We start from the raw sequence: 40,400 nt of genomic DNA on the forward strand, positions 1-40,400 counted from the left end.
GCATGCGGACACACTTTTCTTTACTTAACCCTTTTCTGGCACTTATGCGCGCGGTATTGGCTCTGCCTGCGCTCATATCGATGAGCTATTCACTTGTGGCCAGGCTATAGCTCATCGATATGTGAATACCTCATCGACAAGTGAATACCGCCCACGAGCCACCCATGAGCCCGTCCACCCGCAAGCCGCCCACGATCCACCCACGAGCCACCCGCACCCGAATCCCCAAAACCCCAAACCCCAGCGCCTCAATATTCGAAGCATCTCAAACTCGCAATATCCGACTAACGGTCTAGACTGTGGAACCATGATTCGTACTGAGTCCATTCTTGACCTCGCTACCGTAGCCTCGGGGCAGTCCCACGCCGACGCCCTACAGGGCTCCATCGATTTGGCGCAGACAGCGGAAAAGGCTGGTTATCAGCGTATTTGGTACGCAGAGCACCACAATATGAACTCCATCGCGTCCTCGTCGCCGGCAGTTCTTATCGCAGCCGTGGCTGCAAAAACCGAGAGCATCACCCTCGGCTCCGGCGGCGTCATGCTGCCGAATCATGCACCGCTGACGGTCGCGGAACAGTTCGGCACGCTCGCGAATCTGTACCCGGATCGCATCGAGCTGGGGCTTGGTCGTGCGCCGGGCACGGACCAGGCCACTATGCGCGCCCTGCGGCGTGACCCGCGTTCGTCCGATTCCTTCCCGCAGGATGTGCAGGAGCTGCGCGGTTACCTCTCCGACGAGTCGCTGATCAAGGGCATCAACGCGATTCCAGGCCGCGGCACCCATGTGCCGCTGTACATCCTGGGCTCTTCGCTCTTTGGTGCCCAGCTCGCAGCGGCGCTCGGCTTGCCGTACGCATTTGCTTCGCACTTCGCTCCGGACGCGCTTCGCGATGCCATCGCGGTCTACCGCGAGCAGTTCCAGCCCTCTGAGCAGCTGGATAAGCCGTACGCTTTTGCGGCCATGAATGTGATTGCGTCGGAAAGCGAAGAAGACGCACAGCAGCAGTACTTCGCTACCCGCAGGAACATGGTCAGGCGGTTCCTGAGTCGCGGTGGGCATCACCTCACTGACGATGAGGCGGAGATTCTGATGGATACCCCGCAGGGGCGTCAGGTGCAAAATATGTTCCGTCACACGGCGGTCGGCACGGTGGCGCAGGTGCGTGAGCAGATTGCGCAGTTCGGTGAGTACTCGACGGCGGATGAGCTGATTGTGGCTCATCAATCGCTGAAGGTTCCTGACCGGCTGCGTTCGGTGGAGCTCACCGCAGAGGCCGCGGGGTTGACCGCGTAAGGCTCCAGGCCCCGACCCCAGAGGCGCGCGGCCTTAAGTCGCCCTCTTACTCCACCGCAGCCAGTGGCAGCGCCTTTTCGCTGGCAAGCTGCATGATTTCGGCGTTGGTGCGCTCGCGGAGGAAATCCGCAAGTTCCTCGCGGTTGCTCGCGCGTGTGGCCTCGGTCAGGGCGGCGGCAAAGTGCGGCTCCAGCGCTGCCACGGCCACGTAGCCGTCGGCGCTGGGGTAGAGGCCGTACGTCCACAGGCCGCCACCGAGTAGTCCGCCGGGCGCCGTCATGCCGTACTTCAGCGGCGTGGCACCGGCCTCACCCGCCTGCTTTAGGCCGATGCGGCAGTGCAGTCCAGGCTGCTTTACGACGTCTGCACCCGCACCCGCCCGCTTAATCAACCCGGCAAGGGCAGCGGTGACCGCAAAGTGTGCACCCAGGATGTCGCCCAACAGCACTGGCGGCATGGCCGGAGGTGTGAGGGTTCCGGCCTCCGCCTGATAGGTCAGGTCATGGCCAGGTGTTTCCGGAGCGTCGGTGTCACCGACAATGTCGATATGCACCGGCCCATTCGGGCGCTCATGGAGACCCGCCAGCCCCATGCGTTCCAGCGCGGAGGGGCGAACCGAGGTGATGACCACATCGGCCTCATCAATCAGCGAGCTCAGCTGTGCGCGGCCCTCATCGCTCTTCAGGTCTGCCTGGATAATCTCGTGACCTGCGGACATAGCTTCATACCAGGGGCGGCCGAAGGAACCGAGCGGGTCGCCTGTGGGTGGTTCGACCTTAATCACCCGGGCGCCTAGCTGGCCCAAATGCTGAGCGGCCAGTGGTCCCGGAACGTTAATGGCGAAGTTGACGACAGTGATGCCGGCGAGGCTGGTGTGCAGCTCGGGGGAAAACATAGTTCCACACTAGAACACATCTACCTGCCCGCCGACGCTTTCGGCCAACTTCAACTGGTTGATCCAGTCGCCCTCGCCGACGCGCAGTCGGAAAATCGGGCGGTGAGCGGGGCGGGCCTCGTAGCGGACACGGGCAATCTGACCGGTTTTGGCCAGGTCCATAGCGGTTCCCTCGGTGGCCAACTGGGTGCGCGCGGCGGTGAGGCGCTCGATGACGTCGTCAAGCGCGGCGAGTACGGGTTCGGTGTTGTTCTCGCACCAGGACATGACCATGTCGGGAGCAGCGGCGGCGACGCGGGTGCAGTCGCGGAAAGAGCCGGCCGCCAGCGAAATGGCCAGAGGGCCACCGGCTTCACCGGCGGCGGCAATTGCGTAGGCTGCCAGGTGTGGCATGTGGGAGATGCGGGCGACGCTGGCATCGTGGTGGTCGCTCAGCGCTGGAATGAGCTGACTGCCAAGAGCTGCTCCCAAGTTGGCGACCTGCGAAAAGACCTCAATCCAGCGCTCCGGGACGGGCTTGCCCGCAGCGTCGGCAGCAGCTGCTAGGTCGTAGGTGATGACCCAGGGGGCGCCGTCGAAAAGCCCTTCGAGCGTGGCGGACCAGCCCGCCTGCGCGGACCCCGCCATTGGGTGCGCGCCGACGAAGCGTTCCTCCATCCCGCGAGCGGAGACCTCGGCGGCGACGGCCGCCTTCACGGAGACCACATCCGTAATGCCACAGCTGGGGGCGTGCTCATTGATGGCGTCGAGCATCGTGCCGACGACTGTCATGGGGGTGCCGATCACGATGAGCGCGCGGCTGGCCTCAGCACGTTCGAGCGTGGCCTGAAGATCTGTACTGGCGTCGAATCCCTCCTTCGTGGCTTCCTCGACCGTTGCGGACGAGCGATTCCAACCGAAGCATTCGACATTATGAGCCCGCAGATCGCGCATCATGGAGCCACCGATGAGGCCCAAACCGAGGATGCATACCGCGGGTAGTTGTGCAGCTGACAGGGAGGACGAAGCAGGGGAGGGGGACTCGAAATTGCTCACCTGACAAGCATGACATACAGCGACTAGCGTTGTGGGTTATGAGCACGACCTTTTCCGGAGGGTACACCTCCGATGACGACCGCTCCTTCGCGGTTGCCGTAACTATGGGGGAGCGCGGTTGGCGCGTCGTCGACCTCGGGGACGACGCCACCGATTCGCTCGCTGACGCCGCACAGGCGCTGCGCAATCTGCGTTCGGAACGCGCTGCTGTCGGAATGCTCAATATCGACGACGACTACTTCATTCTCGTGCGCCAGGGAGTTGGGTCGCTGCGCGTAGTGCTTTCCGACGCTACCGCTGCCGTGACCGATGACATCGCGGCAGATGTGTTCGACGAGCTGGATCTGGATATCCCCGACCTCGACGAGGACGAGCTCGACGATGTCGATGCCTGGGCTGAGGGGGACATGGATATCCTCGCTGACCTGGGCTGTTCGGAGGAAGCCCTGGAGTCCATCTGTGACGATCAGTCGCTGTGGGCGTCCGAGCAGCTTCTGGCCATCGCCGAGGAGTTGGGGTGTGCCGAGGAACTAGCCGATGTCGCCGACCTGGATTACGACGGCGACGATGACGACTACGACCCCTATGACGACTAACTCTGAGAAAGGTCATTTGCACGAGAGGCCAAGCGCGCTACCCCGTCGAAAACAGGACATTCTCGACGAAGAGTGGATGCGCCTGGCTATTGCCGAAGCTGCTCACACGGCACCCGGGGATGTGCCGGTGGGAGCTGTGGTCGTGGATGCCGAGGGCAAGGTTGTGGGCCGGGGTTCGAACCGTCGGGAAGCTGATGGTGACCCGCTTGCCCACGCCGAAGTTATTGCGTTGCGCGAGGCCACCCGCGTCGTTGGTGACGGCTGGCGGCTGGAGCAGTGCACGTTGGTCGTGACGCTGGAGCCGTGCGTGATGTGCGCCGGCGCGTGCGTCATGGGGCGCGTGGGGCGCGTGGTCTTCGGCGCGTGGTCGCCCAAGACCGGCGCGTGCGGCTCTATCGCCGATGTCATCCGCGATCCCGCCCACGCGTTCACGCCGCAGGTGCGCGGAGGTGTGCTTGCCGACGAATGCTCCGTTTACCTGCGGGAATTCTTCGAACGGCAACGGCAGTTGGAAGCGTGAGCGGGGTCACAGTTAGGTCACAATTCCCGTCGTGGCCGTGACGAGCCTTCATTTTCACGTAACGTCGGAACTAGTGGAGCTGCTAGACGGTGGCTCTAGAGAATAGATAAGTCGTTTACATAGGAGGCTTACATAATGAGCGAGCTGCAGAACAAGGCCGACGAGTTGGGCGGCAAGGTTAAGGAAGCTGCCGGCGACGCCGTTGGCAACGAGGATCTGGCAAACCAGGGCAAGGGCGAGCAGGCTGCTTCGAAGGTCAAGCAGGGTGCTGAGGATCTGAAGGACAAGGCCACTGAGACCCTGGGCAAGCTGACTGACAAGTAAAGCGCTTAGTTCTCGGGTAGAGATAACCCCAACCGTTTCCGCTTCTGATATGCGGAGGTGGTTGGGGTTCTTTGTGTTTCGATGGCCGGCTGCCAGCGTTGGGGCTGGCTACAGCTTCTGGGCCACCAGGTCATCCAGTGGTTCGGCGGACAGTAGGTACGGGGCGATCTCGAAGACGGTACGGGCACCGGTCTCGCCGGCCTGCTTCAGGCGGTAGGCAGCGCGACCGTAGGCAACCTGGACAGCTGCGGTGAAGTCGGGGTTGCGATCCAGGTCGAGGCCGAACTCGATGACGTGACCGGACGTACCGGCCTGGCCGCGGGTAATGACCTGGCCACCGTGCGGCATGCCCTGGTGATCGCGGTCGAACTCCTCCTCGGAGATGAAGTCCACGATGGTCTCGTAAGGGGCAAAGTAATCCGGCATGGTCACGATGGTTTCGCGGATCTGCTCCTTGAGCTTGGCGTCCTCGTCGGCGTTGCCGGTCTCTTCGGCGACGACGAAGCAGTGGCGCAGGTGGCATTCGTTGCCCTTCAGGTCTGCGCCCTCGCCCTTCTTTACGGCCTCGATAGCTTCCGGGTTCGGCTTGGTGTACTGGACACCCTTCTTCACTCCCGGCACACGACGCACGGCATCGGAGTGGCCCTGCGACAGACCCGGTCCCCAGAAGGTCATCTGGTCTGCGCCCGGCAGGATAGCAGCGCCCAGGACGCGGTTCAGGGAGAACAGGCCCGGATCCCAGCCGGTCGAGATCATGGCGATGTTGTCACCTTCGCGGGCGGCGGCGTCCATGGCCGCGCGGTGCTTCGGAATCTCGTGGTGGTTGTCGTAGGTGTCGACCGTCGTAAAGTTCTTTGCCAGCTCAGGGGCCTGCTCCGGGACATCGGTGGCCGAGCCGAGGCACACGAACAGTACGTCTACCTCATCCTTGTACTTTGCGACATCCGCCGCCGGGAGTACGCGGGCCTCAGTGTCCAGCGAATCGCGACGGGAGAAAACGCCGACGAGTTCCATGTCCGGCTGGTCAGCGATGACCTTTTCGACGCTGCGGCCCAAGTTGCCGTAGCCGATGATGGCGGAACGAATCATGAGGGAGAACCCTTTCTGTGTGGCTGTACTTCTGTGTTTAAGTTTCTAGATTTCAAGCTACAGACTATTCCTTACATATCTCAGCGGGCGTTGGCCACCCCGAATAGCGCGGTGGAGGGTTGACGGGCTTGGGGTGGCGCAGGTTGTAGTGCGCCGAGAGCGGCTTAGCGAAGGCCTGGGCGCCCTGACCTGGGGATTTGGTAGATAAAGGGGCTACCTGTAACGTTTTCTAGCGGTGACGTGTCCGAGCGGCCGAAGGTGAAGCACTCGAAATGCTTTGTGCGGTAACCCCGTACCGAGGGTTCAAATCCCTCCGTCACCGCCAATAAAACCCCCGGTGGTTCCTTTAATTAGGAGCCCCGGGGGTTCTGCATTTAATCGGCCCTGATTGTCTGGGTGTGGTGGAGGTGTGGGAGGTGTCCGTCGTAAAGCGGCAAATGGTGAGGCGTCCGACCTGGAGCACCTAAATCACAAAATTAACATCAGTAGCACACACCCCATTGTTCACGTTTATCCGGGAAGTCCGCTACTCTTAGCAAAAGTATTTCCGGTTTTTATGTCGTGCCCGCCCCCAATGACCGTGTCAGCGCCAGAGTTGATGTTGGCCAATCCGGGGTGGTCGCTAGCATCGGAGTAGCGAAGAGGCTTCAAACTGCAGGTGAAGTCCGAGAGAGTGCTTTGTTAGCGCGAACTTGGGGAAGCTGCAGTTGGGGGCGGTCCAGGCGAATATTAGACGTAAGGGAAACTTGACATGGCAAAGGCCTTGTTCAAACTCGGCAGGTTCTCCTACCTGCATAAATGGACTGTGATCATCGCGTGGTTCCTGATTTTGGCGGGGCTGGGCGGTGCAGTTGCCGCATTCCAGAAGGGGTTCATCGACCAGTTCTCGATCCCCGGCATGCCGTCGGCAACGGCTTCGCACGTGATTGAGGAAAAGTTCCCCGATGTTCCGAACCCAATTCGAGAGCAGCGTATTTATGTCGCCTTCGAGGCTCCTGAGGGGCAGAGGCTCGATGACCCACAGAATAAAGAAGCTGTTGACCAGGTCATTAACGGCATCCGCGACAATGTCGGCCAAATCGCCGACGATTTGCAACTTCACAACCCGGTAGACCTCAATCCGAAGATGCAGGCGATGGTCAAGGAACAGGGCATGGCCGCCGGCCTGCCCAAGGATGTTGCCGAGGCCGATGCCAATGCCATGCGTACCGTGTCCGATGACGGTCGCTACGGTATTTCCACCTTCGTTTTCGATGCCAAGATGCCGCAGGACATCGAGCCGGAGAATATGCAGGCGCTTCTCGACGCGATGCAGGCCGGTCGTGACGCAGGTATCAAGGTCGAGGCCTCTGGCCCCGGCATGCAGCCCGCGATTGAGGTAGCTCCGACCTCGGAGATTATCGGTGTGACCGTGGCGTTTATCGTGCTGGTTGTCACCTTCGGCTCTCTGGTGGCTTCGTTCTTGCCTATTGTGACGGCGGTAGTGGGCATCATCATCGGTGTCTTTGGTGTGACATTGATGACCGCATTCACTGACGTCAACTCGATTACCCCGGTGCTTGCCGTCATGTTCGGCCTGGCTGTCGGTATTGACTACGCACTGTTCATCCTCTCTCGCTACAGGGCAGAAAGAGCCCGAGGGATGACCAACGAAGACGCCATCGGCATGGCTACCGGTACGGCGGGCTCCGCTGTGGTTTTCGCTGGCCTCACTGTGATCGTTGCGTTGGCAGCGCTGACGGTTGCCAAGGTGCCGTTCATGTCCCTGATGGGTATTTCGGCGGCAATCACGGTGGCCTTCACAGTGCTGGTCTCTCTGACCCTGCTGCCGGCAGTTATGTCTCTGCTGGGCGACAAGGTCTTCGCTGGTCGCGTGTCCGGTGTTGCCGGCAACCCCTCGCGTAATGCGCGCAAGGGACGCCGCTCTTCCTTCTTCGGCGAGATGACGATGGGGCGCCGTTGGGTCACCTTCGTGCACAAGGCCCCAGGGTTGTTCCTGGTCGGCTGTATCGTCTTGCTGTTGGCGTTGGCCTACCCGGCCATGCACTTGAAGCTGGCGCTGCCGTCGGACTCTACTGCGGCGAAGGACAGCACGAACCGCAAGGCCATCACCATGATTGAAGAGGGCTTCGGCGCGGGACGTAATTCACAGCTCATCATTATTGCCAAGTCGGATGATGTGAAGCCCGACGCACCGGTGCTCAAACCACTTATCGAGTCCCTGAAACAGACCAACCCGGAACTCTCTGACATCGAGGCCGCCCGTAAGGCTTCCTATAGCTACGCTGTCGACCAGTTCAAATCCAATGTCGGTGTCGAGCACATCCAGATGATTGGCATGAATCATGACGGCACTGCGGTCAAGATGATTATGACCCCGAAGTCGGGTCCGCTCGATCCTGCGACCAAGCAGCTGATGAACGCGGTGCGCGATCAGCAGAAGCAGATTGAGCAAACCACCGGCCTATTCACCGGTGTCACTGGCCTGGTTCCTATCGAAATTGACATCACCGACCGTCTCCAGGGCGCAATGCCGCTCTACTTGGGCGTTGTCGTGGGGCTGGCAGTGATTCTGCTACTGATGATTTTCCGCTCCCTGATGGTGCCGGTGACTGCCGGTGTGGGCTTCTTGCTCTCTGTCGCAGCCGCATTCGGTGTCACGGTGGCATTTTTCCAGGATGGCCTCTGGGGTGTGATTAGCACTCCGGGTCCGCTGGTCAGCTTTGTGCCAATCTTCCTCATTGGTGTGACGTTCGGTTTGGCCATGGACTATCAGGTCTTCCTGGTTTCCCGCATGCGCGAGCATTACACCCACAACAAGGGTGAATCCTCGCCAGAATCGAAGTACAACGCGGTCGAAGAATCGGTCGTTGAAGGCTTTACTCTTGGCGCTCGTGTGGTCACGGCCGCTGCGATTATTATGATCTCCGTCTTCGCGGCGTTCGCCGGGCAACCCCTGGCGATCATCAAGGTATTCGGTTTCGCGCTGGGTGCCGCAGTGCTTTTCGACGCCTTCGTTATCCGCATGACCTTCATCCCGGCAGCCATGTTCCTGCTTGGCCGCGCTACTTGGTACATGCCGAAGTGGCTGGACAAGGTGTTGCCTTCTGTGGATGTCGAAGGCTCTGCCCTGGAAGAGGTTTCCGAGGAACTGGTGGAGAAGGGCCGCCGCGAGCGTATGGCTCGCGGTGAGTCCCTGTTGCCCGAAAGCGAAGGCGCTGGGCGTGGCTTTGGCGGGGCTGACGCTGACGAGGACGAAGCAGACAGTGCCGATGGTGAAGTCGGTGCTGGTGCAGAGGGCGCGGCGGGCGCAGCTGGTGGTACTGCTGTGGCTGTCGCGACCAAGAAGCGTAACCGCTGGATTCCGAAGCGGAAGAAGGCAAAGCTGAAGGAGCTCGAACCCGCTGACCAGGCTGAGCAGGCCGAACGCTCTGAGCAGGCCGAACTGTCCGCTCCGACGGCGCCAGCTGAGCCAGAGCAGCCGGAGCAGCCGGAGCCGACCGAACAGCTCATGCAGCCCGCGCCAGCTGAACCAACCGACGCCCAGCCGAACCCGGAAAATACCAAGGACGTCGAGGTCCGCCCGTACTACAGCCCGGCTCGTAAGCGGAAGAAGATCACGGTTGCGGAACTGATGAAGCGCGAAGGACTCGAAGAGGAAGCGCCACGTCGTAGCCGCGCCGTGTGGGACCCGGAAAACGCTGCCCAGCCCGAGGAAAACGACAGCGCTGAGTAACGTGCGAATAGCACCCAGGTAACCTCAAGGCATTAGCACTGGACCACAACCAAGGAGCTTCATGTCGCAGTCGAGGACGACGGGCTTTGACGTCGTAAAGCAAATCGAAGGCGCGCGCGGACGTGCTGGCACCATCCACACCCCGCATGGCGATATTGCTACGCCGGCGTTCATTCCGGTCGGCACGAAGGCGACCGTGAAGACGCTCACGCCAGAGCAGGTGCGGTCCACGGGCGCGCAGGCGATGCTGTCGAACGCATACCACCTGTACCTGCAGCCCGGCGAGGAGATCGTCGACCAGGCCGGCGGGTTGGCAAAGTTCTCCAACTGGAACGGCCCGACATACACCGACTCCGGCGGATTCCAGGTGCTCAGCCTCGGCGCGGGCTTTAAAAAGACCCTCGCGATGGACGTCACCGGCATGCAGAAAGACGACATCGTCGCCGAGGGCAAAGAGCGCAACGCGTTCGTCGACGAGGACGGCGTGACTTTCCGCTCGCACATCGATGGCTCCGAGCACCGCTTCACGCCGGAGGTGTCCATGCGTATCCAGCACGCGCTGGGCGCCGACATCATGATGGCGTTCGACGAGCTCACCACGCTGATGAACACCCGCGGCTACCAGGAGGCATCCGTCGAGCGCACGCACCGCTGGGCGCGCCGTTGCCTGGAGGCTCACAACGAGCTGACGATTTCGCGCGGTCAGGTCGATGCGCATGTTCATTCGCTTGACGACGACCAGTTGCCCATCCAGCAGTTATTCGGTGTCGTGCAGGGTGCGCAGTACGAAGACCTGCGCCGCAAGGCCGCCCGCGGGCTGGTGGAGCTCTCCCGCGAGTTCGAGGATGCCGGCCAGCTCGGCTTCCACGGCTATGGCATTGGTGGGGCGATTGAGAAGCAGAACCTGGGCCTGATCTGCGGTTGGGTCAACGACGAGCTTCCCGACGACCGCGCCCGCCACCTGCTGGGGATTTCCGAGCCGGACGATATTTTCGCCGCTGTCGAGGCCGGTGCCGACACCTTTGACTGCGTGGCTCCGACCAGGCTTGCCCGCCGTGGTGGTGTGTACACGCTCGATGGCCGGATGACCTTGACGAATGCCCGCTTCAAGAACGACTTCCGCCCCGTGGATGCGGAGGTGCCCTCCTACACTTCGCTGAATTATTCCCGGGCCTACCTGCATCATCTGTTGAAGGCCAAGGAGTACCTGGCTGGCACGCTGTGCACGATTCACAACCTGTTTTTCATGGTGCAGCTGGTGGAGAACATTCGCGCTGCGATCCTGGAGGACCGGTTCTTCGAGTATCGCGATGAGTTTATGGGCCGCTACTACGCCAACGGTGGCCGTGCGGTGGGGAATTAGGGGCCGGCTGGGCTGGGGCTAGGCTTCTGCCTTTTCGCACTTCACGACAGCCATGTCACCTCGTGCCATCTGTGGAGGTGGCATGAGGTGACACCCGTGGCGTGAAGTGGCAGGGAACACCCGAATCAGTCCAGTGGCGTGAAGTGACGGCTGGGCGGGCCCGGGAGGAAGCTCAAAACTAGACCTAGCTCTACTGCGCGAAGCAGTCTCAACCGGCATCATGGAGGACATGATCACGGTTGAACGACTCAGCAAGAAGTACGGTTCGAAATTAGCCGTCGATGACCTGTCCTTCACCGTTCCCGACGGTGTAGTGACAGGTTTTCTCGGCCCAAATGGCTCCGGCAAGTCCACCACCATGCGCTGCATGCTGGGCCTCGATACCCCGACCACGGGCCAGGCCTTGTTCACCGGGACGGATTCCCAGGGCAACACCTACAGCAACCAGCCCTTTTCCACGCTGAAGAATAAGCCCAGCATCGCCGGCGCAATTCTGGATGCCGGTTGGCACAACAAAGCTCGTTCGGGCCGCTCTCATCTGCGGGCCCTCGCCCGCGGCGCTGGCATCCCCGACACCCGCGTGGAGGAGTGCCTCGAGCAGGTCGGCATGACTGAAGCCGCGAAGGACAAGGTCGGCGGCTATTCGCTGGGCATGAAGCAGCGTCTGGGAGTGGCGGCGGCTCTGCTCGGCAAGCCGCAGCATCTGATCTTGGATGAGCCGGTCAACGGCCTCGATCCCGAAGGCGTCTCGTGGATGCGCCACACCATCAAGGCGCTGGCCGCACAGGGCTGCGCAGTCCTCGTGTCGTCGCACCTCCTTTCCGAGATGCAGCTCACCGCCGACCGCATCGTCGTCATCGGCCGCGGCCGCATGATCGGCGAGTACAGCATGGACGAATTCCTCTCCGACGGCACGGTCATCGAAGTTGAGGTCGACGATCCGGCACGGCTGCTGCAGGCGTTGGGGCCGGTGGCGCGTGGGGTTGACGTCGATAAGCAATTGCGCATTCCGCTTTACGACGGCATCAGCGAGCAGCAACTCCGCCGCGACATTGCGGCTGCTGCCTTGCGTGAGGGGCTATTGGTGACGCGGTTGCACACGAAGCGCGACAACCTGGAGGAAAAGTTCCTGGCTGCGACCCAGGAATCGCAGGAATACCGCGCGCAGGCGATTGGGCAGTAGGGGAGTGACTGAGATGAGTTTTGGAAACGCTTTGCGGTCGGAGTGGACGAAGCTAGCCAGCCTGCGTGGCACGTGGGTGTATGTGGTGTTGTTGGTGGGCTCGATAGCTGGGCCGATGGCGGCTTTCAGCATGGCGGCGGACGCTGGTGCAACCGCTGATTGGGAATTGCTGCTGTTGGGGACCGTGATCTTCAACATGATCGTGATTGCCTTTGGTGGCTCCACCCTGGCGGGTGAGTACAACGATCAGATGAATGCGCATGCGTTCTTGACGCAGGACCGAAGGAGCCTGTGGCTTTCGGCACGGATGACGCTGACCCTTGTGCTGATTGCTGTCTGTTGGGTCATTGGTGTGGCGCTTGCTTGGCTATCGGTGACGGTTTCCCCGCGCGTGGAGTTCAAGGGCGGCGACGCTGCCACGGACATGCTCGCCGGAGTGCTTGGCTTTGTAGTGTTTGGACTAATCGCGATGTCGCTGGGAGTGCTGACGCGCTCGCGCGTGGCCGCTGTCGCTATTCCGCTGGTGTGGATTCTGGTGGTGGAAAGCATGCTGGAGTTCGCGGCGCTGGCGTATGCGATTTTCCGGCCACTGTGGCTGGTCACGCCGGGTGCACGCATTCAGCAGTTGTCGACGCAATTGGGCGGTCTGATGGCAAATCCGGAGAATCCACGCATCGGGTTTGAGGCCGGCATGACGCAGCCGATGTGGTTCAACATCGTGGTGCTGGTGGCCTGGATTGTTGTGGCTGTTGGCGTTGCTCATTGGGTCAATGCCAAACGGGATGTGAAGTAAAAGCAAAAAGTGCCGCGACTACTCGCTTCTCAGGCGAGGTCGCGGCACTTTTTTCGTCGTTAAGCGGGAACGCGCGTGTCGTAGTAGCCTTCGCGGCGCTTGACCCACGCGATGACGGCGTAGGTGACTGGCATGACTACAATCTCGACGGCGGTCTTCCAGATGAAGCCGACGATGACGTAGTTGACGAAGGTACCCCAGGTATCGATGCCGATAGCGGTGGCGGCGATGGAGCAGAAGATGAGCGTATCGACGAACTCGCCAACCACAGTCGAGCCCATCAGTCGCGCCCAGAGAGCCTTTTCACCAGTGCGCTTCTTAATGGCGTTGAGCGACCAGGCGTTGAGCAGCTGACCGACGACATAACCGGCCAGACCTGCGAGAACAAGCTGCGGGACGGTGCCCAGCACAGTGGCGAAGGCTTCCTGATTCTCGTACCACGGTGCCGCCGGGAGCTTGATGGCGGCAAAGAAGCAGAGCATTGCGCCGGCGAGGATGGCGAAACCGGTCCACACGGTGCGGCGGGTGGCTTTGTAGCCATAGCACTCGGAAAGCACGTCGCCGATGACGTAGCTCAAGGGGAAGAGGAAGAAGGCACCGTCGGTGGCCAGGCCGAAGATTTCCACGCCCTTGGTGGCGGTGATGTTGGAGACAATCAGCACGCCAATGAAAATGGCCGTGAACATCGGGTACAGCGATTTCGGTACCGGGATGTGGCGTGGCGTGGTTGCTGTGGATTCGGACTTAGTTGCGTTCTCGGGCGCGTGCGAGGTGCTCACAGCGGCAGTCTCGGCGTTGCCCGGCCCAGACTTGGGCAGGTTTTCGTTATTTGTCACGGGAGGGAATGTTACCTGCCGCTCAGGGCTCCAAGCGAGTGCCGATGAAGTCTTCGAGGCCGACTCTGCCTCTCATCCTCTAACTCCTGTGGGTTTGAGTCCGCAGGAGTTAGAGGATGAGCGGGTTTAATTATTTGTTTTCTTAGCTCCACGCTTACTGCGCATTCCGTTAACAATAAATGTAAAACAGCTTACAATCAGGCTGGCAAGAGCGATTAAGCAGTAGAGCAGCGCGCGATCTGTCTTTGCCGTAATAGCTGCTGTACTCATAACGGCAGTCTGGTTAGCTAGTTTGCTCAATGTGTACATCCCATTTGCGATGCCCAGGAGACAGAGGAGGCTCACGACTAGTCCGATAATGGAAATCGATGCTAGCCAATTTACGCGCAAACGTGATGACATTGTTCTCCTCTAAAAGATCCGCTTACAAAAAGTCACGCATACATTAACCCTTGATTTTATTGAGAGGTCATGAATGCCTTTCGAGTAATAGATGAATTTCCTCCAAGATGATTTGAATTATTCAACCGGAGATCTTTCCCCAAGATTTCAACTATCATCTTGGGGTCTCGCTAACATATTCCTGTGACCAGTTCCCAACGGTTGACTAATTCCACTTTACCCACCGGCCGCTACGCCCCTTCGCCGACCGGTCGGCTGCACCTGGGAAACCTGCGCACCGCGGTTCTCGCCTGGGCGCACGCCCGCGCGCAGGGCGGTCGCTTCATCGTGCGTATCGAAGATATCGACCGCCAGCGCTCCCGCCCCGAGTATGAGGCGCAGCAGCTCGCCGATCTCGAGGCCATCGGCATAGACTGGGATGGCGCCCCGGTCCGCCAGTCAGAACGCTCTGACCTGTATGAATCCGCGCTCGCCGACCTCACGCAACGCGGCCTGACTTATCCCTGCTTCTGCACGCGCCGTGAAATCCTCGCCGCCTCCTCCGCGCCGCATGGCGTGCCAGGGCAGTATCCCGGCACGTGCCGTTCGCTTGACGACGAGCACCTCTCCGCGAAAAAGGCCGAATTTGCGGCGGCGGGGAGAAGGCCGTCGATACGCCTGAAATCGCAGGTGAGTGAGGGGGCCGCGACCGATGAGCTGTATGGCGAGATGGCCGCTCCGATCGATGACTTTGTCCTCCAGCGTGCCGATGGCATGTGGGCCTACAACCTGGCGGTCGTCGTCGATGATGCCGAGCAGGGTGTCACCGAGGTTGTGCGTGGCGATGACCTGATGTCCTCGGCCCCGCGGCAGGCGTACTTAGCCGGATTGCTCGGTCACACCGCACCTTCGTTCGTGCACGTTCCGCTGGTGGTGAACTCTGAAGGGCGGCGACTGTCCAAGCGCGATGGCGACGTGACTCTCGGCGAGGTGTCGGTGGATGCAGCGCAGCGGTGGATTCTGGATTCGCTGAGCGGTGGCGGTGATGCTAGCGATGGCGGCGGGAGCGTAGAGCTCGACTCCATCGCTGACCTCCCGGAAGCCCTGCGTGCGGGTCTGGAAATTCCTCGCGAACAGGTGATTTTCTAGGGGCTGCCGAGAACTACGGCTAGTACATACGTTAGGGGCAAGAGTGCGAATGCAACTAGTGCCGCCACGATTGTCAAACCGTTTGACCGGGCTTTCAGCGCTGTTAGGAAGCTGATTAGGCCGAATCCGAAGACTCCGACGGCGAGGGGGATTGTCCAGGCATCGGAGAGCGCAGTGCTGACGAAAAACAGTCCAATGTAGCAGGTCAAGGCTAAGAGAAGTGCAGCAACTGCAAAATTGCGGGAGCGGTTCATGATATGGGTCTTAGGATTCCGCTAGAGGATCTTTGCCACCTAATTTCATTTCGAAGCGTTTGTAATCCTCGAGGGATGCGAAGTGGCGAGAATAGATGTCGATGTCTGTATCGACGCGACCGTAAAGAGCGGGGGCGACATCGACGATGTGGCGCAACGTGACAGATCCTCCCGAGTGGGAAGGATCTTCTGGGGCTAATTCATTTTCGTGGGCTAATGCTTCGACCTGCGCGTATGCGGCGCTATCAGAATCGGCAAAGACAATGTATAAGTCCTCACGGAAGAAGCTCTCATTCGCCGAGGTTGAATCTCTTTGCTTTGTTAACTCAAAAACTGCAATTCCGATGTATGGTTCCATCTATTTTTCCGTTCTTCGATTGCCGCCTAGTTCAGTACGAATTTGAGGCTTTCTTACTGGACGCCACGTTTACTCGAATTGATAAACATTGGATTGTTGCTGAAACCTGCGCTTACCCTATCACTGCCGATACCCTCGGGACATGCCTACTCTTCTAGTCGTCCACCATTCCCCGACCCCGCTCCTGCAGGAGGTCTTAAGTCACGCGCTCGAGGGCGCCAACGATCCCGCGCTAGAGGGCGTGGATGTCAAGGTTGTCGAGGCTCTCGACGCCACCATCGATGACCTGACCAGCGCCGACGCTATCCTGCTCGGCACCTCCGCCAACTTTGGATACATCTCCGGCGCGCTCAAGCACTTCTTCGACACCACCTTCCGGGAGGCGCAGGAAGTTACCAAGGGGCTGCCATTTTCCTACTGGATCCGCGGCGGCTTCGACACCACCGGGGCGGAAAACGCCATGAAAACCATCACGACCGGCTACAAGTGGGAGCTTGCGGCCGAGCCCGTCGTGTTTGTCGGTTCGCTTGACGACGACATCTCCGACCGCCTGGTAAATCTCGGTGGCACCATGGCTGCCCAAATTTTGGGCTGATTGAAGATTTAGTGTCGAGGCCGTGAAATAATGGCCGGGTGAATGATTCAGGGGCACAAGGGTCGCAAGTGACGTCGTCAAGCGAGAAAAACCGCAAGCCCATGATGAGTCTGCTGGGGCCTGCTTTTGTGGCGGCGATTGCCTACGTGGACCCCGGAAATGTGGCTGCGAACCTGTCCGCGGGCGCGAGCTATGGGTATCTGCTGCTGTGGGTGTTGGTGGTGTCCAACCTCATGGCGATGGTTGTGCAGTACCTGTCGGCGAAGTACGGCCTGGTGACGGGGCGGTCGCTGACCGAAGGTGTCGCCGACCGCTTCGGTTCGAACCGGCCGGGGCGGCTGGCGTACTGGGTGCAGGCCGAGATTGTGGCGGCAGCGACGGATGTGGCGGAAATTATTGGTGGCGCCACGGCGCTGTACCTGCTCTTTGGGACGCCGATGCTGCTTGGCGGTGTCATTGTTGGCGTGGTCTCGCTGGGGCTGTTGTTGCTTCAGGGTGGGCGTTCGCAACGCACTTTTGAGGGCGTGATTGTGACGTTCCTGCTGGTCATTACGGTGGGGTTCCTGGCCGGGCTGTTTGTCACGGGCCTGAGTCTCGGGGAGATGGCCAGCGGAATTCTGCCACGCTTCCAAGGCGCGCACACCGTGGTGCTGGCGGCATCCATGCTGGGTGCGACCGTGATGCCGCATGCGGTCTACCTGCACTCCGGGCTGGTGCGCGACCGCGAGTACAAGGTGGAAGATGACTCCTCGCTGCGCCAGCACCTACGGGCCACGCGTATCGATGTCTTCGGTGCCCTCGTGCTGGCTGGGTCGGTGAATATCGGCATGCTGTGTCTCGCGGCCGAAGCACTTCCGGGAGTGGAGGGGACTGACTCCATCGAAGGCGCTCACGCTGCCGTGACCAGCGTGCTTGGCCCCGTGGTGGGCGTGCTCTTCGGCGTTGGGTTGTTGGCCTCCGGGCTGGCGTCGTCCTCTGTCGGTTGCTACGCCGGTGACCTGATTATGCGCGACCTGCTGAAGGTGCACGTGCCGTTGCTGGTGCGCCGAATAGTCACCATCATTCCGGCGCTGCTCATTATCGCCAGCGGCGTGGAGCCGACGTGGGCGCTGGTGCTCAGTCAGGTGGTGCTGTCGATTGGCATCCCGTTTGCGCTGGTCCCGCTGGTGCGCATGACCTCCTCGCGTGCCGAGATGGGCATCTGGGCCAACACCCCACTACTGCGCCGGGTCGCGTGGGTTATCTGCGGGCTCATCATCGCGCTCAACGTGGCGCTGGTGGTCCTGGTGCTGACGGGGAAGGGGTAGCTTCCGGGAGGGGGAGGTGGGGGCCTCGTCGTAAAGCGTGCGGGAGATGGTAGACAAAGCTGTCTAGTTGGTGTTAGGGTGGGCGACACGATCACAAGATATCGACGAGAAATGGCCTTTGACAGCGTCGATAGGCAACCGCCCGATTCGCGGACCCGGTGCCCCAAAGGAAGATCAGCCCCACAGACCTCCTGCGGGGAAGAGCGAATAGGAGCGCCAAATGCACACCACAATAAGCGACGTCCACATCATCCACCTGAGCCGTCACACTGCTGACCTCCTCGTCGACGGCCGACCCGTCGCCATTCGGCTGCAAGAAGCCGACATCGACCCCCACTCCCGGAATCTCGTCCAACTACCCGTCGACCCCGCCTTCTACGCCACCCTCCGCGGCCAACAACGCGCCGACTACCTCAGCGCCCACGTCCGCGACGGCGTACGCTACGGCCGCATCCTCTGGCACGAGCTTGACGACGGTCGCCACTTCCTCACCATCCCCACCATCGGCGGCTACCACGTGCACCAGGTCTTTGAGGTCCGCCGCAGCCGCGAAGGAGTGTGGAGCCGGCACTGAGCTGCTGGTTTCGTGCGCGTGCCTGGCGTGATGAGCGCGGCGCGGATGCGCGCGGGAACCTCTCCGCCTAGCCTTGGGCTATGCAGGTACGAGACTCCGCAACACCCCCGTTCTGGCCCACCGAAGGCGAAGGCGACTTCTACACCGACGCCGCCGCAGCCGTCGACCGGCTCACCGAAATCCACCGGGCAGGGATGGCCTACCTAGTCGAGCAGTACACCGCCGCCACCGAAGGAAATTCCGGGAGTGGGCCGGTGCGCGCCTACTACCCCGAACTACGCTTCACCGTCCCGGCCGGCAGCGCCGTCGAGGATGTCGACCCCTCCCTGTCACACGGCTTCGTCGACCGTCCGGGAGTGTATGCCACCACCATCACCCGCCCGGTGATGTTCCGCACCTACCTCATCGAGCAAATTACCGACCTGCTCGCCAACCACGGCGGCGAAGTCGAGGTGCGCGTCTCCGACCAGCCCATCCCACTCCGGATGTGCCGCGGATTCGACGCGGCCGCCGAGGAAGCGGCGGGGAGGGAAGGGGCGTCGGCAAGCATGCTGGCGGCAGTGGAGAAGACGTTTACCCCCATCGACTCCGCCAGCATCGACGACACCATCGCCGACGGCGAAGCCGACTACCTGGGCCTGCTCATCAAGCCTTTGAGCCTCTTTACCGCCCAGCGCATCGACCTCGCCCTCCAGCGCCTCGAGCACTACACCGGGTCGCACGCCGCAAACATCCAGCGCTTCGTGCTATTTACCAACTACCAGCTGCACACCGACGTGTTCCTCGAATACGCCGCCACCCTCACTCCCGGAAATCCGCACGGGTACACGGCGCTGGCGTGCCCGGGTGGGCAGCGCTACGACATCGGCGCCATCCCCACTCCCGGAATTTGCCGTCAGCACGCGCACGCCTCGCAGATGCCGGCGTACCACCTGCTTCGCGACGACAAATGCGGCATCACCATCATCGACATCGGCGTCGGCCCCTCCAACGCCAAGACCATCACCGACTGTCTCGCCGTCACGCGTCCGCACTGCTGGATGATGGTCGGACACTGCGCCGGCCTCGACGGCCGCATGCGCATCGGCGACATGATTCTCGCCAACGGCTACGACCGCGCCGACGGAGTCCTCGACAACTACGTGCCCCTGGAAAAGCCCATCCCGCCGATTGCGGAAATTCAGCTCGCCGTCACCAATGCACTCGCCCGCGTCTCCGGACTCACCGGCGATGAGCTGAAAAAGCGCCTGCGCACCGGCACCGTACTGTCGACCTCCGACCGCAACTGGGAGTGGCGCTCCCAGGCCGACCTCTACCGGGAGCTGCAGAAATCCACCGCCATCGGCGTCGAAATGGAATCCGCCACCATCGCCGCCAACGGCTACCGCTTCCGCGTGCCCTACGGCGCGCTGCTCAGCGTCTCCGACATGCCGCTGCACGACAAACCCAAACTCCCGAAATCTGCCCGCGAGTTCTACCAATCCTCCAAGGAAGAGCACCTCATGGCCGCCGTGCGCGCGTGCGAGGACATGGCCGCGGCTCCCGACACCCTCCACTCCCGGAAGTTACGTCGGCCGGTGGGAGAGGTCGCGTTCCGGTAGGGCACTTTCGGGAGTGCGTCGTCAAGCCCGTTTGTGCAGATTGTGCATGCTTTACGATGGCTGTGGACAACGCCAAAAAGCGATTGAAGCCGCCCACTCCCGGAAACTAGCCTTAGCCCCATGACGACATTGGGACTGCTCAGCGCGCTGGCGACACGGGGTATTGACGTGCTCGCCGACCTGCGCGCCGCACTCCCGGAAAAATCCACCGGGCACCGGGAGTTGGCAGCCAGCATCGGCTTCGACCCCTTCCGCCTCAAGCGCCTGCTGCGCTGTGCCGAGCGGCTGTTCGGCACGGTCGAGGGCGATATGGATGTCGAATCCCGCGACAAAGCCGTCGCGATCGCCCGGGAGCTGAAGCTGTCGCTGGACACGGTCATGCAGATCGACAAGCGCTCCGGGCAACTCAACAACGTCGAAATCCGGGAGTACTACCGCCTGGACTTCACCCGCGCCGCCGCAGCATACGACTTCGAGGGCCTCGACACCTACATGCGCACCAAGGTCAAGGAGCTCAACCGCACCGACGAGCCGCCGCAGCACCTGCGCGCCCACGTCTCCCGGAATCCGGACATCCGCGGGATGAAGCATCTGCAGGTCACCGGTCCGGCGAACATGATTGACGACCTGGTCGCGCCGCTGACCGTGCGCGCAGCTGAAATCGCCAAAGCGCACGAGGATTACACCCGGGATCGGTGTGTCGGTCAGGCGCTGGCAGAACGCTTGGCACACGGGGCGGAGGGGCCGCTTGACGACGTCGACAAGCTCCGTTACCAGCCCGCGCTCATCGTAACCGCGCAAGACATCGTGGAGTACAGCCCGCGGTTTGCGGCGACCTCCAACGGCTCCGTCCTCACTCCCGGACAATTCGTCGAGGCATTGCTCGCGGACACCGGCTGGGTGCTGGTCTACGACGAGCACAACACGCCGACCGACCTACTCCCGATACACAACCCGCGCCTGGCGACGGAGGAACAGCGCATCGCGATGATCCTCGACAACCCCATCTGCGCGTGGCCCGGGTGCCCGCGCCCCGCCCACGCTGGGCAGGCCCATCACCTGGTCGCCAGGAAAAACGGCGGCGCCACGACTATGGAAAACATGGTCATGACCTGCAAAGAACACAACGCCGCCAACGATGACGACAGGCAAGGCCTCAACGGGCACCTCGAGCGTGACGACGGCTCCGGCGCGGTCTACCGCCACCCGCCGTCTCTGCACGCGCCGCCCGAATTCAACCTTGCCTTCCCGACAGCTCTCGCGGGGCGGGCCTACTCGGGCTACCGTCAGCGCGAATAGCTTTACAGATATACCCATAGGGGGTATATATTGGGGTATGGCTAATCAAACTTTTACTGTTACTGGCATGACATGCGGACACTGCGAGGCATCGGTGCGGGAGGAAGTCTCTGAACTCCCGGGAATCACTGATGTCCAGGTTGACCGCTCCCGGAATTTCCTTTCCGTGACCTCGGATGCAGACATTGACACCGCTGCCGTAATCGCAGCAGTGGATGAAGCTGGCTACAAGGCGGTCGCAAACTAAACCCCCAAGGAGGAAAGCGGATGTCTGAGCAGCAACTTCTCACCCTTGATATCCCCGTCGGCGGGATGACGTGTGCGTCGTGCGCAAACCGTATCCAACGCAAGCTGAACAAACTTGATGGCGTTAACGCGAGCGTGAACTATGCGACCGAGAAGGCGCATGTGGAGGCGCCGGCGGACATCAACCCGCAGCAACTGATCGACACAATCGTGGCAGCGGGGTACACCGCTGAGCTTCCGCAGGAGGAGCCCGAACAGGAACCGGGTGCTGCTCCCGAAGGGAAAGACCGGGAGCTGGAAGACCTGCGCAACCGAGTCATCGGCGCTGTCATCCTCACTGCTCCCGTCATCGCAATGTCGATGATTCCTGCCCTCCAGTTCACTAATTGGCAGTGGCTGTGTCTCACGCTCTCGGCGCCGGTCTTTGTGTGGGCCGGCTGGCCGTTCCACCGCGCGACACTGAAGAATCTGCGTCATGGCGAGGTCACCATGGACACGCTAATCACTATGGGGACGACCGCTTCGTTCCTCTGGAGTGTGTGGGCGTTGTTCTTCGGGCGTGCCGGGCTGCCGGGGCTCAAGCACGAGTTCCACTTCACGGTCACTCCTGGTGATGCCGATATGAACATCTACCTCGAGGCGATGGCCGGCATCATCATGTTTGTGCTGATTGGTCGTTACTTCGAGAAGCGCTCCAAGCGCAACGCCGGTCAGGCACTCCGGGAGTTGATGAAGCTTGGCGCCAAGGATGTCTCCGTTCTCGAAAGTTCGGGAGTGGAGAAGCGGCTGCCCGTGGAACAGCTCCGTCCGGGAGTGGTGTTCGTCGTTAGGCCTGGTGAGAAGATCGCGACGGACGGCGTTGTCGTGGAGGGCGCGTCGGCGGTGGATGCGTCGATGCTGACCGGCGAACCGATGCCTGTCGAGGTCGGCCCTGGCGATGAGGTGACGGGAGCGACAATCAATACGTCAGGGCGGCTGCTCGTGCGGGCGACGCGCGTGGGCTCGGAGACGCAGTTGGCGCAGATGGCGGCGATGGTCGAGGCGGCGCAGACGGGTAAGGCGCCGGTGCAGCGGCTGGCGGATCGGGTTTCGGGAGTGTTCGTGCCCGCCGTCATCGCGATCGCCGCGGTCACGCTGGGCGCGTGGTTGTTTACGGGGCACGGCGCGAGTGAGGCGGTCACGGCTGCGGTCGCCGTGCTCATCATCGCGTGCCCGTGTGCGCTTGGCTTAGCGACGCCCACAGCGCTCCTGGTCGGCACGAGTGAAGGCGCCAAGGCTGGTGTGCTGCTGCGTGGCCCGGAGGTGCTGGAGTCGGCGCGGAAGGTCGCCACGGTTGTGCTGGATAAGACCGGCACGGTGACTACGGGTGTGATGGAGTTGACGGAGGTCCCTCCCACTCCCGAAAATCTGCTGCCGCTTGCCGCTTCGGTGGAGGCGGCGTCGCACCACCCGATTGCGCAGGCTATTGTGCGTGCGGCGGATCCGGATTCTCTACTCCCGGTTTCGGATTTCCGGGATATTCCGGGAGTGGGGGTTGAAGGCACCGTGGATGGCCACCGCATCGAGGTCGGCCGCTCCGGGGAAAATTCCGGGAGTGGGGGGACGGTGGTTGCGGTGCGCCGCGACGGCGAGCTCCTGGGCACGTTGGAGGTGTCGGATTCGGTGAAGCCGACGTCGGCGGCTGCGGTCGCGAAATTCCGGGAGTGGGGGGTGCGGCCGATTCTGCTGACCGGCGACGCCGCCGGCCCGGCGTTTCGGGTCGCAGATGAGGTCGGTATTGCTCGCGAGGATGTGATTTCGGGAGTGATGCCGGAGGATAAGGTCGCGACGATTGAGAAGTTGCAGGCTGGCGGCGCGTGTGTGGCGATGGTCGGCGATGGCATCAATGATGCTGCGGCTCTTGCGCAGGCGGATTTGGGCATGGCGATGGGCACGGGCACCGATGTGGCGATGGAGGCTGCGGATATCACGCTGGTGCGTGGTGATCTGTTGGCGGCTGCGGATGCGCTGCGGTTGTCACGCCGGACGCTCCGCACGATTCGTTCGAATCTTTTTTGGGCGTTTTTCTACAACGTTTTGGCAATTCCTGTCGCCGCGCTGGGGTTGTTGAATCCGATGTTGGCTGGCGCTGCGATGGCGTTTTCGTCGGTTTTTGTGGTCGGCAACAGTCTGCGTCTGCGCGGTTTTTCTCCGAGTCAACCAGCTATTCAAAAAGGAGTAACTCATGAGTGAGTCTTGTTGTTCGTCGCAATCGCATTCGCTTGACGACGATTCTTGCTGCCATGACACCACTGATCCCGGTTATCTCGTGGAGAAGCGGCGTTATGAATCCCGTATCCGTCGCATTGAGGGGCAGGTTCGTGGCATTGGTCGGATGATTGAGAACGAAGAGTACTGTATCGATGTTTTGACCCAGATTTCGGCGGTGAATTCGGCGTTGAAGTCGTTGGCGTTAACTCTTCTGGATGCTCACCTCCATCACTGTGTGGTGCATGCGGCTGAGGGCGGCCCGGAGGAGTTGGACGCCAAGCTGGAGGAGGCCTCGGCGGCGATTGCTCGGCTGGCTAAGTAACTCCCGGAAAAATTCCGGGAGTGGGGGCGAAACAGCAGTCGGCAGCCGGCAGCCGGCAACCGGCAACCGGAGTTGGTTGCTGTTGGTGGCACCGGTTGCGCGGAAGTGTCGCTTAAATGCCTCGTTTTCCCAGGTAGGGGGCGCGTTTTGGGAAAATGAGGTTTGTTGGGTAGTCTTTAACGACGTTGGAGGATTCGACTAGCGGCCTATGTCACACGCCTGGAACGCGTGCGGGAGTCACATCCCTCGTGGGTTCAAATCCCACATCCTCCGCAGAGTGAAAACCCCCGGTTTACGCCGGGGGTTTTCTTGTATTTATGCAGGTGAGTGGATTTGCAGTATATGCCGGGGGCTGCGGGGAGGCGGGGAACTGTCATGAATGCTGTCATGAATGCTGTCACGAAACTGGTGACGAATCCGTGGTGGCAGCGCGCTGATTAGTGTGGCAGTTCTTCGCTGAACGGTGCGGCGAGCACTAGCAGTGTGACTTTTTGCGTGGGCCTGTAGTAGGCTGTCTTCACGGATCCCATGTGGCGTCCATCTCGTGAACTCCCCCAGGGCAGGAATGCAGCAAGGGTCAGCGAGCTCTGACGGGTGCGTGGGGTCCCCTTTTTTTATCCCCGGCGTTCTTCTGGCACTTATGGCTAGGTTTCGGGCACTTGTCGGCGGTTTCCTGTGACCTATCGATGTTTTTTCGGCACTTATCCCCGCGATATTGGCCAGGCCATTTCACCTATCGATGAGCTATTCACTTATGGCCACGCTGCAGCGCATCGATAGGTGAATACCTTGGCCACAAGTGGTCGCGTTCGCTGGTCTGGAAGAATACTGTGCATGAGCGATGCAGACGACACGCGAGTGCCACCACAGACAACACGAGAACCGCTAGAAACTCCAGGACCACCAGAAACCCGAGAAACCCCAGCGCCAATGGGCGTGTGGGACTCCTTCCGGTTCGCAGTTTCTTCACCGAAGCGCCTGCGCACCGAGCTGCTGGCCGGTGCTGCGGTGTCGTTCGCGCTAATCCCCGAGGTCATCTCGTTTTCCATCCTGGCGGGCGTGGACCCGGCGGTGGGGCTGTTTAGCTCGGTGATTATGGCCATTGTGATTGCCTTTACGGGTGGCCGCCCGGCCATGATTACTGCTGCCGCTGGTTCGGTTGCGCTCGTCGTCGCGCCGTTGTCGCGGACGTACGGGATGGATTACCTCATTCCAACGGTGCTGCTCGCGGGTGTGTTGCAGATTGCTTTTGCGGCGCTGGGTATCGCTAAGCTGCAGCGTTTCATTCCGCGCGCGGTCATGATTGGCTTTGTTAACGCGCTGGGTATCCTCATTTTCACTGCGCAGCTCGAGCATCTCATCGATGTGCCCTGGTTGGTGTATCCGCTGGTCGCTCTGGGTATTGCGATTATGGTGTTCCTGCCCCGCGTGTTCACCGCGATTCCGGCTCCGCTGGTAACGGTGATCGTCGTCACGCTTGTTGCGGTGTTGGCGAATTGGCGCGTGCCGAACGTGAGCGATATGGGCGAGCTTCCGGAATCCCTCCCGCAGCTGCTGATCCCGAATGTGCCCCTGACCTGGGAGACTCTGCAGCTGATTGCGCCGTATTCGGTGGGCGTGGCGATTGTCGGCATCATGGAATCGCTGATGACGGCGAAGCTCGTGGACGACATCACGGATACGCATTCGGACAAGACCCGCGAGACGTGGGGGCTGGGTGTGGCGAACATCGCGGGCGGTTTCTTCGGCGGTATCGCTGGCTGCGCGATGATTGGTCAGACGATGGTGGGTGTGAAGGAATCGTCGGGACGCACTCGCTTGACGACGCTCTTTTCCGGTGTCTTCCTGCTCATTCTGGTCCTTCTGCTCAGTTCTGCAGTTGGAGTGATTCCGATGGCGGCGCTGGTTGCGGTGATGGTCGTGGTGTCGGTGGACACGGTCGATTGGCGCTCGATTTCCCCGCGGACGTTGCGCCTGATGCCGCGTTCGGAGACGGCGGTGATGCTGGTGACGGTCATCGCCACGCTGGCGACGGATAACCTCGCCATCGGGGTGATTTTGGGTGTGGTCGTGGCGTCGCTGATGTTCGCGCGCCGTGTCGCTCACCTGGTCAGGATTGAAGTGCTTGACGACGACCCCAGCGCCCACTCCCGGACGTACAAGGTGCGGGGTCAGTTGTTCTTCGCCTCCAGTAACGACCTGGTGTACCAATTCGACTACACCGATCCTGCGCAGCGGATTGTCATCGATATGTCTGAGGCTGAGATTTGGGATGCTTCCACGGTGGCGGCGTTAGATTCCGTGCGGGTCAAGTTTGCTGACCGGGGCAAAGAGGTAGAAATTATCGGCTTGGAGGGGCCGAGTAAGCAGCGTCTGGATGCGCTGTCGGGGAAGTTGTAGAAATCCCAATCCGGGGTATGCCTTACACTTGGTTGCAAAGCCGGATGCGGCGCGGGGAAAAAGCTTTCCGTGCCAGTTTTGTCAGGTTTTAACTTATGTCCGATACCTGGGAGGGTGCGTACACCATGGCCGTGGATTCCTTCGATGTTCAGCAGTTGGCGGCACACAAGGATGAGTTTGCGAAGGCATATGAGGAACTGAAGTCCCGCAACCTCGCACTGAATTTGACTCGTGGTAAGCCGTCGTCGGAACAGCTTGATTTCGCAAACGCCCTGCTGGGTCTCCCGGCGCCGGATTACATTTCGGCTTCTGGGGAGGATGTCCGCAATTACGGCAACGCCAAGGGCATTACTGATATCCGCGCTATCTGGGCGGAACTGATGGATCTGCCGGTGGAAAACGTCCTGGCGCAGGATGCTTCCAGCCTGAACATCCAGTTTGACCTGATTTCGTGGGCCATGCAGTTCGGCAACGTGGACTCGGAGCGCCCGTGGAACGAGGAGCCGGTGCTGAAGTGGCTGTGCCCGGTTCCGGGGTATGACCGGCACTTTGCTATCACGCAGCACTTCGGCATTGAAATGATTCAGGTGCCGTTGAACGAAGACGGTCCGGATATGGATGTCGTGGAGAAGCTGGTTGCCTCCGACCCGCAGATTAAGGGCATGTGGAATGTCCCGATGTTCTCGAATCCGACGGGTGTGACCTACAGCGCTGAGGTCTGCCGCCGTCTGGTTGAAATGGAGACCGCCGCTCCGGATTTCCGTCTGATGTGGGATAACGCCTACATGGTTCACACGCTGACGGATGAGTTCCCGGAGATTCACAACGTCATTAAGTGGGCGGAAGAGGCCGGTAACCCGAACCGCGTGTGGGCATTCGGCTCGACCTCGAAGATTACCTTCGCAGGCGCTGGTATTGCTTTCTACGCTTCCTCGGACGCCAACTTGGAGGATTACCTCAAGCACGCTGGTATCCGCGGCATTGGCCCGAACAAGGTCAACCAGTTGGCTCACGCCAAGTTCTTCGGTGACGCGGAGGGCGTGCGTGAGCAGATGCGTCGTCATGCAGGTTCGCTGGCTCCGAAGTTTGAGAAGGTTCTGCAGATTCTGGATGAGCGCCTGTCGGAGTACGGCGTGGCAGAGTGGTCGAAGCCGACCGGCGGTTACTTCATCAACCTCGACGTGGTCGATGGCACTGCTCGTCGCGTGGTGGAGCTGGCCAAGGAGGCCGGCATTGCGCTGACCGGTTCTGGTTCTTCCTTCCCGCTGAAGCAGGATCCGAATAATCGCAATATCCGCCTGGCACCGTCGCTGCCTCCGATGGAGGAGCTCGAGGTTGCTATGGATGGCGTCGCTACCTGTGTGCTGCTCGCCGCCGCTGAGAAGGCGACTGCGTAGGTTAAGCAGGCCAGGTAGGTCGGGATAGGACTATATGAACTTCGAAGAGACGAAGTTTTGGATCTCCGGGCTTTTCCCCGGAGAACCCCAGGTCAGCGAGTATGTGACGGAGCTGCCGGGCAGTGGTCGGCACGGGCAGGAACACGATTCGGCTCCGCTTCGGGTCGCTGAGTTCTCACTTTACGACGGGCCGGACGGCCAAGCGAACGAGCGTCGTCCGGAAACGGCAGCCGCCACCGTGGAGTTGGGCCGCAACTACTGTGGCCTGACCGGCGCAGCAAAGACGGATATCCGCGTGGAGCTCTTCTCCGTCGCATACGCTGATTTTCCCGTGGCCACCATGGTCGCGGCCGCGGGAGCGCTGGTGGAGGAAGAACCGGAGTTCCTGTCGCCAATTCCGGGCCGTGTCATCCCGAATGCGGTGCGGCTGGCGGCCGATCAGGTGGCCGAGGTAGGGGAGTCGTCGTCAAGCGCGGCCTTTACCGTGGCGCACGTGCTGTGCACGGTGCCGTATGTGTGGAGCGACGGGGTGCCGAATGTGTCCGAGATGCCGGGCAAGATCAGCCTGCATGAGGGCGATGTGGAGTCGCCGCAGGGGCGCATGACCACGATGACGCAGCTGGTGCCAATTACGGATGCGGAGCTGGTGTTTTATGAGCAGCAGGGTCCGCAGGCGTTGATGCAGAAGTTGGCCGAAGTGGACGCTGACCTGCGGGATTGGTGCCGCGAGTCGGTTGTTTCCCAGGAGGGTTCGAACTAGCCGGTCCGGGGTGGAAGGTAGGCTGAGCACGTGGCTCTGTATAGGAAGTATCGTCCGGCATCGTTCGCCGAAGTGGTGGGGCAGCGGCACGTAACTGACCCGCTGTCGGCGGCGTTGGAATCTCGTGATGCGCAGGGGCGTCCCAACCGCATTAACCATGCGTATTTGTTCTCCGGGCCGCGTGGCTGTGGCAAGACTTCGTCGGCGCGCATTATGGCGCGCAGTTTGAACTGTGCGGAGGGGCCGACGGCGACACCGTGTGGCCAGTGTGCGTCGTGTCGTGCGTTGGCGCCGGGTGGTCCGGGCAATTTGGACGTTATTGAGCTGGACGCGGCTTCCCACAACGGTGTGGAAGATATGCGTGAGCTGCGGGAAAAGGCTATCTTCCAGCCGGCGGAGTCGCGCTACCGCATCTTCATTATTGACGAGGCGCATATGATTACCGCCTCGGGTTTCAATGCGCTGTTGAAGATTGTGGAGGAGCCGCCGGAGCATCTCATCTTCATTTTTGCGACCACGGAGCCGGAGCGTGTGCTGCCGACGATTCGCTCGCGTACACACCACTATCCGTTCCGGTTGTTGACTCCGCCGGATATGCGCGGGCTGCTTGAGCGTGTGGTCACGGCCGAGGGTGTGCGGGTAGAGCCGGACGTGTATCCGCTGGTCATCCAGGCCGGTGGCGGTTCGCCGCGTGACTCGCTGTCGGTTATGGATCAGCTCATTGCTGGTTCCGGCACCGATGGTGTGGATTATGAGACTTCTGCGGCCATTCTCGGTGTCACTGACAGCGTAATCATCACGGATGCGATTGAGGCGCTGGCGGCAGGCGATCGCGCGGCCATGTTTAGCGTGGTCGGGCGTGTGATTATGTCGGGCCAGGATCCGGCTCGGTTTGCCTCGGATCTGCTTGGCCGAGTGCGTGATTTGCTGGTGCTGTCCGCAGTGCCGAACGCGCTGGAGCAGGGGCTTGTAGAGATTCCGGAGAGCCAAATCGACGGCGTCCTGGAGCAGGCCGGGACAATTCCCCCGGCTACCCTGACGCGCTTCACGCAGGTGCTCTCTGACGGCCTGCGTCACTTCCGCGGCGTGACTTCGCCGCGCCTGCTTCTCGAGGTCCTGTGCGCGCGCATGCTCCTGCCCGCCACCGAAGACTCCGTGGAGTCGCTGCTGCAACGCGTAGAGGCGTTGGAGCACGGCAGGCCCGCGCTTGCCGACGGCTCGGGGGCCGCAACCCCCGCAGCGGCACCGGCGTCTTCCGCCGCGGGGTCGGGGTCGGGTGCGGCTGAGGCCGATGCTTCGCCGATGCAGTCTGGCCAGTCGGCTCGTGAGGCGTGGCGCCAGCGGAATGCCCAGCGTAAGAAGGGGGCGCAGGCCCAGGGCAGTCGTGCTGGGCAGGCGGCGCCCGCGCAGGCATCGTCGCAGCCTCAGTCCCAGCCGGAACCTGTTCAGCAGCAGTCTGCACCAGCGGCACCGGTGTCGCAGGAGTCGGTAACTGAGCCGCAGCCTGCACCAGAAACACCTACTGCGCCCGCTGAACAGCCTACGCAGGCTACGCCGGCCGAATCAGTTGAACAGTCTCAGCAGGCCGAACAACCGCAGCAGCCTGAACCGGCTGAGCAGCCGATGTCCGAGGAAGAAGCACAGGCGGAGAAGATTCGTGAGTTCCGTCGGAAGATGGCGGAGCATGCCCGCATCAGCGAGCAGCAGACTCGGGCGCAGCTTGCGCAGGAGCGTGAGCAGCAAACCCGCGAGCGTGAGGGGGAAGGCGGCTCGATGTCGATTGTCGAGGAAGAGCCAGTTGTCTCTGCCTCGACAGCTCACTCTGAACAGCCAACTCAGGCCCCACAGCCGGAGCAACCAGCACAGCCGGAGCCCGAACCTGCACCCGCCGGTATCGAGCAAATCCGCGAGCACTGGCAGGACATCCTTGCGGCTGTCGACGGACAGCATGCGTTCCCCATTCGCGTGCTGGCCGAGCAGGCGGTACCGCTCGATGTCGAAAACGACACGCTCGTCATTGGACACAGCACAGGAGCGCTCGCTACCAGGCTCAATACGCCTGATTACGCTCAGGCACTGTCCGCTGCAGTGAAGCAGGTGACGGGCTTCAACGGCCAGGTGCACTGTGTCGTCGGTACGCGCCCGCGCGCACCGCGTTCAACAGCTACTAATGGTGGTTCCGGGGAGGATGATTCGTCGTCAAGAGGTTCGTCCTCGCCGAACGACACCGCCCCTGCACCGACACCCGCAGCACCAGCGCAACCAGAGACATCTGAGCAGCAGGTACAGCAGGAACAGCAGACTCAGTCAGAGCCAGCACCGCGCCCGCAGCGGTCATCGACATACGCATCCGTTGTTGAGCGCCGTGCCAAAATCGAAGCCGCCAAGCGTGCTGCGATGGGACAGCAGGCAGGCCACGACCAGCCAGCGCAGCCACATCAGCAAAGCCAGCCAAGCCAACCGACTCAGCCGAACCCGAACCCGGTCCATCAACAGCCGCAACAGCAGCCAAACCAGCCGCAGCCGCAGTCGTTCCTGCGCGCGGCGCAAGTCAATGCCCAGGCAAATGCCCAAGCTCAGGCCAATCAGGATTCGGGCTTCGGCGGCGTCCCGCTGCCACCAGAGCCCATGGAGGAGTTCGCTCCGCCAGAGGGCGCAGAGGGCGCAGGGGGCTACGGTTCGCGCACCCCGTCCAACGCCAACACCACCTACAACCCGGTTTCCCAAAACCTGCAGGACAACAACTACGAAGAGGACACCTCCGAGTATTTCGAGGCCGCGAACGAGGTCGGGTCGCTCGATCACCGTTCGCTAAAGGACGTGGTCATGGAGATGCTGGAAAAGGAGCTGGGAGCCAAACCGCTAGAAGACCGCTAGAGCCGTTAGAATGGGGCGGCGATGCGCGTCGTAAAGCAAGGGCGATGAGCCTTTAAGCGTGCGCGTAACTATAAATCAGCACGTAAAAAGCACAATAGTTAGGAAAGTTAGTTATGACTCAGCCAGATATGAACGCAATTCTGCAGCAGGCACAGCAGATGCAGGCGCAGCTGCAGGCAGCACAGCAGGAGATCGTCGCCTCCACCATCGTCGGTGAGGCCGGTGGCGGTCTGGTCAAGGTGACTATGCAGGGCTCGGGCGAGGTCACGGACATCGCCATTGATCCGAAGGTCGTAGACCCGGAGGATGTCGACGGGCTGCAGGACCTGGTCCTCGCAGCTTTCCAGGACGCTACCGCTAAGGTGCAGTCGCTGGCAGAGCAGAAGATGGGCCCGCTGTCCCAGGGCTTCGACGGTCTCGGTGGCCTCGGTTTCTAAATTAGCTTTTCAGACCAGTAATTGTAGGTAATTATCATTGTTCGAGGGACCACTCCAAGATCTCATTGATGAGTTCTCGCGCCTGCCGGGCATCGGCCCGAAGTCAGCTCAGCGTATCGCTTTCTACTTGATGAAGGCGGAGCCGGAGGACATCGGGCGACTCCAATCCGCGCTGGGGCGGGTGCGCGAGGGTGTGCAATTCTGCCGGGTCTGCGGCAACATCTCGGAAAGCGACGTGTGCCAGTACTGCTCGGACACACGCCGCGACCGTGGTCTGGTGTGCGTCGTTGAAGAGGCGCGCGATATCCAGGCCATCGAGCGCACGGGGGAGTACAACGGTCGCTACCACGTGCTCGGCGGGGCGCTCGATCCGCTCGGCGGCATCGGTCCGAACGAGCTCAATATCCGCACGCTGCTGCAACGTATCGCCGGCGTGCTTGACGACGTCGACGAGACCGAGCCCCCCGAAATCCACGAGGTCATCATCGCGACTGACCCCAACACCGAGGGCGAAGCAACCGCGACCTATTTGGCCCGGCTGCTCCGGGACTTCCCGGATCTCGAGGTCACTCGGTTGGCCTCCGGCATGCCGCTCGGCGGTGACTTGGAGTTCGTCGATGAACTCACCTTGTCCCGCGCGCTGACGGGCCGGCTGAAGGTCTAGGCCCGCCAACCGGCCGCTGACCAGTCAGCTCGGCCGGTCGCGCGAAACCACAAAAACTAGCGCTCGCTCTTCGGACGCGGCTTGGACAGGATGCGTTCTTCGCGCAGCTTATCCACTACCTCGAGGTCTAGCGGAGCCAGGCTCGACAGGTCCTGGTTGGTCGCGCGGGCCAGCAGCAGATCAGCCAGCTGCGGATTGCGAGCCAACACAGGTCCGTGCAGGTAGGTACAGATAATCGAGCCCTGCACCGCGCCTTCGACGCCACCGGTCGGTGTGAGTGCAGAAACATCCACTCCCGGAGCAATCCCGGAGTCCGCCTGCTCCACTTCCGGGCCGGTATTGCCCACGCCACGGACAACCCGACCAAGCGGCTTCGCATCGGCACCCAGGGTCGTGCGACCCATGTGGTTTTCGAAGCCAGTCAGTGGGCTGGCGTCGACGTCGTCAAGCAAACCGTTCGTGGGATCGACGAGCGTGCAGATTTCGCCGATCGCGCGCGACTCGAGTGAATCAGTGGTGCAGTCGACAAGGCCGAGACCTGCGACGTCGCGTCCGCCCGCGCGGAAGGAATTGCCGAAGATCTGGAAGCCCGCGCAAATCGCGAGGATCTGCTTCCCGGCCTCGGCTGCCTTTTTGATGCCGCCGTCATTGATCAGATGCTCCACCGCGATGGTTTGTGCGACGTCCTCGCCGCCGCCGACGGTGTAGATATCCAGGTCGGTGGGGACGGCATCGCCCAGCTTGATCGGGACAATCTCGGCGTCAATCCCACGCATCCGCGCGCGTTGCCGCAGCACCAGCGCATTTCCGTCATCGCCGTAGGTGCCCAGCACGTCCGGGAGGATCAGGCCGATAGACAGCTCGCTCATTTACTTTTCCTCCTGTGCTCGTTCGATGTCGCGCTTCAAATCGCGGAAGGCGGTGTAGTTCGCCAGCACCTCAACTCGGGTGACGCTTGACGACGACCCCCGCGCCTCACACGACCGGATCGCCTGCAGCGGATTTGCGACCAACCTCGCATCGATGCCCGCATACAGCAACCGCACCGCGAGGTCAGTTCCGCGTTCGCCCGCGGACAGCACATCCATGCCGTCGAAGTCCTCGAAGCGGACATCCCACAGCCAGGACAGATCCTCGCCGTCAGCGACGTGACCGTTGACTGCGATGACCACTGCATCTGCGGTGCGGTCGACCATGGACAGCGCCTCCTGCCAGCCGGCCGGGTTCTTGGCCAACAGCATGCGCACGTGCTTCTCGGCGCCTTTGTCATCTCTCACAACCATGGTGGAGTAGCGGCCCGCAACGTTGTCGACGGTCTCGGTGGCCCGGAGGGACTTCTCCAGGTCCGCGCCCATATCGACAGCGCCCGCGATTGCCAAGGTGGCGTTGCCGCGGTTGGCGTTGCCCGGCAGCGTGAGGTTCATCGGCAGGGTGTCGCCAGCAGGCGTGATGACTCCCTCCGCAGTGATGCGGTAGTCCGGCTCAGGGCGCTTAAACTCCGAGCCGTCCGGGAGTGGCTTCACGGCATACCAGTCGTGGCCGTCCTGGATGATAGGGCCGCCGGTGCGCGGGGAGGAGGTGGCATCGTTGGTCCAGCCGCCGCCCGCGGAGACCCAAATAACCTTCTTGGCATCCCACGCAGCCGATGCGATGAGTGGGTCGTCGCAGTTGGCGATGACCGTCGCCTGCGGGTTAGCGTCCACCGCAGCGCGGAGTGTGGCCTCAATCTTGTTGATCTCGCCGACGCGGTCGAGCTGGTCGCGGGAAAGGTTCAGCAGCACCAGGACCTGCGGTTTCAGATCCTCTGCGATGTGCGGGACGTGCAGCTCATCGACTTCCAGGACCAGGCTGTCCGCATCGGGAGTAGCGAGCAGCGCGGAGATGATGCCCGCGTCCATGTTGTCGCCGCCTTCGTTGGTGGCCACGTTGTGGCCAGCGGCGCGCATGGCGGCCGCGAACATACGGGTGGTGGTGGACTTGCCGTTGGTGCCAGTGATGATCGCGGCCGGGCGTCCCTTGCCGAGGGAAGCCAGAATGCGCGGGTCAATCTTCTGCGCAATCAGGCCACCAATCATGCCACCCGCGCCGCGACCGGACTTCCGGGAGGCCCAGGTGGCGGCGTGAGCGGCGGATGTGGCGAGGCCGGCGCGCAGGCGGGCGCCGGTGCCGCGCAGGCCACGAGAACTATTCGAGTCGCGGGAGCCACTCGAAGCAGTACCGTGCGGGCTGGCATCCGCGCTATCAGCGGAATGCGATTGCGGAGAGGTGCCATTTGTCATGTGTGTAAATATTACGCGCACGAAAGGGCTAGGCCTAAGAAGCAGGCCTGTGAGGCCTGATGGGATTTGTGGGAGGTCTCCCTGCGGAGCCTTGAAATCTGAACTTTGAGGTGATTGCGATCATGTTGATCTTCGGGGATTAGGCGGTCATGCGGCGGAAGAGAGGAAGGAGATTACCGAGGTGAGAAAGCGTATTTGAGGAATCGAATTCAAGCACTGAATCAAAGAATTATTGTTTTGATTCATGTGTTGCCCTATACTGTCCACTAGCAGATAAGGGGGAAGAGGTATGGCTAATACAGAAAGCAACTTCTTCGGCGCGCGCTTGCATCAGTTGCGCACAAATCGTGGCATGACCACACGTGATTTGGCTGACGCCACCGATGGTGTGGTGTCGCAATCTGCAGTCAGTCGCCTGGAAAATGGCAAGGCGACTTACTCACTTGAGCAGGTTATGGCGCTTGCGTGGGCTCTTGGCGTGCCGTTGGATGAACTTGTGGAGGAAAACCCGGTCAGCCAGCGTGTGCAGGCCGTGGCCCGCACTTCACAGGATGGCGCGAGTGTTAAGGGAGCGCGGGAGATGCTTTTGCCTTACCTGCAGCTTCGAGTGCTGCTAACTCAAAATTAAGGAGGGTTCCCCATGTGCAGTGCGAGCAAGGAGGGGCTCGACCTTGCTATAGAGTTCCGCAAGAAGCACACCCTAGGAAATGATCCAATCGCCGACATCGCTGGCTTTATGCAGTTGGTTAATGCAGATTTTATGATTCTGGATTTACCAGCCAATGTTGATGCACTTGCTTTGCGTGACCCCGTGACGGGAGCGACAGTCATTGGAATTGCGAAGTCATCCGTTCCTTACCGTCAGCGGTTTACCGTTGCGCATGAAATTGGGCATTTTGTTTCCAATGATTTCGAGTCCTCGAAAATCGTTGCAGATGATGAGCACTCTGAGCCTGGAATATACGCCTGTGGCAAGCGTGATTATCAGGAAGTTCGTGCTGATGCCTTCGCTCGTAATGTGCTCTGCCCAACTGATGGGTTGAAAACAGACCAGAACCTCGGCGAGCTTATCGGTGGAGGTGACGTCCTTGCTGCGTTGTCCCATGTCGTTCGCAAGTATCAAATTTCGCCGCGAGTCGCACTTATTCAGATGAGGCGCGCAGACCTCATTAGCGAAGGGCAATCGGAAGAACTGAAAGGTGTATCAGCTCCCACGCTGGCTGCCCGGTATGGCTGGAAAGCTGACTATGACCGCGCGGTAAAGGTCTCCGAACTAGTGCAACCATCAGCGCGGTTGGTGAAAGACGTATATCGCGCTTACGAACAGGGGATAGTCGACCTTCCCAGCATTGCTTTTGCTGAAATGAGCAGTGTCGATGAGGTGAAGGAGCTGATAAGTGCATCGCAGTCACAGTTACCGCCATTGAGGCATGATGCGAATGTGCAGAATCAGGATGCGGCTGACACGGAAGCAGATCCCTTCGCGGAACTAGACGCTTTCTTCGGCGATGGTCCCGATAGTTTAGAAAGCGCCCAATAAACGATGGCTGGTTACCTCCTAATAGCTGATACAAGCGTACTTCTTAATTTCGTATGTTCGAAGAATCACCAGTATTTGCTCGACTTCGCAGGCAAGATGACCATCAGCATTCCAGGAGCAGTCAAAAATGAAGTCGAACGCAAATTGGATAAACGGCGCTTCAACTGCGGAAAGAGACACTGGGATTGGTTTCTGGGGCACCCGAATGTCGAAGTTCTCGACGATGACCACAAAAAACTTTATCCCTATGTTCGCCTCTATTCTGGTCCTGGCTATACCTTTCAAGGGGGCAAAGCTAAACGCCTGGGAGAGTACATCGCTATCGCCCATTGTCTTTATGCGAAAGATCAGGGTAAGGGCGTAGCCACTGCGCTCATCATGGATGATGGTGATGCCTGTGAGCTAGCGCGGAAGCAAGAAGCTGGATACATTTTCAATACCGAGCACGTGCTACTGCAATGCGTGAAGTCGGGCTCTATTGGGTCGCGCGGGCAAGCCAAGGAAATTTGGGAAGACCTCCAGAAATTTGATGTCCTAGTCAATTTTGAGCACACCAAACTTAATGGCAAGAGTCTGTATAAAAAGGCCGCCGAAAAATGATGAACCCTGACATCACTTTCTACTACGACCGCGATTGTGGGTTCTGCGAGGCAAGCGTGACCCTTCTGGCCAAACTCAGTGGTGTCCGCATGATTGGTGCTAGTCCCGAAGACCAGTCCTTGCCAGAGGAAGTTCGTCAACACATCTCAGCTGAGGCGGTCGCCATGCTTCCAACCCCGGCGGTCGCCACAATCCCAGCCGAAGCAGCAGTCGGTGAACCTGGTGCTAAGAGCGGCCGAGAATTTCGGTACGGCCACGAGGCGATAGGTATCGCCTTGCGTGAGGGCGGCACCAAGGCACTATTCCGATGTGCGGGCACATTCCTGCTCTTCCCGCCACTGACAAAACTGTGGAGCTTTATCTATAAGGTTGTCGCTTCCAACCGTCACAGAATCAGCGCGGTCCTGGGGCTTAACGCCTGCAAACTAGACTCCACAAGATGACTATCCGGCAGGCCCGTTGCCCCAGTGCCACTGCAATTACCCAATGAGCAGCCACCGAGTCAGCCGTTAGCCTCGTCCTTCACAGCGGCCGGCGACATCTCTCCGACCAGTCGCAAGAATGCCTCATCGGAAACGATCGGAATGTCCTTCCGGTGGGCATGCATGGCCTTGCCCGTCAGTTGATCCGGTGTCACATCCGCAGGTCGGTTACACACCAGCACCGATGACTCTCGCGTGACCTTCTCCGAGTACGCCAGCCCAGCCCGCACGCCCGCCGCAATCAGCTCATCCGGGTCCAGCGACACCTCTGGCGCCACGACGAACTCCATGCCCGTCGCGAGCTTCCGCCCCGGCGTATAACGGCCGGGGTTCTCCACGGGGCGCGGCGCTTCCATCGCGTCGACACGCACTACCGAGCGCTGCAGGCCCACAATGTCCTCGCGCAGCTGGTCGGGCGTGTACATGTTCAGGGTTGTACCCTCGTCGAGCCCGCCCTGTGCGCGGAAGAGCGCAAGCGTGGTGGTGACGTCATCCAACGTCCGCACTCGCTCCGGCACCGAGATGCCAGCAATCGATGCCTCGGGCGAAGGCACATCGAGGCCATAGGCGCGCGCGACGGCGCGCAGGCGTGCGTCGTCAAGCCGTTTGCCCTGGCGGCGCGCCGTTTCCAACGTATCGGCAATCCGTGCGGGCGCCGGAATTCTCGCGACGCGAGTGCGCGTACGACGACGCCCCCGCTTATTCCGCGCGGATCGCTCACGATTCGCTTGACGACGGGCCCTCTTGGCCTCGGCAACTATAAAACCCCAGACCAGCGGCGCATTATGAGCAACCAACGTGCGCCCATCGAGCGCGTGCGCGAGCTTGGCCTGGATCACCCCGAATTTCGGTGCCCCCTCGAAGTCCGCGGGCTCGAGGCCGTGGAGGTGTGTCGGGCCGGGATCTTCGGTGGGATTGATGACGACATGCCAGGTGTCCACGATGTTGCCGCTGCTGTCGGCGGTGGATACTCCCAGACTGACCAGCCGAGACGTCTTGGGGTGGATGCCCGTGGCCTGGATGGACACGATTGCGTAAGGAGCTTCCTCCGCCGACGAGAACTGCTTGTGCTCGTCAGCGGCCTTTGTTGCGGCGGTCTCGGCTGTGGCCGGTGTGGGTGTGGCTGTGGCCGGTGTGCCAGCGGTACTCGCGCCGGTTGCGATTGCGCCGGTAATAGCCGCGCTGGTCGTGGCCGCGTCGGTGGTGGTTGAGGCCGGCGTAGCTGCGTTGGTCGTGGCTGCGTCCGTTGTGGTGGAAGCCGGTGCTGTTGGTGGTGTTTTCGCGCCCGCTGCCGACGCGCGTTGAGAACGGCGACGATTCCGCCGCCGCCTCTTCGTCTGAGAAGAGGTCCCAGTCGCTTTGCGCTCCTCGCGCGCCGATTCAGTCATGCCTCAAGACTAGCGGGTGCGCTCACCCGCGGAGAAAGTGACTAGGTTTATGACACTTTGAGCACAAAATTTGCCACGAAAGTGTCATAAACCTAGTCAGTAACTTGGGCACTAGCTCGGCCTCAAGCTCAGAAGGACCGTGGGGCACGGTCACACGGGTCCCGTAAACCACGCAAACTACAAAAACCACGCAAGGCCCAAAAGTTTTCCCCCGACTGGGTGCTCAGCCGAAAAGGAATGGAACCGCGAGGGCAATTTCCGCGCCTTATTAAATAGGGGCCACAAAACAGTGCCACAAGCCAAGGCCACAAATAGCGCCACAAATAGAGCCACAAAACAGCGCCACAAAAATAGGGACGAAATAACTACCACGGGGCAACAGCCACAGGACAACAACCACGGGGCGGGGGAGAAATGGTCAACAAGAAACGCAAGCAACTGGTGGCGGACCAGTTTGGAATCATTAGGCCGGATGACCAGCCGGGGAATGGATACCGCGAGGTCGCAAGGCAAGCGCGGGCCGGTTATCTGGAGCGGCTTTGCCGAGGTCACTATGTAGTCGCGCACGCCTGGGAGGGGCTCCACCGCGAGAAACGCCTGGCTATTACTGCTTTGGCGGTGGTCTCCGAGACGTCGTCAGGCGTCATTTCGGGAGCTGCAGCGCTGGCCTTGCACGGTTCGTGGGTGCTGGTGCGCGATGCGAAGATTGTGGTCGTGGGCGGGAGTCAGGAGTTCCACGGCATCGACTATTGCATGCGCTTGCGCTCGGAGATCCATCTGGATCACACGCAGGGGCTCGCGGACCGGCGGGTCGCGGTGCTCGCGCGTGCGGCCTTCGATGAGTGTCGCGTCCGGTTCAGGCAGAAGGGGCCGGAGTCCGTGTCGTGGCGGGCGGCGGTGTTGGCTGTCGAAGGTGCGCTGCGGCATGGCGCCACGCGCGATCAGCTTGAGGAGCTCCCGGTGCATTATCCCAGCGTGCGGGGTCAAGAGCTGTTTCACCGTGCGCTCGCGGTCTGTCATGGTCGCTGCGAAACGGCCGGTGAGGCGCTGACTAAAGCCGCTCTTCTCGAGCTCGGACTGAAGTTCCACGAGCAAGCCGAAATCTGGACTCGCGGCACCAGCCACGATCCGCCGCACTTTCTCGCCCGCGTGGATTTTTATATCCCTGACCTGCTGCTTGTCGTGGAGTTCGACGGCCACATCAAGTATTCGGCGAGCGAGGTCGCGCCGACGCCCGAGGCTCAGTCCGAGCTGCTCACGCGGGAGACCTACCGCGAGCGATCGCTGCGCGCAACGGGGCTGGATGTCGCGAGGGTGGTGTGGAAAGAGGTGGAATTGCACGCAGTTCGCTTATCGACGCTCCGTTCAATCCTCATCGAGCGCGAACGCGTGGTAGCCGCAGGTGGGGTGACTTTCCGTGCGGATGTGCGCAATGCCGGCCCGTTGATTGGGTAGTTGGGTAATTGGGTAGCGGGGCCGAGGGACCGCTGGATAGTTTGCCCCAAAAAGAAACTGACTAGGTTTATGACACTTTGAGCAGGTAGGTTCAGGCGGTGAATGCATCACCACTTTC

Annotated in this window: 37 protein-coding genes, 2 tRNA genes, 1 other RNA gene and 1 riboswitch; of the genes, 31 read left to right on the forward strand and 9 right to left on the reverse strand. The window is 61.1% G+C overall.

The window, feature by feature from the left end:
• Positions 1 to 307 precede the first annotated feature (307 nt).
• Positions 308 to 1,297 carry an LLM class flavin-dependent oxidoreductase gene (locus HMPREF2920_RS00915; protein ID WP_070601690.1) on the forward strand — a complete coding sequence of 330 codons (990 nt, stop codon included), beginning with the start codon at positions 308 to 310 and terminating at the stop codon, positions 1,295 to 1,297.
• A 46-nt stretch (positions 1,298 to 1,343) separates the two neighbouring features.
• Here the strand turns inward: HMPREF2920_RS00915 and HMPREF2920_RS00920 are convergent, their stop codons facing one another.
• Both HMPREF2920_RS00920 and HMPREF2920_RS00925 read right to left on the reverse strand, forming a co-directional pair.
• On the reverse strand, positions 1,344 to 2,192 hold the full coding sequence (locus HMPREF2920_RS00920) for a CoA transferase (protein ID WP_070853974.1): 849 nt from the start codon (positions 2,190 to 2,192) through the stop codon (positions 1,344 to 1,346).
• Between the two features lie 9 nt (positions 2,193 to 2,201).
• Positions 2,202 to 3,227: a prephenate dehydrogenase gene (locus HMPREF2920_RS00925; RefSeq protein WP_048732157.1), complete on the reverse strand. Its 1,026-nt coding sequence runs from the start codon at positions 3,225 to 3,227 to the stop codon at positions 2,202 to 2,204.
• Positions 3,228 to 3,265: 38 nt separating this feature from the next.
• Here HMPREF2920_RS00925 and HMPREF2920_RS00930 point away from each other — a divergent pair, with 38 nt between their 5' ends.
• The 3 genes from HMPREF2920_RS00930 (at position 3,266) to HMPREF2920_RS00940 (ending at position 4,667) form a co-directional block, all read left to right on the forward strand.
• The gene (locus HMPREF2920_RS00930) at positions 3,266 to 3,823 is read left to right on the forward strand and encodes a tRNA adenosine deaminase-associated protein (protein ID WP_005510946.1); all 558 of its coding nucleotides are present in this window, start codon (positions 3,266 to 3,268) and stop codon (positions 3,821 to 3,823) included.
• On the forward strand, positions 3,765 to 4,343 hold the full coding sequence (tadA, locus tag HMPREF2920_RS00935; protein ID WP_016421845.1) for a tRNA adenosine(34) deaminase TadA: 579 nt from the start codon (positions 3,765 to 3,767) through the stop codon (positions 4,341 to 4,343). The genes HMPREF2920_RS00930 and tadA overlap by 59 nt, the downstream gene beginning before the upstream one ends.
• Positions 4,344 to 4,478: 135 nt before the next feature.
• A complete protein-coding gene (locus tag HMPREF2920_RS00940; RefSeq protein WP_016421846.1) occupies positions 4,479 to 4,667 on the forward strand; it encodes a CsbD family protein in 189 nt (62 codons plus the stop codon).
• A gap of 108 nt (positions 4,668 to 4,775) precedes the next feature.
• Here HMPREF2920_RS00940 and HMPREF2920_RS00945 read toward each other — a convergent pair whose 3' ends face one another.
• Positions 4,776 to 5,756: a diaminopimelate dehydrogenase gene (locus HMPREF2920_RS00945; RefSeq protein WP_016421847.1), complete on the reverse strand. Its 981-nt coding sequence runs from the start codon at positions 5,754 to 5,756 to the stop codon at positions 4,776 to 4,778.
• 234 nt (positions 5,757 to 5,990) lie between these two features.
• On the opposite strand from HMPREF2920_RS00945, the gene HMPREF2920_RS00950 reads away from it, so the two are divergent.
• From HMPREF2920_RS00950 to HMPREF2920_RS00970, 5 genes are all read left to right on the forward strand, one after another.
• Positions 5,991 to 6,081 (forward strand) — tRNA-Ser (locus HMPREF2920_RS00950).
• 426 nt (positions 6,082 to 6,507) lie between these two features.
• Positions 6,508 to 9,492, forward strand: coding sequence for an MMPL family transporter (locus tag HMPREF2920_RS00955; RefSeq protein WP_070853975.1), 2,985 nt, complete (start codon positions 6,508 to 6,510; stop codon positions 9,490 to 9,492).
• A gap of 61 nt (positions 9,493 to 9,553) precedes the next feature.
• Positions 9,554 to 10,855, forward strand: coding sequence for a tRNA guanosine(34) transglycosylase Tgt (tgt, locus tag HMPREF2920_RS00960; RefSeq protein WP_049190192.1), 1,302 nt, complete (start codon positions 9,554 to 9,556; stop codon positions 10,853 to 10,855).
• A 229-nt stretch (positions 10,856 to 11,084) separates the two neighbouring features.
• Positions 11,085 to 12,038: an ABC transporter ATP-binding protein gene (locus HMPREF2920_RS00965; protein ID WP_070853978.1), complete on the forward strand. Its 954-nt coding sequence runs from the start codon at positions 11,085 to 11,087 to the stop codon at positions 12,036 to 12,038.
• A gap of 13 nt (positions 12,039 to 12,051) precedes the next feature.
• Positions 12,052 to 12,831 (forward strand): ABc transport system integral membrane protein, encoded by a 780-nt coding sequence (locus tag HMPREF2920_RS00970; protein ID WP_049190211.1) that lies wholly within the window; start codon positions 12,052 to 12,054, stop codon positions 12,829 to 12,831.
• A 59-nt stretch (positions 12,832 to 12,890) separates the two neighbouring features.
• Here HMPREF2920_RS00970 and HMPREF2920_RS00975 read toward each other — a convergent pair whose 3' ends face one another.
• Positions 12,891 to 13,667, reverse strand: coding sequence for a queuosine precursor transporter (locus HMPREF2920_RS00975; protein WP_049190189.1), 777 nt, complete (start codon positions 13,665 to 13,667; stop codon positions 12,891 to 12,893).
• A 126-nt stretch (positions 13,668 to 13,793) separates the two neighbouring features.
• Positions 13,794 to 13,937, reverse strand: coding sequence for a hypothetical protein (locus HMPREF2920_RS10550; RefSeq protein WP_224783815.1), 144 nt, complete (start codon positions 13,935 to 13,937; stop codon positions 13,794 to 13,796).
• A 315-nt stretch (positions 13,938 to 14,252) separates the two neighbouring features.
• Here HMPREF2920_RS10550 and gluQRS point away from each other — a divergent pair, with 315 nt between their 5' ends.
• Entirely contained in the window at positions 14,253 to 15,197 is a 945-nt protein-coding gene (gluQRS, locus tag HMPREF2920_RS00980) for a tRNA glutamyl-Q(34) synthetase GluQRS (RefSeq protein ID WP_070601682.1), read from the forward strand.
• A gap of 264 nt (positions 15,198 to 15,461) precedes the next feature.
• On the opposite strand, the gene HMPREF2920_RS00990 is transcribed toward gluQRS, so the two are convergent.
• On the reverse strand, positions 15,462 to 15,809 hold the full coding sequence (locus tag HMPREF2920_RS00990) for a DUF4288 domain-containing protein (RefSeq protein ID WP_016421859.1): 348 nt from the start codon (positions 15,807 to 15,809) through the stop codon (positions 15,462 to 15,464).
• Positions 15,810 to 15,951: 142 nt separating this feature from the next.
• Here HMPREF2920_RS00990 and HMPREF2920_RS00995 point away from each other — a divergent pair, with 142 nt between their 5' ends.
• From HMPREF2920_RS00995 to recR, 16 genes are all read left to right on the forward strand, one after another.
• A complete protein-coding gene (locus HMPREF2920_RS00995) occupies positions 15,952 to 16,404 on the forward strand; it encodes a flavodoxin family protein (protein WP_016421860.1) in 453 nt (150 codons plus the stop codon).
• Between the two features lie 68 nt (positions 16,405 to 16,472).
• On the forward strand, positions 16,473 to 17,711 hold the full coding sequence (locus tag HMPREF2920_RS01000; RefSeq protein WP_016421861.1) for an Nramp family divalent metal transporter: 1,239 nt from the start codon (positions 16,473 to 16,475) through the stop codon (positions 17,709 to 17,711).
• Positions 17,712 to 17,800: 89 nt separating this feature from the next.
• Positions 17,801 to 17,921, forward strand: a riboswitch (SAM riboswitch).
• Between the two features lie 10 nt (positions 17,922 to 17,931).
• Positions 17,932 to 18,285, forward strand: a complete 354-nt coding sequence (locus HMPREF2920_RS01005; protein ID WP_016421862.1) for a hypothetical protein — start codon at positions 17,932 to 17,934, stop codon at positions 18,283 to 18,285.
• A gap of 80 nt (positions 18,286 to 18,365) precedes the next feature.
• Positions 18,366 to 19,886 (forward strand): AMP nucleosidase, encoded by a 1,521-nt coding sequence (locus HMPREF2920_RS01010; RefSeq protein ID WP_070566548.1) that lies wholly within the window; start codon positions 18,366 to 18,368, stop codon positions 19,884 to 19,886.
• 120 nt (positions 19,887 to 20,006) lie between these two features.
• Positions 20,007 to 21,185, forward strand: coding sequence for an HNH endonuclease signature motif containing protein (locus tag HMPREF2920_RS01015; protein ID WP_070853976.1), 1,179 nt, complete (start codon positions 20,007 to 20,009; stop codon positions 21,183 to 21,185).
• A 37-nt stretch (positions 21,186 to 21,222) separates the two neighbouring features.
• Complete coding sequence (locus HMPREF2920_RS01020; RefSeq protein ID WP_049172422.1) at positions 21,223 to 21,432, forward strand: heavy-metal-associated domain-containing protein; 210 nt, start codon at positions 21,223 to 21,225, stop codon at positions 21,430 to 21,432.
• Between the two features lie 20 nt (positions 21,433 to 21,452).
• A complete protein-coding gene (locus HMPREF2920_RS01025; protein ID WP_070566550.1) occupies positions 21,453 to 23,663 on the forward strand; it encodes a heavy metal translocating P-type ATPase in 2,211 nt (736 codons plus the stop codon).
• A complete protein-coding gene (locus HMPREF2920_RS01030) occupies positions 23,656 to 24,003 on the forward strand; it encodes a metal-sensitive transcriptional regulator (protein ID WP_065421667.1) in 348 nt (115 codons plus the stop codon). The genes HMPREF2920_RS01025 and HMPREF2920_RS01030 overlap by 8 nt, the downstream gene beginning before the upstream one ends.
• A 187-nt stretch (positions 24,004 to 24,190) precedes the next feature.
• A tRNA-Ser gene (locus HMPREF2920_RS01035) sits at positions 24,191 to 24,276 on the forward strand.
• Positions 24,277 to 24,521: 245 nt separating this feature from the next.
• An RNA gene (gene ffs, locus HMPREF2920_RS01040) (signal recognition particle sRNA small type) lies at positions 24,522 to 24,616 on the forward strand.
• Between the two features lie 317 nt (positions 24,617 to 24,933).
• Positions 24,934 to 26,403, forward strand: coding sequence for a SulP family inorganic anion transporter (locus HMPREF2920_RS01045; RefSeq protein WP_070438855.1), 1,470 nt, complete (start codon positions 24,934 to 24,936; stop codon positions 26,401 to 26,403).
• A gap of 125 nt (positions 26,404 to 26,528) precedes the next feature.
• Positions 26,529 to 27,800, forward strand: coding sequence for an aspartate aminotransferase type Ic (locus HMPREF2920_RS01050; protein ID WP_187269755.1), 1,272 nt, complete (start codon positions 26,529 to 26,531; stop codon positions 27,798 to 27,800).
• A gap of 34 nt (positions 27,801 to 27,834) precedes the next feature.
• On the forward strand, positions 27,835 to 28,560 hold the full coding sequence (locus HMPREF2920_RS01055) for a suppressor of fused domain protein (RefSeq protein WP_005511889.1): 726 nt from the start codon (positions 27,835 to 27,837) through the stop codon (positions 28,558 to 28,560).
• 30 nt (positions 28,561 to 28,590) lie between these two features.
• On the forward strand, positions 28,591 to 31,437 hold the full coding sequence (locus HMPREF2920_RS01060; protein ID WP_070853977.1) for a DNA polymerase III subunit gamma and tau: 2,847 nt from the start codon (positions 28,591 to 28,593) through the stop codon (positions 31,435 to 31,437).
• A 113-nt stretch (positions 31,438 to 31,550) separates the two neighbouring features.
• Positions 31,551 to 31,874, forward strand: a complete 324-nt coding sequence (locus tag HMPREF2920_RS01065) for a YbaB/EbfC family nucleoid-associated protein (protein ID WP_005511884.1) — start codon at positions 31,551 to 31,553, stop codon at positions 31,872 to 31,874.
• A gap of 37 nt (positions 31,875 to 31,911) precedes the next feature.
• Positions 31,912 to 32,538, forward strand: a complete 627-nt coding sequence (recR, locus tag HMPREF2920_RS01070) for a recombination mediator RecR (protein ID WP_038627355.1) — start codon at positions 31,912 to 31,914, stop codon at positions 32,536 to 32,538.
• Between the two features lie 56 nt (positions 32,539 to 32,594).
• Here recR and HMPREF2920_RS01075 read toward each other — a convergent pair whose 3' ends face one another.
• On the reverse strand, positions 32,595 to 33,407 hold the full coding sequence (locus HMPREF2920_RS01075; RefSeq protein WP_070549754.1) for a type 1 glutamine amidotransferase: 813 nt from the start codon (positions 33,405 to 33,407) through the stop codon (positions 32,595 to 32,597).
• A complete protein-coding gene (locus HMPREF2920_RS01080; protein WP_246821090.1) occupies positions 33,408 to 34,817 on the reverse strand; it encodes a MurT ligase domain-containing protein in 1,410 nt (469 codons plus the stop codon).
• 289 nt (positions 34,818 to 35,106) lie between these two features.
• Between HMPREF2920_RS01080 and HMPREF2920_RS01085 the strand changes: the two genes are divergently transcribed.
• From HMPREF2920_RS01085 to HMPREF2920_RS01100, 4 genes are all read left to right on the forward strand, one after another.
• A complete protein-coding gene (locus HMPREF2920_RS01085; protein WP_049190157.1) occupies positions 35,107 to 35,445 on the forward strand; it encodes a helix-turn-helix domain-containing protein in 339 nt (112 codons plus the stop codon).
• A gap of 12 nt (positions 35,446 to 35,457) precedes the next feature.
• Complete coding sequence (locus HMPREF2920_RS01090; RefSeq protein ID WP_049193463.1) at positions 35,458 to 36,357, forward strand: ImmA/IrrE family metallo-endopeptidase; 900 nt, start codon at positions 35,458 to 35,460, stop codon at positions 36,355 to 36,357.
• 96 nt (positions 36,358 to 36,453) lie between these two features.
• On the forward strand, positions 36,454 to 36,957 hold the full coding sequence (locus HMPREF2920_RS01095) for a PIN domain-containing protein (RefSeq protein ID WP_141744776.1): 504 nt from the start codon (positions 36,454 to 36,456) through the stop codon (positions 36,955 to 36,957).
• Positions 36,954 to 37,400: a thiol-disulfide oxidoreductase DCC family protein gene (locus tag HMPREF2920_RS01100; protein WP_049190150.1), complete on the forward strand. Its 447-nt coding sequence runs from the start codon at positions 36,954 to 36,956 to the stop codon at positions 37,398 to 37,400. The genes HMPREF2920_RS01095 and HMPREF2920_RS01100 overlap by 4 nt, the downstream gene beginning before the upstream one ends.
• Positions 37,401 to 37,459: 59 nt before the next feature.
• Here the strand turns inward: HMPREF2920_RS01100 and HMPREF2920_RS01105 are convergent, their stop codons facing one another.
• Positions 37,460 to 38,827, reverse strand: a complete 1,368-nt coding sequence (locus HMPREF2920_RS01105) for an exonuclease domain-containing protein (protein ID WP_083327104.1) — start codon at positions 38,825 to 38,827, stop codon at positions 37,460 to 37,462.
• A gap of 441 nt (positions 38,828 to 39,268) precedes the next feature.
• Here HMPREF2920_RS01105 and HMPREF2920_RS01110 point away from each other — a divergent pair, with 441 nt between their 5' ends.
• Positions 39,269 to 40,282 (forward strand): hypothetical protein, encoded by a 1,014-nt coding sequence (locus tag HMPREF2920_RS01110; RefSeq protein WP_224783818.1) that lies wholly within the window; start codon positions 39,269 to 39,271, stop codon positions 40,280 to 40,282.
• Positions 40,283 to 40,400: the final 118 nt, after the last annotated feature.

It is taken from the genome of Corynebacterium sp. HMSC075F02 (genome assembly GCF_001838335.1).
Lineage (GTDB): Bacteria > Actinomycetota > Actinomycetes > Mycobacteriales > Mycobacteriaceae > Corynebacterium > Corynebacterium jeikeium_D.

Coding starts and splice junctions, on each gene's coding strand:
- HMPREF2920_RS01080 (WP_246821090.1), bottom strand. CDS start 34,817: ATGACAAATGGCACCTCTCCGCAATCGCATTCCGCTGATAGCGCGGAT.
- HMPREF2920_RS00990 (WP_016421859.1), bottom strand. CDS start 15,809: ATGGAACCATACATCGGAATTGCAGTTTTTGAGTTAACAAAGCAAAGA.
- HMPREF2920_RS10550 (WP_224783815.1), bottom strand. CDS start 13,937: ATGAGTACAGCAGCTATTACGGCAAAGACAGATCGCGCGCTGCTCTAC.
- HMPREF2920_RS00995 (WP_016421860.1), top strand. CDS start 15,952: ATGCCTACTCTTCTAGTCGTCCACCATTCCCCGACCCCGCTCCTGCAG.
- HMPREF2920_RS01105 (WP_083327104.1), bottom strand. CDS start 38,827: ATGACTGAATCGGCGCGCGAGGAGCGCAAAGCGACTGGGACCTCTTCT.
- HMPREF2920_RS00965 (WP_070853978.1), top strand. CDS start 11,085: ATGATCACGGTTGAACGACTCAGCAAGAAGTACGGTTCGAAATTAGCC.
- tadA (WP_016421845.1), top strand. CDS start 3,765: ATGTCGCCGACCTGGATTACGACGGCGACGATGACGACTACGACCCCT.
- tgt (WP_049190192.1), top strand. CDS start 9,554: ATGTCGCAGTCGAGGACGACGGGCTTTGACGTCGTAAAGCAAATCGAA.
- HMPREF2920_RS01015 (WP_070853976.1), top strand. CDS start 20,007: ATGACGACATTGGGACTGCTCAGCGCGCTGGCGACACGGGGTATTGAC.
- HMPREF2920_RS01050 (WP_187269755.1), top strand. CDS start 26,529: ATGGCCGTGGATTCCTTCGATGTTCAGCAGTTGGCGGCACACAAGGAT.
- HMPREF2920_RS00955 (WP_070853975.1), top strand. CDS start 6,508: ATGGCAAAGGCCTTGTTCAAACTCGGCAGGTTCTCCTACCTGCATAAA.
- HMPREF2920_RS01090 (WP_049193463.1), top strand. CDS start 35,458: ATGTGCAGTGCGAGCAAGGAGGGGCTCGACCTTGCTATAGAGTTCCGC.
- HMPREF2920_RS00945 (WP_016421847.1), bottom strand. CDS start 5,756: ATGATTCGTTCCGCCATCATCGGCTACGGCAACTTGGGCCGCAGCGTC.
- HMPREF2920_RS00920 (WP_070853974.1), bottom strand. CDS start 2,192: ATGTTTTCCCCCGAGCTGCACACCAGCCTCGCCGGCATCACTGTCGTC.
- HMPREF2920_RS01100 (WP_049190150.1), top strand. CDS start 36,954: ATGATGAACCCTGACATCACTTTCTACTACGACCGCGATTGTGGGTTC.
- HMPREF2920_RS01095 (WP_141744776.1), top strand. CDS start 36,454: ATGACCATCAGCATTCCAGGAGCAGTCAAAAATGAAGTCGAACGCAAA.
- HMPREF2920_RS01075 (WP_070549754.1), bottom strand. CDS start 33,407: ATGAGCGAGCTGTCTATCGGCCTGATCCTCCCGGACGTGCTGGGCACC.
- HMPREF2920_RS01065 (WP_005511884.1), top strand. CDS start 31,551: ATGACTCAGCCAGATATGAACGCAATTCTGCAGCAGGCACAGCAGATG.
- HMPREF2920_RS01020 (WP_049172422.1), top strand. CDS start 21,223: ATGGCTAATCAAACTTTTACTGTTACTGGCATGACATGCGGACACTGC.
- HMPREF2920_RS00940 (WP_016421846.1), top strand. CDS start 4,479: ATGAGCGAGCTGCAGAACAAGGCCGACGAGTTGGGCGGCAAGGTTAAG.
- HMPREF2920_RS01030 (WP_065421667.1), top strand. CDS start 23,656: ATGAGTGAGTCTTGTTGTTCGTCGCAATCGCATTCGCTTGACGACGAT.
- HMPREF2920_RS01025 (WP_070566550.1), top strand. CDS start 21,453: ATGTCTGAGCAGCAACTTCTCACCCTTGATATCCCCGTCGGCGGGATG.
- HMPREF2920_RS01045 (WP_070438855.1), top strand. CDS start 24,934: ATGGGCGTGTGGGACTCCTTCCGGTTCGCAGTTTCTTCACCGAAGCGC.
- HMPREF2920_RS01085 (WP_049190157.1), top strand. CDS start 35,107: ATGGCTAATACAGAAAGCAACTTCTTCGGCGCGCGCTTGCATCAGTTG.
- HMPREF2920_RS00930 (WP_005510946.1), top strand. CDS start 3,266: ATGAGCACGACCTTTTCCGGAGGGTACACCTCCGATGACGACCGCTCC.
- HMPREF2920_RS00970 (WP_049190211.1), top strand. CDS start 12,052: ATGAGTTTTGGAAACGCTTTGCGGTCGGAGTGGACGAAGCTAGCCAGC.
- HMPREF2920_RS01005 (WP_016421862.1), top strand. CDS start 17,932: ATGCACACCACAATAAGCGACGTCCACATCATCCACCTGAGCCGTCAC.
- HMPREF2920_RS00915 (WP_070601690.1), top strand. CDS start 308: ATGATTCGTACTGAGTCCATTCTTGACCTCGCTACCGTAGCCTCGGGG.
- HMPREF2920_RS01055 (WP_005511889.1), top strand. CDS start 27,835: ATGAACTTCGAAGAGACGAAGTTTTGGATCTCCGGGCTTTTCCCCGGA.
- HMPREF2920_RS01010 (WP_070566548.1), top strand. CDS start 18,366: ATGCAGGTACGAGACTCCGCAACACCCCCGTTCTGGCCCACCGAAGGC.